This is a genomic window from Streptomyces sp. NEAU-YJ-81 (genome assembly GCF_017592595.1).
Classification (GTDB): domain Bacteria; phylum Actinomycetota; class Actinomycetes; order Streptomycetales; family Streptomycetaceae; genus Streptomyces; species Streptomyces hygroscopicus_B.
In genome coordinates, this window is sequence record NZ_JAGFNO010000026.1 from 114036 (window position 1) to 154615 (window position 40580).

Here is a 40580-nt window from a genome sequence, read left to right on the forward strand (position 1 = left end):
CGCATCGCGGCGGAGCGGTTACGCTGCGAGTACACCAGGTTGACCGGCGCCTCGAAGCCCGGGACCAGGCGGTGGTAGGAGTTCACCGTCGGGTTGGTGAAGGCCAGCAGCGACGGGGCGTGCCGGAGGATGCCGCCGATGTAGTAGCGGGCGGTGTCCGACAGGCCCGCGTAGCCCTGCTCGTCGTAGAAGAGCGGGGAGCCGCCCTGCCACAGCGACTGGTGGACGTGCATGCCCGAGCCGTTGTCACCGAAGATCGGCTTCGGCATGAAGGTCGCGGTCTTGCCGTTCTTCCACGCCACGTTCTTGACGATGTACTTGAACAGCATCAGATCGTCGGCCGCGGCCAGCAGCGTGTTGAACTTGTAGTTGATCTCGGCCTGGCCGGCGGTGCCCACCTCGTGGTGCTGGCGCTCGACCTGGAGACCGGCCTTGTTCAGCTCGAGGCTGATCTCGGCGCGCAGGTCGGCGAAGTGGTCGACCGGCGGGGTCGGGAAGTAGCCGCCCTTGTAGCGGACCTTGTAGCCACGGTTGTCCTGAAGCGCGCCGGTGTTCCAGGCGCCCGCCTCGGAGTCGATGTGGTAGAAGGACTCGTTCGCCTTGGTGTCGAAGCGCACGCTGTCGAAGACGTAGAACTCCGCCTCCGGGCCGAAGTACGCGGTGTCCGCGATACCGGTGGAGGCGAGGTACGCCTCGGCCTTCTTGGCGATGTTCCGCGGGTCACGGCTGTACTGCTCACCCGTGATCGGGTCGTGGATGAAGAAGTTGATGTTGAGGGTCTTGTCCCGGCGGAACGGGTCGACCCGGGCCGTGGAGAGGTCCGCGCGCAGGGCCATGTCCGACTCGTGGATGGCCTGGAAGCCGCGGATCGACGAGCCGTCGAAGGCCAGCTCCTCGTTCGGGTCGAACGCCTCCGCCGGTACGGTGAAGTGCTGCATGACGCCGGGAAGGTCGCAGAAGCGGACGTCGACGAACTTGACGTCCTCGTCCGAGATGTACTTCCGAGCGTCGTCGGCGTTCTGGAACATCCAACTCCTCCTAGCCCGGCCGCGGTGGGACGGGGATTTGTCCGGTCGCGCGGTCCATGTGCGGTGGCGCGCTGTCGCCGACCATAGGCAGACGGGATTTCCCGGGCATGACCCATTTGTTTCACCCAGGTTAACCGGCCCGAGGGGGGTTACGGGGACCTCGTGGCCTCGGAAAAGGCGCCGAATGCCCTGCCCGGAAGCAGCGGGCGGGGGCCAGGCCCGGGGAACGTATGCGGTCGCAGTAACGTAGACGGGTGGACAAGAGGCAAGCAATCGGATCGTGGCTTTCCGGGCCCCGCGCGGCCGCCGAGGACATGGGCGTCGACTTCGGCTACCGGGGCCAGGGGCTCGGGCTCCCCGAGAGCGGACCGGGCGCCATAGCGCCGCTGGGACGCCGTTTCGGGGCGCTCTTCATCGACTGGGCCCTGTGCCTGCTCGTCTCCTACGCCTTGCTGTCCGGCCGCGACGCCCAGGCCGCCGGGAACTGGGCGCTGCTGGTCTTCCTGGTGCTGAGCCTGGTCACCGTGGGCACCGTCGGTGCCACCCCCGGCAAGCTGCTGCTGAAGCTGCGGGTCATCGGCGAGGGCGGGGTGCGGCTGAGCCTGCCGAAGGCCGTGCTGCGCAGTGTGCTGGTGCTGCTGGTCATCCCGGCGGTGGTCTGGGACCGCGACACCCGCGGGCTGCACGACCGGCTCTCCCGGGCCGTGCAGATCAGGGTCTGAGTCCCGGGATCACACCTGTACGGCGCGGGATCACACCCGTACGGATTGCGTACAACGGCGTTACGTACGAAACGGCGGTCCGGACTCCATGTCCGGGCCGCCGTCTCGTATCCGTTTCGGTGCGGGGAGCGCTCAGCGCCCCTTCGGCATCCGCATCCCCTTGGGCATCGGACCCTTCGGAATCGGCATGTTGCTCATCAGATCGCCCAGTGCGCGCAGCCGATCGTTGACCACCGTGACCTGTGCGCCCGGCAGCACCCGCGGAAGCTTCAGCAGCGTGGTGCGGAGTTTCTTGATCTCGACCTGGCCCTCGCCGGAGCCCACGATCACATCGTGGACCGGGACCTCCGCGACGATGCGCGCCATCTTCTTCTTCTCGGCGGCCAGCATGCCCTTGAGCCGGTTCGGGTTGCCCTCGGCGACCAGCACGACGCCCGCCTTGCCCACCGCGCGGTGGATGACGTCCTGGTTCCGGTTCATGGCCACCGCGGGGGTCACCGACCAGCCGCGGCCCACGTTCTCCAGCACCGCCGCCGCCGCGCCCGGCTGGCCCTCCATCTGTCCGAAGGCGGCCCGCTCGGCACGGCGGCCGAAAATGATCGCCATCGCGAGGAATGCCAGGACGAAGCCCAGGATGCCAGCGAAGATCGGGTGACCGATCAGGAAGCCGATCGCGAGAAGGACACCGAAGGTGACAATCCCCACGCCGGCGACGACAAGAGTGACCTTCGGGTCGACCCGCTTGGTCATCTTGTAGGTCAGGGCGATCTGCTTCAGCCGCCCGGGGTTCTCGGATGTTTCCTTCCTCGCCATACAGCGAAGTTTACGTGGCCTGGGAGGTACTGGTGGACACGGCCTCCAGCACGTGTTCGGCCTCGTCCCGGTCCTTGGCCCGACGGCGGTCCTCGAGCACGGCCGTCCAGGCGTTGCGGCGGGCGGTTCGCTGCCCGCCCCGCAGCAGCAGACCCTCCAGGACGAGGAGCGCGTCGGTGACGGACGGGCGTACGGGCGCAGCCGGCATGGATACCCCTCGAAAGCGGCGGATGATCGCTACGCACAACGTATAAGCAGTGCGTGGCTCAATCGTTACCCATTGGTGTTACCAGTGCGTGACTGGCCGGTCAAACACCGATGAAGCCCTGCTGCGGCCCGTATCCCGCCCTTGACCTGCGGCGTTTGCGGAGCCCTCGGATATGTGTGTGCTCGCAATCACACAGCGTGTTGCTCACATGGCCGATCGGAGCACGGTACGTGACGGAGTGTGAACTCAGACCGCCGGGGAGGCCGCGCCGACATTGCGCCGCTCGATGGCCTGCTGGTACAGACGGCCGGCCCGGTACGAGGAGCGGACCAGCGGGCCGGACATGACGCCCGCATAGCCGATCTCCTCGGCCTCCTCCTCGAGCTCCACGAACTCCTGGGGCTTGACCCAGCGCTCCACCGGATGGTGCCGGGCGGACGGCCGCAGGTACTGGGTGATGGTGATCAGCTCACAGCCCGCGTCATGGAGGTCCTGCAGCGCCTGGCTGATCTCCTCGCGCTCCTCGCCCATGCCCAGGATCAGGTTGGACTTGGTGACCAGACCCGCCTCGCGCGCCTTGGTGATCACCTCGAGCGAGCGCTCGTAGCGGAAGCCGGGACGGATGCGCTTGAAGATCCGCGGCACCGTCTCGACGTTGTGCGCGAGCACCTCGGGGCGGGACGAGAAGACCTCGGCGAGCTGCTCGGGGACCGCGTTGAAGTCCGGGATCAGCAGCTCCACACCGGTGTCCGGCATCAGGGAGTGGATCTGGCGGACGGTCTCCGCGTAGAGCCACGCGCCGCCGTCCTCCAGGTCGTCACGGGCCACACCGGTGATGGTCGCGTACTTCAGCTCCATCGTGCGTACGGATTCGGCCACCCGACGCGGCTCGTCGCGGTCCAGCTCCTGCGGCTTGCCGGTGTCGATCTGGCAGAAGTCGCAGCGCCGGGTGCACTGGTCGCCGCCGATGAGGAACGTCGCCTCGCGGTCCTCCCAGCACTCATAGATGTTCGGACAGCCCGCCTCCTGGCACACGGTGTGCAGGCCCTCGCGCTTCACCAGGCCGTGCAGTTCGGTGTACTCGGGGCCCATTTTCGCCCGGGTCTTGATCCACTCGGGCTTGCGCTCGATGGGGGTCTGGCTGTTCCGGACCTCCAGGCGCAGCATCTTGCGTCCGTCGGGTGCGACTGCGGACACGTCCGGCACTCCTCTTTGCTTGGCTCTGCTTGGCGGCTCGGCGTGGCGAGTTTGCCGGCGGGCTTTCGAATCGTCGGCGGTCACCAGAGTACGCCCGTGGTTCGTACGCATTTACGTCCAGGGCAACCGATAGCGGCGAGGGCGCATTCCCGGAAGGGCCGGACCCGGAAGGGCCGCCTCCCCGGAGCGCCGGACCCGGGAGGGCTGGGCTGATAGGGCCGATCGGTGGGCCCGATCGGTGGGCCCGATCGGTGGGCCCGACCGGCGGGCCCGGCCGGCGGGTCCGGCCCGGGAGGGTCAGACCGCCCGGGGCAGCGGGACGGCGGACTCCAGAACCTCCCGCAGATGCCGCTCGACGACCGGCAGCACCTCGGAGATCGGCACATCCCGGCCCAGCTCCTCCGAGAGCGAGGTCACACCCGCGTCCCGGATACCGCACGGCACGATCCGGTCGAACCAGGTGTTGTCCGGATTGCAGTTGAGCGAGAAGCCGTGCATCGTCACGCCCTTGGCGATCCGCACCCCGATGGCGGCCAGCTTGCGGTCCTCACGGCGCTGCCCGGCGTTGGACGGGGCGTACTCCGGCCCGTTCAGCCGTGCGTCGAACTCCTCGTCCTCCAGCCGCGGGTCGAAGTCCAGCTTCAGCCCGCCGAGCGCGGGACGCTGGTCCACCGGATCGCCCAGCACCCACACCCCGCTGCGGCCCTCCACCCGGGTCGTCTCCACGCCGAACTCCGCGCAGGTGCGCAGCAGCGCCTCCTCCAGGCGGCGGACATGCGCGATGACGTCCACCGGGCGCGGCAGCTTGAGGATTGGATAGCCCACCAGCTGACCGGGGCCATGCCAGGTGATCTTGCCGCCGCGGTCCACGTCCACCACTGGGGTGCCGTCCAGGGGGCGCTCGCTGTCGGCCGTGCGCCGCCCCGCCGTGTAGACCGGGGGGTGCTCCAGCAGCAGACAGGTGTCGGGGATCTCGTCCGCGAAGCGGGCGGCGTGCACCCGGCGCTGCTCCTGCCACGCCTCCTCGTAGTCCACGGCGTCCGCGCCGAAGCCCAGGTGGACGTAGCGCAGCGCCGGTGAACCGGGGACCGACCCCGGCGAAGCAGTGGTCACGGCGGTCACGGCAAGCTCCTTCTCGGCCCACGTGCGATTGGGGGCGGAGCCTCGCGGCGGCGCCCCCGCCACTGTACGGCCGTGTCCCCTTACGTCCTCACCCGGCCCGTTCTCACACGATCGGATGAATGCCGCCCGACGGCCGCGATCAGCCCTCGAGCGGCAGTTACATTCGCGCCGTTCCACAGAGCGATCAGGGAGACCGGCAAGCTGATGACGGAACGACCCCCACAGCGCATTCCCAATCGTCAGCTCGCCGCGCTCATCGCCGAGGCTGGCTTCTCCAACGCTGGGCTCGCCCGGCGGGTGGACCAGCTCGGGTTGGAGCACGGCCTGGACTTGCGGTACGACAAGACATCGGTGACGCGGTGGCTGCGCGGACAGCAGCCACGCGGCACCACCCCGGCGCTGATCGCCGAGGTGTTCACCCGGCGGTTGGGGCGTCGGCTGACCGCCCAGGACCTGGGGCTGGACGCCTGTGCGCCCGTCTACGCGGGGCTGGAGTTCGCCGCCACCCCGCAGGAGGCGGTGGACATCGTCAGCGGGCTGTGGCGGAAGGACTCCGGAAGCCATGCGGAGCTGCGGAAGATCGCCTTCACCCCGGCGGGTCTGGTCGTCCCCAGCCGCGACTGGCTGATCGGGCGGCCCGACGACCGGGTGGCGCGCGGTGAGCCACCGGCGGGCGGCGTCCCGGCGGGGACGGGGCCCGGGGGCGGGGCCGGGGCCGCGGCCGGGCGGCTGCCCGCGCAGGGCGGCCGGGCGGGTGGCCCGGCGGGGGTGGCCGGGGTGGCCGGGGTGGCCGGGGTGGCACCGGGGCGTGCGGCCATCCAGGGCGCGCACGGTGCTCAGGGCGCTCACGGCGCCCAGGGCCGGGCGCCGCTGCCCCGTCAGCGCCGGCACGACCGCGACCGGCGCGCACCGGGCTACCGGGTGACCTCCGGCGACATCGCGGCCCTGCGCTCAGTCGGGGAGCTGTTCGCGGCGCTGGACCAGACGTACGGCGGCGGACACGCCCGCCAGGCCCTGGTGCGCTACCTCGAGCACGAGGGCGAGCCGATGCTGCGCGGCTCGTACAACGAGGCGACCGGGCGGCGGCTGTTCGGCGCGGTCGCCGATCTGACCCGGCTGGCCGGATGGACCTCGTTCGACATCGCCGCCCACGGTCTGGCACAGCGCTACTTCGTCCAGGCGCTACGGCTGGCACAGGCGGCCGGGGACCGCACATACGGCAGCTATGTGCTGGTGACGATGAGCCGCCAGGCCGTCTATCTCGGCCATGGGCGGGAGGCCGTGCAACTGGCCCGGGTGGCCCAGCAGGGGGTCGGCGGCGGCGCCCCGCCGGTGCTGCAGTCGCTGCTGCACGCGATCGAGGCGCGCGGCCATGGCGTCCTGGGCGAGGTGCGCGCGTGCACCGCCTCGCTCGCCCGCGCCGAGCGGGCGCTGGAGACGGCCCGGCCGGGGGACGAGGTGCCGTACTGGGCGCGGCTCTTCGACGAGGCACAGCTGGCCGACGAGTTCGGCCACTGCCACCGCGATCTGCAGCAGTACCGGGCCGCCGCCCAGCACGCGGAGCGCTCCCTGCAACTGCACGGCGCCGGGTTCGCGCGCAGCCGGCTGTTCTGCCGGGTGGTCCTGGCGAGCGCGCGGCTGGGCCTCGGCGAGCTGGAACAGGCGTGCCAGCTGGCGGCGGAGGCGGCGCAGCAGGCTTCGGAGATGCGGTCGGTGCGGGCGGTGGAGTACGTACGGGACTTCGAGCGCCGCCTGGAGCCCTACCGGGACGCGGCCCCGGCCCGCGGCTACCGGGAGCGGGTGGCGGCGCTGGGGTAGGGGCGGGGGTGTGTGGGGTGTGGGGCGCGGGGGCGGTGCTTGCCCAGGTGGCGAGGGGCGTGGGATCGGCAGGGCGGGGCGGTCGCTGATCACGTGGCGGGGGCGCGGGGCGGACGGTCGCTGATCAGGCGGCGGGACGCGCGTCCAGGCGTCCAGGACGGGTGCCAGGGCCGGGTGTGGTCGGGCGTCTAGGGCGGGTGTGTCCAGGGTCGGGTGTGGTCGGGCGTCCAGGGCGGGTGTGTGCCCGGGCCGGACGAGGTGGGGCGTCTAGGGCGGGTGTGCCCCAGGGCTGGATGTGGTCGGGCGTCCAGGGCGGGTGTGTGCCCGGGCCGGACGAGGTGGGGCGTCCAGGGCGGGTGTGTCCCAGGGGCGGGTGTGGTCAGGCGTCGTCCAGGGCGGGTGTGTTCCCGGGCCGGGCGTGGTCAGGCGTCTACGACGGGTGTGTCCAGGGCCGGGTGGTGCCCAGGGCACCGGGTGGGTCAGGCGTCCACGACGACGCCGAAGGTGCGCTCCAGGCCGGTGCGGCCCGCGTCGGTCAGGTGGATCACGCGGCGGCGGCTGCCACGGCGGATCCAGTCCAGCGCGAACAGCCGGTCCGTCAGGGCGGCCCCCAGCGCCCCGGCCAGATGGTGGCGCTGCTCGGTCCAGTCCACGCAGTAGCGGATCAGCGGGCGGCGCGCGGGGAGCCCGTCCGCGTCCACGCCGAACGCCGCCAGCTCCGCGCGCCCCGGGTCCGTCAGCCGGTACGTGGTGTCGTTGCCCGGGGCGGACAGCCGGTCGCTCTCCGCCGCCTCGGGGTGGAAGCGTCCGTCGCCGCCTTCCAGGACCCCGCGTTCCAGCAGCGCCGCCAACAGGGCCACTCCGAGGGCGCCCGCGACATGGTCGTAGCAGGTACGCGCCCGGCGCAGGGCGTGTGCGTGGGTGCTCTGGCGCAGCGAGGTGACCGGCAGCGGCGGGGCGATCCGGGCCAGCGCCTCGAGGGCCTCGCCGACGGCGGGGCCGGTCAGCCGGTAGTAGCGGTGCCGCCCGTGCGGCTCGACCCGTACCACCCCGGCCTCCAGCAACTTGGCCAGATGCCCGCTCACCGTGGAGGCGCTGACCCCGGCCTCGGTGGCCAGCACGCTCGCGGGCAGGGCGCGGCCCTCCAACAGCGCCTGCAGCACGCGGGCGCGAGACGGATCGGCGATCGCGGCGGCCGCGCGGGCGATGTCGGCGTCACGGGCGTCCGTGGTGGTGGCCATGCGCCCAGCGTAGGTCGGGGTCGCTTCGGCAGCGGACGAAGTGTGCGCGGGCGCCCGTGCCAACCTTCGGCGGTACGGCCCGCAGCGCGCGAGTTGCGGTGTGCGCCCCGGGCGGGGCTGGGGACCGGGGCCGCGTGATGTGGCCCCCGCTCCGCCCGTCCTGGGCGCGCCACGCCTCAGCCTGCGTGCGTTGGCCTGTGCGCCTTGCCGCTGCGCGCTTGGGCTGGATGCCTGGCCCTATGAATCCGCGCCTGCGGCCGTGCTCTGGCGTGCCGGTGTTTCGGACTCGGCAGGCCGGGGCGCGGGGCCAGAGGCCGGGGGCCGCGCGATGTGGTCCGTGGCCTCCGCCCGCGCCCGGCGTGCCTTGCCCTGTTCCCTGTGCGCCCTACGCGCGCCGCGCCTCCGGTTCGGGTGCCTTGTGCTGCGCGTTTGGGGCGGGATGCCCCGCTGTATGAGGCTCCGGCCGCAGGCCGTGTGCTCTGGTGATGCAGGCGCTTCGGGTTGGGGCCGGGGGCCGTGCGATGTGGCCTGTGGCCCCTGTTCTCTGCGCGTCTACGCGCGCCGCGCCTCGGCCCGGGTGCCTTGCGCTGCGCGTTTCGGGCTGGACGCCGCGCCGTACGTGCCTCCGGCCGCAGGCCGTGTGCTGCGGCGGGCGCACGCGCTTTGGGCCGGGCCGGGGGCGGGCGATGCGGTCCGTGGCCCCCGTTCCGCGCGCGCCTCGGCGCGCCACGCTTCGGTCTGTGGCGAAGGGATCCGGGGTGAGGGTGGAGGCATGAGGACGTACCGCTCCACGCATCGGATCTCGGAATCCTCGGCCGCGCCCGTGGCGGTCGCCGTGCGGAGGGTGCCGTTGCTCGCCATCTGCCTCGGGTACTTCCTGGTCATCCTCGACGTCACCGTCGTCAATGTGGCCGTACCCCGCATCGGCGCCGGGCTGGCGGCGGGGCAGGGGGCGCTGCAGGGGGCACCTCCCGGCCGAAGGCTGGGGGAGGATGGTGGATGGGTACACGCTGGTCTTCGCCGGGCTGCTGCTGTTCTGTGGCGGGCTGGGGGACCGGCTGGGCCATCGGCGGGTGTTCCTCGCCGGGCTCGGGCTGTTCACGGTGGCCTCCGCCGGGTGCGCGCTCGCGCCGACCGCCGCCGTTCTGGTCGGCGCGCGGCTGGCGCAGGGGGCCGGGGCGGCGACCATGGTGCCCGCCTCGCTCGCGCTGCTGGGGTCGCTGCACCCCGAACCGGCCGCGCGCGCCAGGGCGTTCGGGGTGTGGGGCGGTATCGCGGGGGTCGCCGCCGCGGCCGGTCCGGTGCTCGGCGGGGTGCTGGTGTGGGGCGTGGGCTGGCGGACCGTGTTCCTCGTCAACGTCCCCCTGGGCGTGCTCGCCGTCTGGCTCACCATCCGTCATGTGCCCGGCACGCGCCCCCGCCCGCGTGGGGAGCGTCCGCCACTGGACCTCGCCGCCCAGCTCACCGGCGTCGTCGCGGTGGCCGCCCTCACTGCCGGGCTGAACGAGGCGGGAGGGCGGCTGGACCGATCCGCTGGTGCTCGGTGCCCTGGCCGCCGCGCCCCTCGCGGGAGTGCTGTTCCTATGGCTGGAGCGGCGCGCGGCGGCGCCCGCGCTGCCGCCGCGGCTGCTGAGCGGTTTCCGGTTCCCTGCGGCCCTGGTCGTGGGGGTGCTGCTCAACCTCGGCTTCTACGGGCTGCTCTTCCTCACCACCCTCTACTTCCAGCGCCACCGGGGCTGGGACCCGCTCTCCACCGGTCTGGCGCTGCTGCCGATGGGCGCGCTGGTGGCGGTCGCCTCGCCGCTGTCCGGGCGGGTCGCGGCGCGCGTCGGCACCCATGTCCCGGCCGTGGCCGGGCTGTTGACCGGGGCCGTGGGGCTGCTCGGCTGGGCGGCCGTGGGGCCGCATACGCCGTATGCGCTGCTGGTCGTGCCGCTGTTGCTGGCCGGGTTCGGCACCTCGTTCACCATGCCGTCGGCGACGATCGCGGCGATGGAGGCCGCGCCGCACGAGGTGCGCGGCGCGGCGTCGGGCGCGTTCAACGCGGCGCGGCAGCTGGGCAGCGCCATCGGCGTGGCGCTGTTCGGAACCCTCGCCGCGGCGTCCGCGAGCTCCGCCTTCTACGCCGGGATGCGGCTGTCCGCCGTGATCGCGGCCGGATGCTTCCTGGGAGGCGCGGTGCTTACGGCGGTCTCGGGGCCCGCCGCCCGCGCGGCGCCCAACCCCTCGGCCACCGAGGCGTCTTGACGCGTACGCCAGGGACGCGGCCGTCGAGGCGGGGGCCGTCGAAGCGCGGGCCGTCGAGCGGCACGCGCTCGTCAGCGCCGCGCCGCGGGTGAGACGGCCCCGGCCTCAGGTCGTGCGGCAGTCGCGGTGGCGGGTGCCGGTTGTCCCGGGCCGCGAGCCGAACCGGGGCCTGAGCCCAGCGGCCTGCCGTGCACCCCAGGGGGTGACGCCGGTCAGGCCGCCGTGGCGCGGATGCTGGTCTCTACCCTGCCGCGCCCTGCCGCGCCCTGCCGCGCCCTGCCGCACCCGGCCGCGAGCCGTAACGGGAGCCTGAGCCTCAGCGGCTGGGCACCGCAGGGTCTCTCGCGGGTCAGGCAGCTCTGGCGGCGGGTGCCCGTTGTCCCGGGCTGCCAGCCGTGACCGGAGCCTGAGCCTCAGCCGCCGTGCACCGCAGGATGTCGCGCGTCAGGTCGCCGCAGCCGCGGGTGCCCGTTGCCCCGGGCCGCGGGCCGCGTAACCGGAGCCTGAGCCTCAGCAGCGCGCCCTGCCCCGACACGCATGCCGCCGCTCAGGCCGCCGCCGCGGGGAAGGACCCCGTGCCGGTGTTGCGGGCGTTCGTGTCGGATCCGGCGTCCGGTGGGGCGCCGAAGTCGCTGAGGACCGCTCGGGCCGCCCGGCGGCCGGAGGCCAGGGCGCCCTGGACCGTGCTGGAGTCCCGGTGGTCGCCGCAGACATACAGCCCCGACAGCAGTCGCACCGGGCGGCGTGGGTCGTGTGGGGCGGGCATGGCCGGGACCGCGTACGGGTCGTGGTGTGTGGCCAGCAGCTCCCAGCCCGCGGTCGACGTGCCGTACACCGCCGCCAGTTGGGCCCTGACGGCCCGGTCGAGTTCGGCGGCGGGCAGCGCGGCGGAGGTGCCCAGCACCGTGGAGGTGATCAGCACCCGGCCGGGCGGGGTGCGGGAGGGGTCGACCTCGCTGGCCACCATGGTGTGGGCGACCGGGCCCCGGCCGCCCGCGGCGAGTATCAGCGCGGGCTCGCGCAGCGGCGGCCGGTCGGCGGTGTGGTGCGTCACGGTCACCGGGTGGAAGGCCGGTACCCGCAGTCCGGGCAGGAGTCCGGCCGCGTCGTGCGCACCGGTGGCCACCAGCACCGCACGGCAGCCGATCTCGCCGTGTTCGGCGGTGGCGACGGCGGTGGTGGAGGCCGATACGGCCCGGACGCCCGTACGGACCGTCCCCGGCGGCAGCGCGGCCGCGAGCAGCTCGGGGACGGTGGACGCGCCGCCCGCCGGAAGGCAGAGGCGGCCGCGTGCGTAGCCGCGCAGCGCGAGGTCGGCGCAGCGGCTGGAGGTGGTGAGGTCCGGGTCGCTCAGCAGCGAGACGAGCAGCGGACGCAGCACCCCCTCGACCGTACGAGCAGGTAGGCCCCGCCCCCCCAGGGTCTCGGAGACCGGCCGGTCGGGGCGGGCGAGAAGGCGGTCCGCGGGCAGGGCGGCGAGCCTGCCGAGCGCGGCACCGAGTCGGGCCTGGTCGAGCCCGCTGCCGAGCGGCGCGCGGGCGGCGTTCGCGAGGGCGCGTGCCGTGGTGAATGCGCCCCTCATGCTCCGGGGGGTGTCCACCCGGTGCGTACGTCCCTCGTTGTGGACCAGCACCCCCTGGGCGAAGGGGCGCAGGGCGAGGGCGCCGAGCCCCGGAGTGCGCCGCAACTCCGGGAAGGAGGTGTTCATCAAGTGACCGGTACGGTCCAGCCGGAAGCCGTCGACGGTGTCGGTCGTCATCCGTCCGCCCACGTGGGGCGCGGCCTCGAGCACCGTGACCGCCACTCCCGCGTCGGTCAGCCGATGAGCCGCGGCAAGCCCCGCGAGCCCGGCGCCGACGATGACGACGTCCGTGCGGTGCGCGCGCTTGAGCACGTGTCCTCCCCGAGGTCGGTGCGTCCGTCACGGGGGCTGCTGCCCCGGCCGGCGGCCCGGATACGTGGGTCCCGCGTGACGGCTCGCGAGACGGTCTTGACAGTACGGACAAAAACGGTCGATGCCAGACGCGCATCGACCGGGCACGGGCGCACACCGGTCGCACACGTCATCGAGCGATGCGCGACCGGGGGAGTGCGAAGGGCGCCAACGGGGCGCCAACCCTTCTACGGCAGGGCCGCCTTGATGGCCTCGTCCACATGCGGGTGGGTGAAGGTGAAGCCGGAGTCCAGGAGGCGGCGGGGGATGGCCCGGACGCTGCCGAGGACGTCGCCTGACATCTCGCCCAGGGCGATCCGGAGCGCGGGGGCGGGGACCGTGAAGAGCGTGGGGCGGCGCAGCACGCGGCCCATGGCCGCCGTGATCTCGCGGTTGGTGACCGGCGCCGGGGCGGTGAGGTTGACCGGGCCGGTGAGCTCGGGCGTGTCGAGGATATGGCGCAGCGCGGCGATATGGTCCCGCAGCGCGATAAAGCTCCAGTACTGCCGGCCGCTGCCCATCCGCCCGCCGAGGCCCAGCTTGAACAACGGGAAGAGACGCCCCCACGCCCCGCCCTCGGAGGAGATCACCAGCCCGGTCCGGGTGAAGACCGTACGGACGCCCGCCTCCTGCGCCGCGGCCGTCGCCTCCTCCCAGTCCTGGCAGAGATCCGGAAGAAAACCGTGGCCGGGGGGCGCACTCTCATCGACCGCGCGCTCCCCGGTGTCACCGTAGAACCCGACCGCGCTTCCGCTCACCAGCACCCGTGGCGGGGTGTCCAGCGAGGCGATCGCCTCGGCGAGGGCGGCGGTGCCCAGCACCCGGCTGTCCCGGATCTCCTTCTTGTACGCGTCGGTCCAGCGCCGGTCGCCGACGCCCGCGCCCGCGAGATGGACCACGGCCTCACAGCCCATCAGCCCCTTCGTGTCCACCCACTCCCGCCGCGGGTCCCACTCCACCTCGTCCTGCGCACGCGGCGGACGCCGCACCAGGCGCACCACCTGGTGGCCGTCCTCGCGCAGCGAGCGGACGAGTGCCGTGCCGATGAGCCCTGAGGAGCCGGTGACCGCGATACGCATGGCCCCCATCCTGCCCTCGATCACGGGAGGGATGTCGGACAACAGGCGGGCGTGGCACAGTGACTCGCATGTCCCAGCCCTCCGGCCCGCCTCAGCCGTCTGGCCCGCCTCAGCCTTCCGGCCTGCCTCAGTCTTCCGGCCGACCCCGGGCTTCCGGCCTGCCTCAGCCCTCCGGCCGGCCCCAGGCGTCCCGGCGGCAGCCCGAGCTGATCATCCGCCCCGCCGTGATCGACGACGAGACGGCGCTGGCCGAGCTGGACCGCCGCACCTGGTCGGTGCTGCATTCCGTACAGCCGAAGCCGCAGCCGCCGTACGACCCCTTCTTCACCCAGCGCAACCGCGTCGAGCACATCCTCGTGGCCGAGCTCGGCGGATGCCCCGTCGGCTATATACGGCTCGTGCCGTCGACCCCGCTGGCCTGCAACACGCATGTCCGCCAGATCCAGGGGCTCGCGGTGGACGAGCGGACGCGGGGGAAGGGCGTGGCGCGGGCGCTGCTCGGCGCCGCGTACGAGGAGGCACGGCGGCAGGGCGCGATCCGCATCACGCTGCGGGTGCTGGGCCACAACACCCCGGCACGGCGGCTGTACGCGTCGGAGGGGTTCGCGGTGGAAGGCGTGCTGCCGGGGGAGTTCCTGCTGGCGGGGGAGTACGTGGACGATGTGCTGATGGGGCGCTCGCTGGACCGCTGAGGCGCTGGTGGGGCGTTGCCGAGGCGCTGCTGAGCGCCAGAGGGTCAGCCCCTGAAGCGTCAGCCCTTGAAGCGCTCCCACAGCCGGGGATACCGCTCCGCCAGCACCGCCTCACTCTCGAAGTCGAGGGGCTCCCCGATCGGTTCCCGGGGCGCGGGGGCGAGTCCCAGCTCCGGCAGGGGCGCCCCGGTCAGCCGCTCGTACGCCTCGTCCGCCGCGTACCCCAGGTCCTCGCAGTCGCCGTCCACCTGCTCATCGAAGTCCTCGAGCAGGTCGGCGAGCGCGTCCGGATCGTGCAGCGCGCCCTCGAAGATCTCCCGGCCCTGGCCGATCAGCCAGAAGCGGAACGCCTCGAAGGCATCGTCGCTGACCCCGCCGAGCAGCACCCAGGCGGCGCCCCACACGTCCCAGCGGTACGCCCGGTTGGAACGGGCTTCGAAGTGCCGGGCGAAGTCCAGCACCGCGTCGGGGTCGAGTTGTGACAGCTGATCGACGAGCAGGTCGGACTGGTCCTCGGGGTCGCCGTCCGCGACCTCCCGGGCGCTGTCGACCAGCCCCCAGAACTCCGTTTCGTCCATCATCACGGGACCTCGTCCATCATCACGGGACCAGGATCGGCCCTCCCGCGCACCCCCGCACGCGGAACGCGCCGGATGCGACCGCTTCGTAATACCAGACAGCAGGTGTCGGATTTCCCTGCGAAGGTCGACCTGGGTCGTCCCGGATCGACCCGGGTCGACCCAGGTCACCCACATGGCATCCCCACCGAGAGGACGTATGGACGTGAGCACACAGGGCGCACTGGCGGGCAGGGTCGCGCTCGTCGCGGGGGCGACGCGCGGCGCGGGCCGGGCGATGGCCGTCGAGCTGGGGGCGGCCGGGGCCACCGTCTACGCGACGGGGCGCACCACACGGGAGCGCGTCAGCGAGGTGGGGCGGGCCACGGAGACCATCGAGGACACGGCGGAGCTGATCACGGCCGCGGGCGGCACGGGCATCGCGGTGCCGACCGACCATCTGGAGCCCGAGCAGGTCCGGGTGCTGGTGGAGCGGATCGACCGGGAGCAGGGCCGGCTGGACGTCCTGGTCAACGACGTATGGGGCGGCGAGGCGCTGATCGAGTTCGGCAAGAAGACCTGGGAGACGGATCTGGCGGGCGGGCTGCGGATGCTCCGGCTCGGCGTCGAGACCCACCTCATCACCAGCTACTACGCGCTGCCGCTGCTGATCCGGCGCCCGGGCGGGCTGGTGGTCGAGGTGACCGACGGCAACGAGGAGTTCAACAAGACCTACCGCGAGAACCTCTTCTTCGACCTCACCAAGAACGCCCCGATCCGGACGGCCTTCGGGCTCGCGGAGGAGCTGAAGGAGTTCGACGGCACGGCGGTGAGCATCTCGCCGGGCTTTCTGCGCTCCGAGCAGATGCTGGACCACTTCGGGGTGACGGAGGAGAACTGGCGCGACGCGGTGGAGAAGGAGCCGCACTTCGCCATCGCCGAGTCGCCGTACTTCGTCGGACGGGCGGTCGCCGCGCTCGCCGCCGACCCGGACCGGGCGCGCTGGAACGGGCAGTCCGTCTTCAGCGGCGATCTGGCCAAGGTCTACGGCTTCACCGACCGGGACGGCTCCCGGCCGGATGTCCTCGGCTACTTCCAGGACGTCGTCTTCGGCGGCAAGGCGGGCACGGCCGCGGACTACCGGTAGGGCGAGGCGCGGAGCCTTGCCGGGGCTGCGTTCGGCGGCGTCCGTGGCGATGGCTCGGCGCCGTACCGGGGCCGCGCTTGGCCGTCTTAGCGGGGTCGCGCTTGGCGGTGTCCGGGGCGACGGCTTGGCGCTCTACGGGCGGGTGCGCCGTGGCCACCGGTAGAGCGCCGCGGTCACCGGCGTGCTCCGTAGCCGCCGGGCCCGCGGTCCCGAGGGGAACGCCGTGGTCGCCCGCAGCGCACTGTGGTCACTCGTAGCGCTCCGCCGTGCGGCGCGCCGCCTCGGCGAAGAGCGCTCGCAGCTCCGGCGGCCCCAGCACCTCCGCCTCCGGGCCGAGCGCGAGCAGCTGGGCGAGGGCGACCTCGTACGACTCGATGGGCAGGGTGACGGTGAGCCGCCCCTGCTCGTCGGGCTCCCCGGCCTCGCGTACGGCCTCCTCGGCCGCCGTCCGGTCCGTGACATGCGGCAGCCCCCGGGCACCGGCCGGGGTCAGCCGTACGACGGCCTTCTCCCGCAGGATCGAGCGGGCGAACTGATCGGCCCGCTCCTCCCAGAAGCCGGGCAGATCGAAGTCCTCGTCCCGGGTGAAGTGGGTGCCGTCCGGTTCGACGGCCGTGAAGCGATCCACCCGGTACACCCGGAAGCCGCCCTCCGCGCGGGCCGCGAGATACCAGACGCCCGCCTTGAGTACGAGCCCGTACGGTTCGAGCTCCCGCCGGACCTCCGCGTCCCGGCGCCGGTAGCCGACGGTGATCCGCAGATCGTCCCAGACCGCGTCGGCGATCCTCGGCAGCAGCTCCGGCGCCTCCGGCTCCCGCCACCAGCCCGGGGCATCGAGATGGAACCGCTGGGCCACCGTGTGCGAGGCGTCCCGCAGCTCCGGGAGCAGCGCGGCGGACACCTTCAGCCGGGCGGCGGAGGCGGCGTCCGCGAGCCCCATCTCGCGCAGCGCGGAGGGGACGCCGGACAGGAACAGCGCCTCGGCCTCGGTCCGCCCGAGGCCGGTCAGCCGGGTGCGGTAGCCGCCGATGAGCCGGTAGCCCCCGGCCCGGCCCCGGTCCGCGTAGACCGGGATCCCCGCCTCGGAGAGCGCGGCGGCGTCCCGGGTCACGGTGCGCTCCGAGACCTCCAGCTCCCGCGCCAGCTCGGCCCCTGTGATCGAGGGCCTAGCCTGGAGCAGAAGCACCATCTTGATGAGCCGGGCAGCACGCACCGCCCCATGATGCCGTGCCTTCCGGGCGGGCGGCGGATCATGCCGGGATCGCGGCCGAAGCGCGCCCGGCCGCTCCGGGGACGGGGCTCGGGTCTTGCGCGCGGCCCGTCGGCCGGATGCCGCCCGGGAGTGGCGGCTCGGAGGCGGGGCGGGCTATGGGGTGTCCGGCGGTTTCCCCTACCCGCCCCTTCCCGAAACCGGGGGCCGCGCCCCCGGCCCCCGCCGGGGCTCCGCCCCTGGACCCCGCTCCTCAAACGCCGGAGGGGCTGGATTGTGTTACCGAGGCGACCGTCGCCGCCGTGAACGCCCGCACCGGCGGACTGATCGCGGTCGGCAGGCCGGCGCGGCTGACCGGGCGGGCGTCCGTACATGTCCGGGTTGTCCGGCTGGGGTCTGGGGCGGAGCCCCGCACGCGGCGGAGCCGCATATCGTCAGGTGCCGGGAAGGGGCGGGAAGGGGCGGGGAGGGGAGCAGCTCGCCGCAGACGTCACCGGGCCTCCGCGACCGGGCGCCGGCAGAGCGCGCAGGGGCCCGGGCCACGTGGCCCGGGCCCCTGCGCCGGCGTCGTCAGATGCCGTACCGCTCCGCGGCCTCCTTGGGCGCGGTGGCCCGTACCGCGCCCTGCCGGGCCAGCCGGGACAGCGCGGCCACCACGATGGCCGGGGCGTCCACGCCGAAGTGGCGGCGGGCGGCCTCGCGGGTGTCGGAAAGGCCGAAGCCGTCCGTGCCCAGCGAGTACCAGTCCTGCTCGACCCACTGGCCGATCTGGTCGGGGACGGCCCGCATCCAGTCGCTGACGGCGAGGACCGGGCCCGGTGCGCCTGCCAGGGCACGGGTGACGTACGGGACCCGGTCTTCGCCACTGAGCTGCGCCGCGTCACAGGACAGGGCGTCACGGCGCAGCTCGCTCCAGGAGGTGGCGGACCACACGTCGGCGGCCACGCCCCAGTCGTCGGCGAGGAGTTTCTGGGCCTCCAGCACCCAGTGGATGGCGGTGCCGGAGGCGAGGAGCTGGATACGGGGGGAGTCCTCGGCCGGGGCCGTGGCCTCCTGGTAGCGGTACAGGCCCTTGAGGATGCCCTCCTCGACGCCTTCGCCCTTAGGCATCGGCGGCTGGACCTTGGTCTCGTTGTAGACGGTCAGGTAGTAGAAGACGTCCTCGGCCTCGGGGCCGTACATCCGCCGCAGACCCTCCCGCACGATCACGCCGATCTCGTACGCGAACGCCGGGTCGTAGGCGAGCGCCGCCGGGTTGGTGGAGGCGATCAGCGGGGAGTGGCCGTCGGCGTGCTGCAGGCCCTCGCCGGTCATCGTCGTACGGCCGGCGGTGGCGCCGATGAGGAAGCCGCGGCCGAGCTGGTCGGCGAGCGCCCACATCTGGTCGGCGGTGCGCTGCCAGCCGAACATCGAGTAGAAGATGTAGAAGGGGATCATCGGCTCGCCGTGGGTCGCGTACGACGTCGCGGCGGCGGTGAAGTCGGCCATCGAACCGGCCTCGGTGATCCCCTCGTTGAGGATCTGACCGTTCTGCGCTTCCTTGTAGTACAGGAGCTGATCGCGGTCGACCGGGTCGTAGGTCTGGCCGAGCGGGGAGTAGATCCCGGCGGTGGGGAAGAGCGACTCCATGCCGAAGGTCCGCGCCTCGTCCGGCACGATCGGCACCCAGCGCCGCCCGGTCTCCTTGTCCCGCATCAGGTCCTTGACCAGCCGGACGAAGGCCATGGTGGTGGCGATCTCCTGGCTGCCGGAGCCCTTGGCGAGCGCCTCGAACGGCTTCGCGGACGGCTCGGGCAGGGCCACCGCGTGGACCTTGCGGGCCGGGGCGGGGCCGCCGAGGGCCGCGCGGCGCTCCTGGAGGTAGCGGACCTCGGGGGAGTCGGGGCCGGGGTGGACGTAGGGGACGAGGCCGTCGTCCAGCTTGCTGTCCGGGATGGGGAGTTCGAGGAGGTCCCGCATGGCGCGGAACTCCTTGCCGGTCAGCTTCTTCATCTGGTGGTTGGCGTTGCGCGACTCGAAGCCGGGGCCCAGCGTCCAGCCCTTGACGGTCTGGGCGAGCACGACGGTCGGGGCGCCCTTGTGCTCCACGGCCGCGCGGTAGGCCGCGTACACCTTGCGCGGCTCATGGCCCGCGCGCGAGGTGTGGAAACACTCGGTGAGCTTGGCGTCCGTGAGCCCCTGGGCCAGCCGGGCCAGCTCCGGCTCGGCGCCGAAGAAGTGCTCGCGGATGTAGGCCGCGTCGCGGGTCGCGTACGTCTGGAACTGGCCGTCCGGGACCTCGCGCAGCCGGCGGACCAGCGCACCCGAGGTGTCCAGCGCGAACAGCTCGTCCCAGGCGGAGCCCCACAGCGACTTGACCACGTTCCAGCCCGCCGCGCGGAACTGGGCCTCCAGCTCCTGCACGATCTTGAAGTTGGCGCGCACCGGGCCGTCGAGCCGCTGCAGATTGCAGTTGATGACGAAGGTGAGGTTGTCCAGGCCCTCGCGCCCGGCCAGCGCCAGCGCGGCCGTCGACTCCGGCTCGTCCATCTCGCCGTCGCCGAGGAAGGCCCAGACGTGGGAGTTGGCGGTGTCCTTGATGCCGCGCGCGGCCAGATAGCGGTTGAAGCGGGCCTGGTAGATCGCGGAGATCGGGCCGAGACCCATCGAGACGGTGGGGAACTCCCACAGCCACGGCAGCCGCCGCGGATGCGGATAGGACGGCAGCCCCTCACCGCCCGCCTCGCGGCGGAAGTGGTCCAGATGGCGCTCGGTCAGCCGCCCGTCGAGGAAGGCGCGGGCGTAGATGCCGGGGGAGGCGTGGCCCTGGATGTAGAGCTGGTCGCCGCTGCCGTCCGCCTCCTTGCCGCGGAAGAAGTGCTGGAAGCCCGTCTCGTAGAGCCAGGCGGCGGAGGCGAAGGTGGCGATGTGACCGCCGAGGCCGTCACGGCTGCCGCGGGTGACCATCGCCGCCGCGTTCCACCGGTTCCAGGCGGTGATGCGGCTCTCCATGGCCTCGTCGCCCGGGAACGCGGGCTCGGCGGCGGTCGGGATGGTGTTGACGTAGTCCGACTCCAGCAGGGGCGGCAGGGCGAGCCCGGTGCTCTCGGCGCGCTCCAGGGTGCGGCGCATGAGGTACGAGGCGCGGTGGGACCCGGCCGCCTGCGCGACGGCGTCCAGGGAGGCGCCCCATTCGGCGGTCTCCTCGGGGTCACGGTCGGGAAGCTGGTCGAGCGCACTCGGCCGCGTGCGTGCGAGATCGGTCATGAAACCGACTGTAAGTCTGATCGATGATCGATCAAAGGTCTCCCAAGGAAAAAGTCCTCCGCAGGCCGAAATTGGCATTCCGTGCCGCGAAACTAGGCACGCGGTGCACAGCCGAGGACATGTTCCTTGACCAGTTCGCCGACCCTCGGGTCCCGCCGCTTGAAGGCGTCCACCACCGCCTGGTGCTCCTCGGCGTACGACTCCTGGACGGTGCCCAGCCAGCGGATCGACAGCGTCGTCCAGATCTCGATGCCCAGCGACTCCCAGGTGTGCAGCAGCACGCTGTTGCCCGACGCCCGCACCAGCTCCCGGTGGAACGCCACGGTGTGCCGGACCTGCGCCTCCCCGTCGGCCTTACGGTCCGCCTCGTACAGCGCCCGCACCTCGGGCTCCAGGGCGGAGGTGTCCTCGGCCAGCACGGGCGCGGCCAGCTCCGCCGCGATCTGCTCCAGCCCGGCCCGTACCGGATAGATCTCCTCCAGGTCGGAGGCGGTCAGATTCCGCACCCGGACGCCCTTGTTGGGGGCCGATTCGATCAGCCGCAGCGACTCCAGCTCCCGCAGCGCCTCCCTTACGGGCGTCTGGCTGACCTCCAGCTCCGTGGCGATCCTGCGCTCCACGATCCGCTCGCCCGGCTTCCAGCGGCCGCTGACGATGCCCTCCACGATGTGCTCGCGGATCTGCTCGCGCAGCGAGTGGACGACGGGCGGGGCCATGGGGAGCTCCTTAGAACCAGCGGTGAACAGTAGCCATTATCCCGGTACTGCGGTAACGAAAACCGCGCCCCGCACGGAAAGCCCGTGCGGGGCGCGGCAATGCCTCGAAGGGATCCTCGGAAGGCTCAGAGACCGAGGTCCACCTCGAACTCACCGGTCTCCAGGATCTCCTTGACGGCCGTCAGGTAGCGGGCCGCGTCGGCACCGTCCACCAGGCGGTGGTCGTAGGAGAGCGCCAGGTACGTCATGTTGCGCACCGCGATGGTCTCGCCCAGCTCCGGGTGGTCGATGACCACCGGGCGCTTGACGGTCGCGCCGATGCCCAGGATGGCGACCTGGTTCGGGGGCACGATGATCGTGTCGAACAGCGCACCGCGCGAGCCGGTGTTGCTGATCGTGAAGGTGGCGCCGGACACCTCATCCGGAGTGATCTTGCTGGAGCGGACCTTGCCCGCCAGCTCCGCCGTCTTCTTGGCGATACCGGCGATGTTGAGGTCGCCCGCGTGCTTGATGACCGGGGTCATCAGGCCCTTCTCGGCGTCCACCGCGATACCGACGTTCTCCACGTCGAAGTACGTGATGGTGCCGTCGTCGTTGATCCGGGCGTTGACGGCCGGGTGGGCCTTCAGCGCCTGGACGGCGGCCTTCACGAAGAACGGCATCGGCGAGAGCTTGACGCCCTCGCGCTGCGCGAACGCCTCCTTGGCCTGCGCGCGCAGCCGCATGACCTTGGTGACATCCACCTCGACCACGCTGGTCAGCTGCGCCTGCTCGTGCAGGGCCTTCATCATGTTGTCGCCGATGACCTTGCGCATCCGCGGCATCTTGACGGTCTGGCCACGCAGCGGGGACGCCGCCTGCGGGGCGGCCTTCGGCGCGGCGGCGGCCGGGGCGGCCTGGGCCTGGGCGGCGGCCTTGGCGGCCTCGGCGGCGGCGATGACGTCCTGCTTGCGGACGCGGCCGCCGACGCCGGTGCCCTTGACGGTGGACAGGTCCACGTTGTTCTCGGCGGCCAGCTTGCGCACCAGCGGGGTGACGTAGGCGCCCTCGGCCTCGGGGGCCGAGGGAGCGGGGATCGATGGGGCTGCCGCGGCCGGAGCCGGGGCGGGCGCCGGAGCGGCCGGGGCCGGCTCGGGGGCGACCGGCTCCGGGGTGACGGCCTGCGGCGCGGGGGCGCTCGGGGCCTGCGGGGCCGGGGCCTCCTGGACCGGCGCGGGGGCCGGGGCGGCCGGGGCGGGCGCGGCGGCCGGAGCGGCACCTGCGGCACCGATCACGGCCAGCTTGGCGCCGACCTCGGCGGTCTCGTCCTCGCCGACCAGGATCTCCAGCAGGGTGCCCGCGACCGGGGCCGGGATCTCGGTGTCGACCTTGTCGGTGGAGACCTCGAGCAGCGGCTCATCGGCCTCGACGGACTCGCCGACCTCCTTGAGCCAGCGGGTCACGGTGCCCTCGGTCACCGACTCGCCCAGCGCGGGCAGGACCACATCGGTGCCCTCGGCGCCACCGGCCGGAGCGGCGGCGGCAGGGGCAGGTGCGGGAGCCTCGGCGGCGGGCGCCGGGGCGGGCTCGGGCTGAGCCGCCGGAGCGGGCTCGGCCGCGGGGGCGGGGGCCTCGGCCGGAGCCGCGCCGCCGTCGTCGATAACGGCCAGCTCGGCGCCGACCTCGACCGTCTCGTCCTCGGCCACCTTGATGGACGTCAGCACACCGGCCGAAGGGGCCGGGATCTCGGTGTCGACCTTGTCGGTCGACACCTCGAGCAGGGGCTCGTCGGCCTCGACGCGCTCACCTTCGGCCTTGAGCCAGCGGGTGACGGTGCCCTCGGTCACGCTCTCGCCGAGCGCCGGCAGGGTTACGGAAACCGCCATGGTGTTCGGTTGCTCCTTAACGATCTTTGCGGATGGTTCGCGCTCGGGATGATCAGTCGTGGGAGTGCAGCGGCTTGCCGGCCAGGGCCAGGTGGGCCTCGCCGAGCGCCTCGTTCTGAGTGGGGTGGGCGTGGACGAGCTGCGCGACCTCGGCGGGCAGCGCCTCCCAGTTGTAGATCAACTGAGCCTCGCCGACCTGCTCGCCCATCCGGTCACCGACCATGTGGACGCCGACGACGGCACCGTCCCGTACCTGCACGAGCTTGATCTCGCCCGCGGTCTTGAGGATCTTGCTCTTGCCGTTGCCCGCGAGGTTGTACTTCAGGGCGACGACCTTGTCCGCACCGTACAGCTCCTTGGCCTTGGCCTCGGTGATGCCGACGGAGGCGACCTCGGGGTGGCAGTAGGTCACCCGCGGCACGCCGTCGTAGTCGATCGGAACGGGGTTCTGACCCGCCAGCCGCTCGGCCACCAGCATGCCCTCGGCGAAGCCGACGTGGGCGAGCTGGAGAGTGGGGACCAGGTCGCCGACGGCGGAGATGGTCGGCACGTTGGTCCGCATGTACTCGTCGACGAGGACATAGCCGCGGTCCATGGCGACCCCGGCCTCCTCGTAGCCCAGGCCCTGCGAGACCGGGCCACGGCCGACGGCCACCAGCAGCAGCTCGGCCTCGAAGGTCTTGCCGTTCTCCAGCGAGACCTTGACGCCGTCGGCGGTGTACTCGACGCCGGAGAAGCGGGAGCCGAGGGAGAAGTTGATGCCGCGCTTGCGGAAGGCGCGCTCCAGCAGCTTGGAGCTGCTCTCGTCCTCGACCGGGACGAGGTGGGGAAGCGCCTCGACGATGGTGATGTCGGCCCCGAAGGACTTCCACGCGGAGGCGAACTCGACGCCGATGACGCCGCCGCCCAGCACGACCGCGGACTTCGGCACGCGGTCCAGCACCAGCGCGTGATCGGAGGAGATGACGCGGTTGCCGTCGATCTCCAGGCCGGGAAGGGACTTGGGCACCGAACCGGTGGCCAGCAGGATGTGGCGGCCGGTGTAACGCTCGCCGTTCACATCGACAGAGGTCGGGGAGGACAGCCGGCCCTCACCCGTCACATAGGTGACCTTGCGGGAGGCGATCAGGCCCTGCAGACCCTTGTACAGGCCCGAGACCACGCCGTCCTTGTACTTGTGCACACCCTCGATGTCGATGCCCTCGAAGGTGGTCTTCACACCGAACTCAGAGCCCTCGCGGGCCTGGTCGGCGAGCTCACCGGCGTGCAGCAGCGCCTTGGTGGGGATACAGCCACGGTGCAGACAGGTGCCGCCCAGCTTGTCCTTCTCGATCAGGGCGACGTCCAGACCCAGCTGCGCCGCGCGCAGGGCAGCGGCGTAACCGCCGCTACCGCCTCCGAGGATCACTAGGTCGAAAACGGTGCTGGCGTCGTTCGCCACGTCACGTCCTCCATGCATGGTGCGCCGGGGCCGGCCTTGGTCGGCCGGGCGGCGGCGTGTGTTCGGCCGCTTCTTACGTCGGCGGCCCTGGTGTCGGGGGCCCTGTCCTGCCGGGACAACATCTTCGCACTTGTTGGGAGGAGACGGGACGCGGGGCCGCTGTGTGAGAAATCTCCAGACCCCAGTTCAGGGGTTACTCCTGCGTATCCGGAACGCGGAGCCCCGTCGATTTCGTTGAGGGCGAAATCGACGGGACTTTCGGCCCTATGGGCCGGCGGTCGCGATGCGTTGTCGCGGGGCGCCGCTGCGTTGCGGGCGCCGTTGCGTTGCGGTGCTGCGTTGCGGTGCTGCGTTGCGGTGCTGCGTTGCGGTGCTGCGTTGCGCTCGGCTCAGCCGAGATCGCCGTCGGCGGCGCGCTCGGCCAGCCGCACCAGGGTGCGGACCGCGGCGCCCGTGCCGCCCTTGGGGGTGTAGCCGAACGGACCGGACTCGTTGAAGGCCGGACCCGCGATGTCCAGGTGGCCCCAGGTGATCCCGTCCGCCACGAACTCCTTAAGGAAGATCCCGGCCACCAGACCGCCACCCATGCGCTCGCCCATGTTCGCCAGATCGGCGACCGGGGAGTCGATGCCCTTGCGGAGGTGGGTGGGCAGCGGCATCGGCCAGGACTGCTCACCGGCCTCCTCCGCGATCTCGTGCAGCGAGGTGCGGAACGCCTCGTCGTTCGTCATGATCCCGAACGTGCGGTTGCCCAGCGCGAGAACCATCGCACCGGTCAGCGTCGCCACGTCCAGGATCGCGTCCGGCTTCTCCTCGCCGGCGCGGGTGATCGCGTCGGCGAGCACCAGCCGGCCCTCGGCGTCGGTGTTCAGCACCTCGACGGTCTTGCCGCCGTACATCGACAGCACATCGCCGGGGCGGGTGGCCGAACCCGACGGCATGTTCTCGGCCAGCGCCAGCCAGCCCGTGAGGTTGACCCGCAGGCCCAGCCTGGCGGCGGCGACGACCGTGGCGAACACGGCGGCGGCACCGCTCATGTCGCACTTCATCGTCTCGTTGTGACCGGCCGGCTTGAGGGAGATGCCGCCCGAGTCGTAGGTGATGCCCTTGCCGACCAGGGCGAGCGTCTTCTCCGCCTTGGGGTGGGTGTACGCGATCCGCACCAGCCGCGGCGGGGCCTCCGAACCCTGGCCCACGCCGAGGATGCCGCCGTACCCGCCCTTCTTGAGCGCCTTCTCGTCCAGCACCTCGGTCTTGAGACCGTGCTCCTTGGCGGCCGCGACCGCCTCGGCCGCGAAGTCGGCCGGGTTGAGGAGGTTGGACGGGGTGTTGATCAGGTCTCGGGCGCGGTTGATCTCCTCGACCAGGGCGGTGGCGCGCTCGGCGGCCGCCTTGTACGCCTTGTCGCGCGGCTTGCCGCCGACGAGGGCGACCTCGGCGAGCGGGCCGTTGTTCTTCTTGTCGGTGTCTTTCGCGTTCTTGGCGTTCTTGGCGCTGCCGCCGTTGCCATTGCTCTTGTCGTACGTGTACGCCCCGAGCAGCGCGCCCTCGGCCACGGCGGCGGCGGCCGCCACGTCCTCGATCGGCAGCGCGAACGCGCCCTTCTTCGAACCGGACAGCGCGCGGGAGGCCACCCCCGCGGCCCGGCGCAGCGTCTCGGCGTCATAGCCGTCGTCCTTGGCCGGGACGTCGCCCAGCCCGACCGCCAGCACGACCGGGGCCTTGAGGCCGGACGCGGCGGGCAGCTTGGTCACCTCGCCCTCGGCGCCGGTCGCGCCGAGCGTCTCCAGAACGGCGGCCAGCTTTCCGCCGAACGCCTTGTCCACGGCCTCGGCGCCGGCGGCGACGACGGGGCCCTTGGCCCCCTTCGCCACGCCGACGACGACGGCGTCCGCGCGCAGTGCCGCGGCGGACGAGGTGCTGAGAGTCAGAGCAGTCACAGTGGTCGGGTCCCTCTTCCGATAGTTCGTCGGCCGATATGGGTTGTAGGCCGCGCCCCTCCGCATCGTATGCCTAGGCCCTATTTGGGGCTCGGTTCTCCCCCAGCTACCGCTGGGAGGTGCCCCCGCCGGAAGCCCCAACGGCCCGGATGCGCTACGACACCCTGCGGCTTGGCCCAACAGGGGTGTGCCCTCGGGCTTACCGGATGGGGGTGGCCGGGATAGCCTTCCGCGCGATGGACACCATGCCGGAGCCGCCGCAGTCGCAGCCGTCCGCACGCCCGCCGGAGGCGGAGGCCGAGGCCGAGCCCGAGAGCGCGGAAAACTCCGAGCCCTCCGGGCCCTCCGAGGGGTCGGAGCGCCCGGAACGGCCCGGGCATCCGCCGCGTCCCGCCTACGATCCGCCGCCCGCGCACGCTCCGCGTGCCCCCTGGGCCGACGGGGTCCGCTTCGCCTTCGGCACGCTCACGGTGCTGCCCGTACGGGGCACGCGCTGGGACCGGGAGGCGGCGCACGCGGGGATGCTGTGCGCTCCGTTGGCCGGGCTGACGGTGGGGCTGTGCGCGGCGGCGGTGGGTGGGGTGTTGCTGTTCCTGGGCGGTGGGGCGCTGCTGGCGGCCGTCGCCACCGCCGCGATACCCGCCGTACTGACCCGCGGCCTCCATCTCGACGGGCTCGCCGACACCGCGGACGGGCTCGGCAGCGGCAAACCGGCCGAGGACGCGCTGCGCATCATGAAGCGGTCGGACATCGGGCCGTTCGGCGTGATCACGCTGCTGTTCGTCCTGCTGGGCCAAGTGGCGGCCCTGGCCCAGCTTTACGGGCAGAGCTGGGCGCACGGCGCGGTCGGGGCGGCCGTGGCCGGTGTCGCCGCGCGCTGCGCCCTGACGCTCGCGGCCCGCGTGGGCGTTCCGGCGGCGCGGCCGGAGGGGCTGGGCGCGGCGGTCGCGGGCACCGTGCCGTGGCGTTCCGCCGGTGTGGTGGCGGCGGTGGTGGTGGTCGGCTGTGCGGTGGTGGCCATCCCCTTCGGCCCGTATGCCGTCGTCCGTCACGCCTTCGCCGCGCTGGCCGCGCTGGCGGCCGCCGAACTCCTCCTGCACCATTGCCGCCGCCGTCTCGGCGGGGTGACCGGCGATGTCTTCGGCGCGCTCGCGGAGACGGCCGCCACGATGGCCCTGGTGGTCCTGACCTTCGGGTAGGGCCCCGCACATAGGGGATGCCCGGCGGTCCTTGACGCCTGCGGCGGCCTGTCCCCCTCCCCGCCCCTTCCCGCAACTGGGGCTCCGCCCCAGACCCCGGGCTCCGGGGGCGAAGCTTCTGGTATCGGGTGCGGGTGGGTGGGCTGCTCGCTGCTCCGTGCCTTCTCGCAGTATCGGTATGCGGCTCCGCCGCGTGGCAGAACTCTGCCGCAGGCCCCGGGTCCGGTGGGCGAAGCCCCTCGTAACGGGCGCCGGTGGGCGGGCTGTTCCCCTCCCCGTGCCTTCTCGCGGCATCGGTGTGCGGCTCCGCCGCGTGGTGGGGCTCTGCCCCAGAACCCGGGGTCCAGGGGCGGAGCCCCTGGTATCGGGAAGGGGCGGGGTGGGGAAAAGATCCGCCGGACGCCCCTAGCCGTTGGCCTGGGGGTCCTCCGGGTCCTCCGGGTCCTCCGGGTCCTCCGGGCTCTCGGACGTCGCCGGGTGCTCCGAGGGCCCCGAGCCCTCAGAGCCTTCCGAGCGCTCCGGAAGTTCCGCGTGCAGCGCCGCCGCCGCCTGCACCAGCGGCAGGGCGAGCAGCGCGCCCGTGCCCTCGCCGACCGTGACGCCGTGGTCCAGCAGCGGGGTGAGGGCGATGCGGTCGAGGGCCTTCTCCTGGCCGGGCTCGCCGCTGGCCTGACCGGCCAGCCACCAGTCCGGGGCGCGGAACGCCACCCGCTGGGCGACCAGCGCGCAGGCCGCCGAGACGACGCCGTCGAGGATCACGGGGGTGCGGCGTACGGCGCTCTGCAGCAGGAAGCCGGTGATCGCGGCGAGGTCGGCACCGCCAACCGTGGCCAGCAGCTGAAGCTGATCGCCGAGCACCGGGCGGGCCCGGCGCAGCCCGTCGCGGATCGCGGCACACTTGCGCATCCAGGCGAGGTCGTCGATGGCGGCCCCGCCGCGGCCGGTGACCACGGACGCGTCCGTACCGCACAGCGCGGCGATCAGCGTGGCAGCCGCGGTCGTGCCGCCGACGCTGAGGTCACCGAGGACGAGAAGGTCGGTGCCGGAGTCCGCCTCCTCGTCGGCGATGGCCATCCCGGTGCGGAAGGCCCGCTCGGCCTCGTCCAGGGTGAGCGCGTCCTCGACGTCGAGCCGGCCGGAGCCGCGGCGTACCCGGTGGCGGGTGACCTCCTCCGGGAGGTCCTCGGGGTCGCAGTCCAGCGCCATGTCGATGACCCGGACGGACGCGCCGAGGCGGGCGGCGAGGATGGCGGCCGGGCTCTCGCCGTCGAGCACGGCGCGGACCAGGCGGTGGGCGCTCCTGGCGGGGCGGGCGGAGACGCCGAGGTCGGAGATTCCGTGGTCGCCCGCGAAGAGGATGACGCGGGGCCGTTCGACGGGCTTGACCGGCACCCGCTGCTGCGCGGCGGCGAGCCATTCGCCCAGTTCGTCCAGCCGCCCGAGCGCGCCCGGCGGCACCGCGAGCCGCTCGCGGCGCTCCTCGGCGTCACGCCGGATGCCCCCGTCGGGGCGTTCGATCAGGTCGACGAAGTCATCGAGATTCAGGCCGCTCACGGGCGGAACCCTACCGGGCGAAGGCGCATCTGGATGATTGAGGTCATGATCGAGGTCATGGGAATGCCGGTGGCCGGGCGACGCTTCGGGGCTGAACTTTTGTGGTCCGCCGACTGAAGTCCGCCCGATCTTGGCTGAAAACACGGGGATGCCCCTTAGCGTCCCACCTTATGAAAAACATACGGACGGTGGTCGGGCTCTGTCTCGCACTGCTCTTCCTTGTGCTGGGCATCGGTGCCCAGCCTGCTGCGGCGCATGTTTCGCGCCAGCATGCCGAACTGGTCGTCGCCACGGGCGACAAGGCCACCAGCGGCCGTCTGATCGTCCATCGCGACCTGGTGTCCCCGGAGCGGGCCGGAGCCTGGGCCACCGGGCTGCTGCCGGCCGGCTGCCCGGCGACCGGCTCCGGCGTTCCCGGTGACGACGGCGGGGTGCCCGGCGGAGTCGTGGTCGAGCTGGCGTGGAGCTGCCACGTCAACGCGCTCGACCTGAGCCAACTGCTCCAGCAGGGCGGACTGACCCAGGTCGTCGTCGAGTTCGACGGCACCGCGGTCGACGCCTCCGCCGATGCGCCGCTCGTCGACGCCAAGGGCGCGCACGCCCTGCCCAGCTTCCCCTGGCTCACCGTCGCCCTCGCGTCGGCGGCCGGTCTGGTGCTCGTCCTCGCGGCACTGCGACTGCCCACCCTGCTGCGAGTGTCGCGGCGGCTGCCGCGCACCGGCCGCCGGTGGCGGATCGCCGCCGCGAGCGCGGTCGCGCTGTCCTTCCTCGTGCCCCAGGCCGCCCTCGCCGACGACCCGGCGCCGGACACCGCCACCGTCGAGGGCACCGTCTTCAAGGACGGCGACGGCAACGGCAAGCGGGACAAGGGGGAGCGGGCCATGGCCGGCGTCGACGTCACCGACGGCGCCGTGTGGACCACGACCGGCGCGGACGGTTCGTACTCGCTCACCATCGATCCGAACCGGCGTGAGACCGACATCGTCAGCGTCGTCTCGCCCGATGGCTATACGCCGGTGCTGCGCAAGGACTACATCCCCGAGTTCTTCCACAAGGTCCCCGAGACCGGCGGCAACGGCGTCGACTTCGCGCTGGTGCCGGATCGCCACGCCGCCGATCCGACCGAGACCTGGGTCATGAACTCCGACCCCGAGGTCGGCAACCGCACCGACGATGAGGCGCGCACGGCGCTGCCCCAGTGGACGGGGCAGGTCCAGGCGATGTCCGAGGTCGACGGCGCCACGATGCAGATCGCGACCGGCGACCTGACGGTCACGGACTACGCGGATGAGCCGCGCAGGCAGGGCGCGTACGACCTCTTCAGCAAGGGGCTGGAGCAGGGGCGGCTCGGCCACCCCTTCTACCCGGTCATGGGCAACCACGACTTCGGCGGCACGGCCACCTCCCAGGGCTACGCCGGCAGCATGGAGTACTACCGCCGCAACATGGCTCCCGAGTGGTACAGCTTCGACCGCAACGGCCGCCACATCGTCGTACTCGAGGACAACTACGACGCGAGCGGGCTCAAGCCGCAGTTGGACTGGCTGCGCAGGGACCTGGCCCAGCACGCGGTCGGTAAGCAGGTGCTCGTCTTCGCGCATCGCTCGCTGTTCACCCAGTGGGGCCCCGGCGCGGGCATGCAGCCGACCATCGACGAGCTGGCCAAGTACGACGTGCGGATGGTCGCCGCGGGCCACAACCAGCAGGCGGAATACCGCCGTGGCGCGTTCAAGCGCTCCGTCGAGATCAACAACCAGGGCACCTACGGAATCGACGGAGCCCACCCCGACTACAAGGTGCTCGACTTCAGCGGCATCACCGACGATCCGCACACCCGCCGCAACGAGGACACCGGCCAGGTGACCGGTATCCACCGGCAGTTCGACATCGACGACGACAGCGCGCTGGTCAGCCCCGCGCAGGGCAGCGTGCACGGCTCGACCGCCAAAGTCCCCGTCGAGGTGTACGCCGAGGACGACGGCCGTACCCCCAGCCGGGCTTCGCTGACCGTACGGGACAGCCGCGGACATGTGGTGCGGCGCACCGGCCTGCGCTTCGGAGAAGGAGCCGCCGAACCCGGCATCGAGAACTGCTACACCCCGCCGGGTGGCAAGCCCGAACCCTGCCCCGACGCACGCGGGGCGTGGACCCGGGCGAGTGACACGCTGAACGGGCTGCGGCCCGGCACCTACACCACCGAGACGACGGTGTACGACACCCGGGGCAAGGCGTTCCCCACGCTTCCCGCGCTGAAGAGCACCTTCAAGGTCGCACCGGACTCCGAGCTCCCCCGGCCGAGGGCCGGGCACAACTGGCTGCGGCAGGGCGGCGACGAGGCCGGGCGGTCCGCGAGCCCCGACGAGCCGGGCGCCCAGCTCGACCTGCGGTGGGCCCGGCACACCGGCGAGCAGTTCAACCTGAACGGCTCGGTGGTCGCGGACGGCAAGCTGATCGTCTCGTCCCGCGCCTTCGACTCGCCGTACAGCATGATGCTCGCCTACGACATCGCCTCCGGGCGGGAGATCTGGCGCACTTACCTGGACGGCGACGCCGAATCGGCGCCGACGCTCCACGACGGACGGGTGTATCTGACCACCGGCGTCGGACGGATCTACGCCCTGGACACCGGGAACGGCCATATCGCCTGGGAGTCGATCGACCGCGAGGAGAAGCACGGCGACACGGTGCGCCGCTACGGCCGCGCCGGCGGACCGGTCAGTGTCTTCGCGCTCACCGGACAGGACCGCAACGTGGCCGTCTACCAGGACTGGGACACGATCCGCTGCCGTGACGCGAAGACCGGCACCCCGCTGCCCGGCGGCTTCGGCGCCGCGGCCTCCTGGGGGCAGTCCCACAGCACGGCGGTGCGCGAGCCCGGCTCCAACACCGCCTATCTGCACTCATCGTCGAGCAACACGGTCATCGCCATGGACCTGGCGAGCTGCGAGCAGCTATGGGTGAAGGACACCGAGGGCGGCATCGACAGCCACTCCTCGCCCGTGCTCACCGACCCCGCGCCGGGCGCGGCGAAGCTGGTGACCTTCACCGCGTCCGGAGCCCGCGGGCACGACCCGAAGACGGGCGAGGTGACCTGGCAGTCCAAGCTGGGCGGCGCCGGCACCTGCGAGCCGGGGCCGGCCCCGCTCACCAGCCCGGCCGTCTGGGGGGACACCGCCTATGTCGCGGGGCGCGACGGTGTCGTCCGCGCCTACGACACGAGCGCTGCCGATCCCTCGACGCCGGTGTGGGAGGCGAAGTCCGGCTATCTGCCGGGGGAGAGCCCGCTGGACGACAAGTGGCGGGTCGCCATGGGATGCAAGGCCGGTGCCGGCTCGCCGACGATGCATCCGCTGGTGACCAAGGCCCTCGTATACGTGGGGACCTGGGACGGGCGGCTGCTCGTCCTCGACCGTGCCACCGGTCGGCAGCATGCCGCGTACAACCTCGGCGCGGGCGTCGCGTCGGCCCTCTCCGTCAGCGGTGACCGGATCTTCGTCCTCACGGACGACGGCACGGTCCACGCGCTGGCCGCGCGCCGGGACTGAGGGGAAGCACCACCGTGCGAACACTCCGCACCGGGGTGCTGCTCGTGCTGGCCGCCGTGTCCGCGCTGCTGTTCGGCAGCGCGGACACGGCCCAGGCGCACCCCTTCGGCGCACCACCGGTCGTCAGGGTCGAGGCGGCGGCTCCGCCGTGGAGACGACCTGGTCCGCGCAGCGGGACGACGTCGCCGCCCTGCGCAAGAAGGCCGACGGCGATGTGGCGGGCTATCTGCGCGCACATATCGCCGTACGCCAGGACGGCGGCCCGTGCCGGGTGGACCGGGCCGACGGCATGGCGCTCCACTTCGTCTGCCCACGCCCGGTGGACCGGATCACCCTTACGGTCACCGTGCTGACGGACGTCCATCCCGCCTACCGGACGCTGTCGGTGACCGATCAGGGCGGCGGGGGGCTGCACACGGCGAAGGAACCGGCTCGCACGCTCGCGCTGACCCCGGCGGCAGCATCGGCCAACTCGCCCTCCTCGCAGGGCGGCTGGAGCAGTTGGACCACCGATCTGGTCTCCCTCCTGGACCATGGGGCCGCCGTCCCGGTGGCGCTGCTCGTGGCGGCGGCCGTGGGCGCGCTGCACGCCTGTGCTCCCGGGCACGGCAAATCGCTGGCCGCCGGGTATCTGGTGGGCGGCCGGGGCCGACCGCGGGACGCGGTGTGGCTGGGCGGCATCGTCGCCGTGATGCATACGCTCTCGGTCGCGGTCCTCGCGGTCGGCTGGTGGCTGGCGGCGAAGAACGCGCCGGACATGAAGCTGCTGACGCGGTGGCTGCAACTGCTCGCGGCGCTGGTGGTGGCGGGGGTGGGGGTGAGCCTGCTGTGGCGGCATCTGCGTCACCGCGGGCACCATCACCCGCACCACCACGATCACGGTCACTCGCACCACGATCACTCGCATCACGGTCATGGTCACGATCACGCACATCGCCACGATCAACGGCAGGGGCACAGCCACCACATCCCCGACGCTCCCTCGCTGCTCACCTGGCGAGGTCTGGTCGTGCTCGGCACCTCCGGCGGTCTGCTGCCGTCACCGTCCGCCTTCCTGGTCCTGCTCACCGGGCTGCTCACCGGCAGAACCGGCATCGCCCTGGTGATGGTGGCCGCCTTCGGCGCCGGCATGGCGCTCACCCTCATGAGCGTCGGCCTGATCGTGCTGCGCGGGCGTGACGCACTGCTGGACCGGGCCTCCCGGTCCGCCGTGCTGCGCACCTGGGTGCCGAGGATTCCGCTGTTCGCCGCCTCGGCGGTGGCGGCCGGAGGCGCGGTGGCCGCGGCGCTCGCCGCGGGACAGCTCCTGGCACCGTAGAGGGCGGCGCCGCGCGCTCAGCCCCGGAGGGGGAGGGCCTGCCCGGCCACCACCAGCAGCACCTGCTCGCACTCCTCGGCGAACATCGCGTTCAACCGGCCCAGTTCATCGCGGAAGCGGCGGCCGGAGGCGGTCGCGGGGACGACGCCGGAGCCGACCTCGTTGCTCACCGCGACCACCGTACGGCTGGTGGCGCGGACCCCGGCGACGAGGGCGGACACCCGCTCGCGGAGGGCGCGTTCGCCGCCGTTCGCCCACTTCTCGTCGTCCCAGGCGTTCACCGAGTCCATCGCGTCGGTGAGCCACAGCGCCAGGCAGTCGATGAGCAGCGGTGGGCCGTCCTCGGCGAGCAGCGGTGTCAGATCGCAGGTCTCGGCGGTGCGCCAGGAGCCGGGGCGGCGCTCGCGGTGGGCGGCGACGCGGGCGGCCCATTCGGGGTCGGCTTCGCGGGTGCCGCCCGTGGCGACGTACAGGACGTCGGGGAAGGCGGCCAGCCGCCGTTCCGCCTCCAGGGACTTGCCGGACCGGGCACCGCCCAGCGCCAGCGTGCGGCGCGGCAGATCCGGTACCGCGGAGTACTCGCCGACGATCAGCGTCCGCCCGTCCGGCACCGCCCGCGCGCCCGCCGTGGCCAGACGGCGGTGCAGCTCCCGGCCGGGCGGGGTGGTGTGGTCGAGATGGACGGCCAGGACGTCGGTGGTGGCGCCCACGGCGCCCGAGGCGCGCAGGGCGGCCAGGGCGTCGGGGCGGCCCAGGACGTCGAGCAGCACCATGTCGTACGGCTCGGCCGGGTCGGCGAGGCCCGCGGCGGCGGCGCCCGGCGGGAGATACAGCAGCCGGGTGCCGTCGGGGCCGGTGACCTCGTAGCCGGTACCGGGGGAGTCCAGCGCGACCGCCCGCACCCGGTGGCCGCTGATCAGGGACAGCGTGCGGCCGTCCGGCACCCGCCCCGGCGCCGGCAGTCCGGCCGGGAACTCGACGGCCGGGCCCGCGTGCGGATGGGAGAGCAGCACCTGCCGGACGCCGGCCAGTGAGTGGCCGGCCCGCGCGGCGGCGAAGGCGGCCCCCGGGGTGAGGTCGATCAGCAGCGCGCCGTCGATCAGCAGCGAGGTGGCGGCCCGCGCCTCCTCGCCGACGGCGGCGGCACAGGAGGCGCAGGGACAGCCGTGGCGCGGCAGCCCGTCGGGGGCCCCGGTGCCCAGAAGAGTGAGTTCCACGCCCCGATCGTCTCGCGTCCGATCCCACGGGTCGCGCGGGGCCACCCCGTACGGAGTGATCAGTCACCTAGGCTGCGGGCAGACATCACCTGTGGACCGGCGGGTATCACCTGTGGGCCGGCGGGATGGAGGAGGCTGGAATGGCTTGGACATGGCGGTTCGAGAAGTCCGACGGGGCGGAGACGAAGCCCGCGGTGCAGCCGGAGGAGTTCCCGACCCAGGGGGACGCGGAGTCGTGGATCGGTGAGGAGTGGCGGGCGCTCCTCGAAGGAGGCGCGGAGCAGGTGACGCTCTTCGAGGACGGTACGAAGATCTACGGTCCGATGAGCCTGCGCGGCGAGTAGTCAGAGCGCCTACGCGACAAGCGCGCCTGACGGACAAGCGCGCCGAATAGGCAAACGCGCCGAATAGGCAAACGCGCCGAATAGGCAAACGCGCAGAGTAGGCAAAGGCACCGAGTAGGGCAGGCGCGCCGAAGCGCAGGCGGGCGCGCCGGGCAGGACCCGCGCGGGGTGGGGGTGGCGGTGGCCACCGCCACCCCGTCGCCGGATCAGCCGCGTACCCCGCACAGATGCAGCAACGCCGCCACCGCGCGGTACGGATCGGTGCGGCCGGCCCGCTCCTCGGCGGCCAGCAGCCGCTCCCACTCCGGGGAGCCGGGCGGCTCGGCGTCGTCCGGGGCGAGGTCGGTGAAGACCCGCACGCCGTACCAGGCGCGCAGCGGCGCGCCGATCGCGGTCAGGGTCTCGGTCAGCTCCTCGCGCCGGTCGGCGCGCACCGGAAGCCCGATCCGGTTGGTGTACGAGGGGGAGTCGAAGGCGGTCAGCGCCGTGTCCCAGTCCCCGGCCAGCCCCGGCCGCATCGCCAGCGCGTCACCGTTGCGCACCAGCAGGGAGAGCAGACCGCCGGGGGCCAGCACCCGGGCCAGCCCGGCGAGCAGCGGATCCGGTTCGGGCAGGTACATCAGCACCCCGTGGCACAGCACCACGTCGAAGGCGCCCGGCAGGAAGTGTGCTCCGGTCTCCCGGCCGTCGCCCTCGAGGAGCCGTACGCGTCTTCGGATGCCCTCGGGCTCGTCGGCGAGCGCGGTGCGGGCCGTCTCCAGCATGGTGGGGTCGGACTCCAGCCCGGTGACCTCATGGCCCGCGCGGGCCAGCCGCAGGGCCTGGGTGCCCTGGCCGACGCCCACGTCGAGCACCCGCAGCCGCTGTCCCACCGGGAAGCGGGCGGTGATCTGCTCATCGAGCTGGCGGGCGACCAGCGCCTGCCGGACGGTGTTCCGCAGGCCCCCGAGGTGGCTCAGCCAGCCGGGCGCCCCGCCGGTGAAGCCGGAGGGTCTGCCGCTCAGGGCCGCTCTCCGCGCTTGACCTGCGGCTTGGGCAGCCGCAGCCGGCGCATCTGGAGGGTGCGCATCAGGGCGTACGCCACCGCGCCGCGCAGATTCTCGTCGGGGAAGCGCTGGCGGAGCTGCCGCTTGAGCTGGAAGCCGAAGAAGATGGAGTTGATCACGATCAGGACGATGACCACCATCCACAGCAGCAGCACATAGCTCTGCATGGCCCCGGCCTGGATCATGCTCAGGATCAGGATGACCACCGCGAGCGGCAGGAAGTACTCGGCGACGGAGAACCGCGAGTCCACGAAGTCGCGGGCGAAGCGCCGCACCGGACCCTTGTCGCGGGGCGGCAGATACCGCTCGTCGCCCCCGGCCAGCGCCTGGCGCTGCTTGGCCAGGTCGGCGCGGCGGGCCTCGCGGGCACGCTTGGAGGCGTCCTTACGGTTGGCCGGCGTCTTCGCCAGGCTGCGGCGCTGCGTCTGGGCCTCGCTCCGCTTGGGAGTGGGGCGGCCCTTGGGCGCCTGCGGGTCACGGGTCTGCTGCGGCTGGTCCGCGGTCACCTTGGTGGTTGCGGCCTGCTCATCCTTGGAACGGCTTCGGAACACAAGGCCCAGGGTACGGGTTGCGGAGTGTGCGCCCCAGCCTCAGGGGGAACGATCAGGCAACGGAGTCCCGCCGTATCGGGACACAGGGGACACACTCCTCCTTGCGCCGGAGGCTCCCGCGCTCTGATCGTCCTGCAGGAGGAGCGCGAGCGGGCTCGAACAGTGCGGTAATGGAAGCAGGCCCCGTAGGCTGGGTCTGTTGGAGTGCCGGAGTCACACGTCCGTCAGAAGGGGGCGCGCGAGGCCCATGAGCGGTGTCATGAAGCGTATGGGGATGATCTTCCGCGCGAAGGCCAACAAGGCCCTGGACCGGGCCGAGGACCCGCGCGAGACCCTCGACTACTCGTACCAGAAACAGCTTGAGCTGCTCCAGAAGGTGCGGCGCGGCGTTGCCGACGTGGCGACCTCGCGCAAGCGTCTTGAGCTGCAGCTCAACCAGTTGCAGGGGCAGTCCACCAAGCTGGAGGACCAGGGGCGCAAGGCGCTCGCGCTCGGCCGGGAGGACCTGGCCCGCGAGGCGCTCTCCCGCCGCGCCGCGCTGCAGCAGCAGGTCACCGACCTGGAGACCCAGCACCAGACGCTGCAGGGCGAGGAGGAGAAGCTGACCCTGGCCGCCCAGCGGCTGCAGGCCAAGGTCGACGCCTTCCGCACGCGTAAGGAGACCATCAAGGCCACCTACACCGCGGCCCAGGCGCAGACCCGTATCGGCGAGGCGTTCTCCGGCATCTCCGAGGAGATGGGCGACGTCGGCATGGCGATCCAGCGTGCCGAGGACAAGACGGCGCAGCTCCAGGCGCGCGCGGGCGCGATCGACGAGCTGCTGGCCTCCGGCGCCCTGGATGACCAGTCCGGTATGGCCACCAAGGACGACATCGCGGCCGAGCTCGACCGGATCTCCGGCGGTACGGACGTGGAGCTGGAGCTGCAGCGAATGAAGGCCGAGCTGGCCGGGGGCAGCCCGCAGCAGGCGATCGAGGGCGGCAAGACGGACGAGGCCCAGCAGTCCCAGACCCCGCACAAGTTCGACAAGCAGTAGCCCGCGCCCCGCCTGGGCGAGGTCTCCAAGGAGGTCGTCATGATCGTACGGATCATGGGGGAGGGCCAGGTGCGGGTGGCCGAAAGCCATCTGCCCGGACTGAACAGGCTGGACGACGAGCTGCTCGCCGAGATCGAGGGCGGCGATCACGAGGGCTTCCGGAAGACCCTGGGCGCGCTGCTGGACGCGGTGCGCTCGGCCGGCGAGCCCCTGCCCGACGACGCGCTGCAGCCGTCCGAGCTGATCCTCCCCGCGGCCGGCGCGACCCTCGAGGAAGTCAAGGCGATGCTCAAGGACGACGGCCTCATTCCGGGCTAGTGCGGCGCACCCCCGGACCACACTCCAGCACAGGTCGTGCCTCCCTTCCACGGCCGGGTACGGGCCGCTCGTCAAGCCGGGCGGCCCGCGGCGGCCCTTACCGTTGGATTCCGTGACTCCCCTCGCCGTCGGGCCGGGTCTGGCCCGTCCGCACCGCTGGCTGTGTGCCCACCCCCGCGCCCTGGACACCCTGGTGGCGATCGGGGTCCTCGCGCTGATCCTGATCGGCGCGGTGGCCGGTCCGCGCATGCGCCACCAGCCGCTGGGCCCCTTCTTCGTACTGCTGGCCGTCCTCGCCGCCGCCTCGCTGGTGTTCCGCCGCGATCTGCCCCGCGGGGTGCTCGCCTTCACCGTCGCCCTGACCCTCGTCGAGATCGTCACCAATGACGAGGGCCCGCCGCGCACCTCGATCGTGTTCGGGGTCGTGGTGGCGCTCTACACCGCCGCGACCCGCACCGACCGCCCCACCACCTGGCGGCTCGGCGCCGCCACGGCCGTGCTGCTCACCGGGGCCGGGATGCTCTTCTCGCTCAACCCCTGGTACTCGCAGGAGAACTGGGGCCTGTTCGCCTGGGCCGGGCTGGCCGCGGCCACCGGCGACGCGGTGCGCAGCCGGCGCGCCTATATCGCCGCCATCGAGGAGCGGGCGGTCCGCGCCGAGCGCACCCGTGAGGAGGAGGCGCGCCGCCGGGTCGCGGAGGAGCGGCTGCGGATCGCCCGTGAGCTGCACGATGTCGTGGCCCATCACATCGCGCTGGTCAACGTCCAGGCCGGGGTCGCCTCCCATGTCATGGACAACCGCCCGGACCAGGCCAAGGAGGCGCTCGCCCACGTACGGCAGGCGAGCCGCTCGGCGCTGGAGGAGCTGCGCGCCACGGTCGGCCTGCTGCGGCAGTACGGCGACCCCGCCGCCCCCACCGAACCGGCCCCCGGCCTCGCCGTCCTGGACCAGCTCGTGGACGGCTTCGTACGGGCGGGGATGCGGGTCCGGGTCCGGGCGCAGCCGCCGGAGGCGCTGGGCCCGCTGCCGGGCTCGGTGGACCTCACGGCCTACCGGGTCGTCCAGGAGGCGCTGACCAATGTGCACAAGCACGCCGGGCCCGGGGCCACGGCCGAGATCCGCATCGCCCGGGTCGGGGGCGCTGCCGGGAGCGCCCTGGAGGTCACGGTCGAGGACGACGGGGCGGGGACGCGGCCCGAGGGGCCGGAGGGAGAGCCCCCGGCGCCCGGGGAGGAGACCGGCGGCGGCGGACACGGCCTGCTGGGCATGCGCGAGCGCGTGACCGCGCTGCGCGGAAGCTGCGAGGCGGCACCCCTGCCCGAGGGCGGATTCCGGGTCCGGGTGAGACTTCCTCTGCAGCCGCGTAGGGGAGGGGACTGATGACGATCAAGGTACTGCTCGCGGACGATCAGGCGCTGCTGCGCAGCGCGTTCCGCGTCCTGGTGGACTCCGAGGCGGACATGGAGGTGGTGGGGGAGGCGTCCGACGGCGCGCAGGCGGTGGAGATCGCCCGTACCCGGGGCGCCGACGTCGTCCTGATGGACATCCGGATGCCCGGTACGGACGGGCTGGCCGCGACCCGCATGATCACCGAGGATCCGCGGCTGGCGGACGTCCGGGTGGTCATGCTGACGACCTTCGAGGTCGACGAGTACGTGGTGGACTCGCTGCGGGCGGGGGCCAGCGGCTTCCTCGGCAAGGGCGCCGAACCCGATGAGCTGCTCGCGGCGATCCGCATCGCGGCCGCGGGCGAGGCGCTGCTGTCCCCGGTCGCGACCAAGGGGCTGATCGCCCGCTTCCTGGCCCAGGGCGACGGGGGCGGCGACGAGGGCGCCTACGACGCCTCACGGCTGGACGCCCTCACCGTCCGCGAGCGCGAGGTCCTGGTCCAGGTCGGGGGCGGGCTGTCCAACGACGAGATCGCCGCCCGGCTGGAGGTCAGCCCGCTCACGGTCAAGACGCATGTCAACCGCGCGATGGCCAAGCTGGGCGCCCGCGATCGCGCCCAGCTTGTGGTGATCGCCTACGAGACGGGGCTGGTCCGCGCGGGCGCCTAGAGGGGGTGTCCGGCGGATCGTGACGCCTGCGGCGGGCTGTTTCCCCCCGCCCCTTCCCACAACTGGGGCTCTACCCCAGACCCCGGGGTCCAGGGGCGAAGCGCCCGCGTGGTCCGCCGGACACCCCGTAGCGCTTGCGCGGTCAAAGCCGCGGGTGTGCCCCCCGTCGCGG

32 protein-coding genes and 1 pseudogene (1 of these 33 only partly in view) are annotated in these 40580 nt (G+C 72.7%); 14 read left to right on the plus strand and 19 right to left on the minus strand.

The features are described 5' to 3' along the window. A protein-coding gene (glnA, locus tag J5X86_RS37965; protein ID WP_208521206.1) for a type I glutamate--ammonia ligase crosses the window boundary here: on the minus strand, positions 1–1028 show its 5' portion. 382 nt of this gene lie to the left of the window's left edge; the window shows 1028 of its 1410 coding nt (coding positions 1–1028); the start codon lies at positions 1026–1028; its stop codon lies beyond the left edge, outside the window. Between the two features lie 254 nt (positions 1029–1282). Here glnA and J5X86_RS37970 point away from each other — a divergent pair, with 254 nt between their 5' ends. Then, the gene (locus J5X86_RS37970; RefSeq protein ID WP_208521207.1) at positions 1283–1750 is read left to right on the plus strand and encodes an RDD family protein; all 468 of its coding nucleotides are present in this window, start codon (positions 1283–1285) and stop codon (positions 1748–1750) included. Between the two features lie 132 nt (positions 1751–1882). On the opposite strand, the gene J5X86_RS37975 is transcribed toward J5X86_RS37970, so the two are convergent. The 4 genes from J5X86_RS37975 to lipB form a co-directional block, all read right to left on the minus strand. After that, entirely contained in the window at positions 1883–2563 is a 681-nt protein-coding gene (locus tag J5X86_RS37975) for a DUF4191 domain-containing protein (protein WP_078641007.1), read from the minus strand. A gap of 10 nt (positions 2564–2573) precedes the next feature. Further along, entirely contained in the window at positions 2574–2771 is a 198-nt protein-coding gene (locus J5X86_RS37980) for a hypothetical protein (protein ID WP_014060111.1), read from the minus strand. A gap of 246 nt (positions 2772–3017) precedes the next feature. After that, the gene (gene lipA / locus J5X86_RS37985; protein WP_208521208.1) at positions 3018–3968 is read right to left on the minus strand and encodes a lipoyl synthase; all 951 of its coding nucleotides are present in this window, start codon (positions 3966–3968) and stop codon (positions 3018–3020) included. A gap of 297 nt (positions 3969–4265) precedes the next feature. Next, positions 4266–5090, minus strand: a complete 825-nt coding sequence (gene lipB / locus J5X86_RS37990; protein ID WP_208521209.1) for a lipoyl(octanoyl) transferase LipB — start codon at positions 5088–5090, stop codon at positions 4266–4268. 204 nt (positions 5091–5294) lie between these two features. Here lipB and J5X86_RS37995 point away from each other — a divergent pair, with 204 nt between their 5' ends. Next, a complete protein-coding gene (locus J5X86_RS37995; RefSeq protein WP_208521210.1) occupies positions 5295–6908 on the plus strand; it encodes a regulator in 1614 nt (537 codons plus the stop codon). A gap of 479 nt (positions 6909–7387) precedes the next feature. Here the strand turns inward: J5X86_RS37995 and J5X86_RS38000 are convergent, their stop codons facing one another. Further along, a complete protein-coding gene (locus tag J5X86_RS38000; RefSeq protein WP_208521211.1) occupies positions 7388–8149 on the minus strand; it encodes a helix-turn-helix transcriptional regulator in 762 nt (253 codons plus the stop codon). A gap of 992 nt (positions 8150–9141) precedes the next feature. Between J5X86_RS38000 and J5X86_RS51275 the strand changes: the two are divergent. Further along, a pseudogene (locus tag J5X86_RS51275) lies at positions 9142–9426 on the plus strand (MFS transporter); the annotation flags it as partial. A 259-nt stretch (positions 9427–9685) separates the two neighbouring features. Further along, complete coding sequence (locus J5X86_RS51280; protein WP_308124840.1) at positions 9686–10396, plus strand: MFS transporter; 711 nt, start codon at positions 9686–9688, stop codon at positions 10394–10396. Between the two features lie 547 nt (positions 10397–10943). Here the strand turns inward: J5X86_RS51280 and J5X86_RS38010 are convergent. Continuing rightward, entirely contained in the window at positions 10944–12290 is a 1347-nt protein-coding gene (locus J5X86_RS38010) for an NAD(P)/FAD-dependent oxidoreductase (protein WP_208521212.1), read from the minus strand. 227 nt (positions 12291–12517) lie between these two features. Next, on the minus strand, positions 12518–13417 hold the full coding sequence (locus J5X86_RS38015) for a TIGR01777 family oxidoreductase (RefSeq protein WP_208521236.1): 900 nt from the start codon (positions 13415–13417) through the stop codon (positions 12518–12520). A gap of 215 nt (positions 13418–13632) precedes the next feature. Between J5X86_RS38015 and J5X86_RS38020 the strand changes: the two genes are divergently transcribed. Continuing rightward, entirely contained in the window at positions 13633–14100 is a 468-nt protein-coding gene (locus tag J5X86_RS38020) for a GNAT family N-acetyltransferase (RefSeq protein WP_308124841.1), read from the plus strand. Between the two features lie 59 nt (positions 14101–14159). Here the strand turns inward: J5X86_RS38020 and J5X86_RS38025 are convergent, their stop codons facing one another. Beyond that, positions 14160–14678 carry a DUF4240 domain-containing protein gene (locus tag J5X86_RS38025; RefSeq protein WP_208521238.1) on the minus strand — a complete coding sequence of 173 codons (519 nt, stop codon included), beginning with the start codon at positions 14676–14678 and terminating at the stop codon, positions 14160–14162. 199 nt (positions 14679–14877) lie between these two features. On the opposite strand from J5X86_RS38025, the gene J5X86_RS38030 reads away from it, so the two are divergent. Further along, positions 14878–15804 (plus strand): SDR family oxidoreductase, encoded by a 927-nt coding sequence (locus tag J5X86_RS38030; RefSeq protein ID WP_208521213.1) that lies wholly within the window; start codon positions 14878–14880, stop codon positions 15802–15804. A gap of 247 nt (positions 15805–16051) precedes the next feature. On the opposite strand, the gene J5X86_RS38035 is transcribed toward J5X86_RS38030, so the two are convergent. From J5X86_RS38035 to J5X86_RS38060, 6 genes are all read right to left on the minus strand, one after another. Continuing rightward, a complete protein-coding gene (locus J5X86_RS38035; protein WP_208521214.1) occupies positions 16052–17017 on the minus strand; it encodes a YafY family protein in 966 nt (321 codons plus the stop codon). Positions 17018–17584: 567 nt separating this feature from the next. Continuing rightward, entirely contained in the window at positions 17585–20260 is a 2676-nt protein-coding gene (gene aceE / locus J5X86_RS38040; RefSeq protein WP_208521215.1) for a pyruvate dehydrogenase (acetyl-transferring), homodimeric type, read from the minus strand. 92 nt (positions 20261–20352) lie between these two features. Then, positions 20353–20976: a GntR family transcriptional regulator gene (locus tag J5X86_RS38045; protein WP_208521216.1), complete on the minus strand. Its 624-nt coding sequence runs from the start codon at positions 20974–20976 to the stop codon at positions 20353–20355. Between the two features lie 125 nt (positions 20977–21101). After that, on the minus strand, positions 21102–22841 hold the full coding sequence (sucB, locus tag J5X86_RS38050) for a 2-oxoglutarate dehydrogenase, E2 component, dihydrolipoamide succinyltransferase (RefSeq protein WP_208521217.1): 1740 nt from the start codon (positions 22839–22841) through the stop codon (positions 21102–21104). A gap of 52 nt (positions 22842–22893) precedes the next feature. Beyond that, the gene (lpdA, locus tag J5X86_RS38055; protein WP_014060097.1) at positions 22894–24282 is read right to left on the minus strand and encodes a dihydrolipoyl dehydrogenase; all 1389 of its coding nucleotides are present in this window, start codon (positions 24280–24282) and stop codon (positions 22894–22896) included. Positions 24283–24671: 389 nt separating this feature from the next. Further along, the gene (locus J5X86_RS38060) at positions 24672–26222 is read right to left on the minus strand and encodes a leucyl aminopeptidase (RefSeq protein WP_208521218.1); all 1551 of its coding nucleotides are present in this window, start codon (positions 26220–26222) and stop codon (positions 24672–24674) included. A gap of 236 nt (positions 26223–26458) precedes the next feature. On the opposite strand from J5X86_RS38060, the gene J5X86_RS38065 reads away from it, so the two are divergent. Beyond that, positions 26459–27421 carry an adenosylcobinamide-GDP ribazoletransferase gene (locus J5X86_RS38065; protein ID WP_374229331.1) on the plus strand — a complete coding sequence of 321 codons (963 nt, stop codon included), beginning with the start codon at positions 26459–26461 and terminating at the stop codon, positions 27419–27421. 405 nt (positions 27422–27826) lie between these two features. On the opposite strand, the gene cobT is transcribed toward J5X86_RS38065, so the two are convergent. After that, the gene (gene cobT, locus J5X86_RS38070; protein ID WP_208521220.1) at positions 27827–28975 is read right to left on the minus strand and encodes a nicotinate-nucleotide--dimethylbenzimidazole phosphoribosyltransferase; all 1149 of its coding nucleotides are present in this window, start codon (positions 28973–28975) and stop codon (positions 27827–27829) included. A gap of 170 nt (positions 28976–29145) precedes the next feature. On the opposite strand from cobT, the gene J5X86_RS38075 reads away from it, so the two are divergent. Both J5X86_RS38075 and J5X86_RS38080 read left to right on the plus strand, forming a co-directional pair. Beyond that, positions 29146–32520 (plus strand): PQQ-binding-like beta-propeller repeat protein, encoded by a 3375-nt coding sequence (locus J5X86_RS38075; RefSeq protein ID WP_208521221.1) that lies wholly within the window; start codon positions 29146–29148, stop codon positions 32518–32520. A gap of 148 nt (positions 32521–32668) precedes the next feature. Beyond that, positions 32669–33838 (plus strand): hypothetical protein, encoded by a 1170-nt coding sequence (locus tag J5X86_RS38080; RefSeq protein WP_208521222.1) that lies wholly within the window; start codon positions 32669–32671, stop codon positions 33836–33838. Positions 33839–33855: 17 nt separating this feature from the next. On the opposite strand, the gene J5X86_RS38085 is transcribed toward J5X86_RS38080, so the two are convergent. Next, complete coding sequence (locus J5X86_RS38085; protein ID WP_208521223.1) at positions 33856–35055, minus strand: bifunctional adenosylcobinamide kinase/adenosylcobinamide-phosphate guanylyltransferase; 1200 nt, start codon at positions 35053–35055, stop codon at positions 33856–33858. Positions 35056–35195: 140 nt separating this feature from the next. Between J5X86_RS38085 and J5X86_RS38090 the strand changes: the two genes are divergently transcribed. After that, a complete protein-coding gene (locus tag J5X86_RS38090; protein WP_059143388.1) occupies positions 35196–35399 on the plus strand; it encodes a hypothetical protein in 204 nt (67 codons plus the stop codon). 206 nt (positions 35400–35605) lie between these two features. Here J5X86_RS38090 and J5X86_RS38095 read toward each other — a convergent pair whose 3' ends face one another. Beyond that, entirely contained in the window at positions 35606–36358 is a 753-nt protein-coding gene (locus tag J5X86_RS38095) for a bifunctional 2-polyprenyl-6-hydroxyphenol methylase/3-demethylubiquinol 3-O-methyltransferase UbiG (RefSeq protein ID WP_208521239.1), read from the minus strand. Positions 36359–36399: 41 nt separating this feature from the next. After that, the gene (locus J5X86_RS38100; RefSeq protein WP_208521224.1) at positions 36400–36996 is read right to left on the minus strand and encodes a DUF3043 domain-containing protein; all 597 of its coding nucleotides are present in this window, start codon (positions 36994–36996) and stop codon (positions 36400–36402) included. Positions 36997–37255: 259 nt separating this feature from the next. Between J5X86_RS38100 and J5X86_RS38105 the strand changes: the two genes are divergently transcribed. The 4 genes from J5X86_RS38105 (at position 37256) to J5X86_RS38120 (ending at position 40408) form a co-directional block, all read left to right on the plus strand. Next, positions 37256–38032: a PspA/IM30 family protein gene (locus tag J5X86_RS38105; RefSeq protein WP_119987267.1), complete on the plus strand. Its 777-nt coding sequence runs from the start codon at positions 37256–37258 to the stop codon at positions 38030–38032. Between the two features lie 39 nt (positions 38033–38071). Next, positions 38072–38350, plus strand: coding sequence for a hypothetical protein (locus tag J5X86_RS38110; protein WP_078640988.1), 279 nt, complete (start codon positions 38072–38074; stop codon positions 38348–38350). Positions 38351–38453: 103 nt separating this feature from the next. Beyond that, positions 38454–39731, plus strand: a complete 1278-nt coding sequence (locus J5X86_RS38115; RefSeq protein ID WP_208521225.1) for a sensor histidine kinase — start codon at positions 38454–38456, stop codon at positions 39729–39731. After that, positions 39731–40408 (plus strand): response regulator, encoded by a 678-nt coding sequence (locus tag J5X86_RS38120; protein ID WP_208521226.1) that lies wholly within the window; start codon positions 39731–39733, stop codon positions 40406–40408. Before J5X86_RS38115 ends, J5X86_RS38120 begins: the two co-directional genes overlap by 1 nt. Positions 40409–40580 lie beyond the last annotated feature (172 nt).

Excerpts from the sequence above, each read along its gene's own strand:
- J5X86_RS38015 (WP_208521236.1), bottom strand. The coding sequence starts at position 13,417 with ATGGGGGCCATGCGTATCGCGGTCACCGGCTCCTCAGGGCTCATCGGC.
- J5X86_RS38030 (WP_208521213.1), top strand. The coding sequence starts at position 14,878 with ATGGACGTGAGCACACAGGGCGCACTGGCGGGCAGGGTCGCGCTCGTC.
- J5X86_RS37975 (WP_078641007.1), bottom strand. The coding sequence starts at position 2,563 with ATGGCGAGGAAGGAAACATCCGAGAACCCCGGGCGGCTGAAGCAGATC.
- J5X86_RS38110 (WP_078640988.1), top strand. The coding sequence starts at position 38,072 with ATGATCGTACGGATCATGGGGGAGGGCCAGGTGCGGGTGGCCGAAAGC.
- J5X86_RS38000 (WP_208521211.1), bottom strand. The coding sequence starts at position 8,149 with ATGGCCACCACCACGGACGCCCGTGACGCCGACATCGCCCGCGCGGCC.
- sucB (WP_208521217.1), bottom strand. The coding sequence starts at position 22,841 with ATGGCGGTTTCCGTAACCCTGCCGGCGCTCGGCGAGAGCGTGACCGAG.
- aceE (WP_208521215.1), bottom strand. The coding sequence starts at position 20,260 with ATGACCGATCTCGCACGCACGCGGCCGAGTGCGCTCGACCAGCTTCCC.
- J5X86_RS38045 (WP_208521216.1), bottom strand. The coding sequence starts at position 20,976 with ATGGCCCCGCCCGTCGTCCACTCGCTGCGCGAGCAGATCCGCGAGCAC.
- J5X86_RS37995 (WP_208521210.1), top strand. The coding sequence starts at position 5,295 with ATGACGGAACGACCCCCACAGCGCATTCCCAATCGTCAGCTCGCCGCG.
- J5X86_RS38065 (WP_374229331.1), top strand. The coding sequence starts at position 26,459 with ATGGACACCATGCCGGAGCCGCCGCAGTCGCAGCCGTCCGCACGCCCG.
- J5X86_RS38075 (WP_208521221.1), top strand. The coding sequence starts at position 29,146 with ATGAAAAACATACGGACGGTGGTCGGGCTCTGTCTCGCACTGCTCTTC.
- J5X86_RS38105 (WP_119987267.1), top strand. The coding sequence starts at position 37,256 with ATGAAGCGTATGGGGATGATCTTCCGCGCGAAGGCCAACAAGGCCCTG.
- J5X86_RS37980 (WP_014060111.1), bottom strand. The coding sequence starts at position 2,771 with ATGCCGGCTGCGCCCGTACGCCCGTCCGTCACCGACGCGCTCCTCGTC.
- J5X86_RS38090 (WP_059143388.1), top strand. The coding sequence starts at position 35,196 with ATGGCTTGGACATGGCGGTTCGAGAAGTCCGACGGGGCGGAGACGAAG.
- J5X86_RS38120 (WP_208521226.1), top strand. The coding sequence starts at position 39,731 with ATGACGATCAAGGTACTGCTCGCGGACGATCAGGCGCTGCTGCGCAGC.
- J5X86_RS38025 (WP_208521238.1), bottom strand. The coding sequence starts at position 14,678 with ATGGACGAAACGGAGTTCTGGGGGCTGGTCGACAGCGCCCGGGAGGTC.